A 57671-nucleotide genomic window follows, 5' to 3' on the forward strand; every position below is an offset into this window, starting at 1 on the left:
CGGATTCGATCAGGCCGAAAGCCGATTCAAGCCAGGACTTTGCACGGGATACCAGTTCCCGGAAAGGCTCCCTGGTTTTTAAAAATGGAGAATCGGGGACCTGAAGAAAGTTTTCGGCATCGGCTTCAAGGTCCATAACCAAGGCGCTGTGAAAAGGACGGAGTAAAGCGGTGAAAAAGCTGCGGGCATGATGATAGACCTCTGCCTGCGTTGCTCCCGCTTTGATACGATGGATAGCCGACTGCAGACGGTTAAGGTCGGCAAGGGTGCAGCGGCGCGCGCCTTCCGTATAAAGCGGGGGCATGAGGACGCCCAGCCCCCGGAAAGCATCGGATATACCCGCCCTGCGCCGCAGCAGGCAGGCGGCATACGATTCCGGCGTACCCTGAAAGGTGATCTTTGCGCGCCGTCCCGCCGAGGAATGTACGTATCCGGCGGCGGACAGCATTCGGATTACTTTTCGGACGGTGGTAATGCCGGCATTATATTCACGGCATAATTCAGATTGGGAAGGCAGTTGCCCGCCGGGCATGAGAAGGCCGCATTCAATTTGCATCACAAGGGAATTGTATAAATATTCGTAATAATGACGATCCTGCCGCAAGGAGGCACCCCCTTTTATACTTCCTTTAATGTTATATTAACATGTTCGGGAATCCGCTTCAACTTGATTAATTCCACCGGTTCGGGTACAATATAGCTGTAGCCAAAACAGGAAAGTTTTCCGGAAAGAATTATCCGGAAGGGAACGCATGACGGACACTTCGCTTTGGGATGCCGTTAAAGCGGAAGAACAGCAAAGTCAGGAGAACCAGGTGACGATAGAAGAATGTTATGCCGGGCTTGGATCAAGCTATGAAAAGGTGGTCGCGCGGCTTGGAAAAAGGGAACGCGTAGAGAAATTCCTCTCCCGTTTTCCCGCGGATGAAAGCTATCCTACCCTTTGCGGGGCGATAGAGGAAGGGCGCGGAGAGGAAGCGTTCCGCGCGGCCCATTCGCTAAAGGGAATTTGTATGAACCTGGGCCTCGAAACCCTGTATGGGGCGGCAAACGCCCTTACGGAGGCATTGCGCGGACGGCGGGTTACAGGGGAGGCGAAAATGCTCTTTGCGCAGGTGCGGAATGAATATGACCGCACGACATCGTACATTGGAAAATTGGCAGAGCCATAATCATACGGAAAGAATATATTTGAAATGAAAAAGAAACCATTGCTCCTGATTGTGGACGATACCGAGATGAACCGGGCCATGCTGGCGGATATGCTGGCGGCGGACTGCGAGATTATTGAAGCGGGAAACGGCGTGGAGGCCATCGAAATCCTGGAACGGCGGCGCCACGAACTGTCGCTTGTGCTGCTCGATATTGTCATGCCCAGAATGGACGGCTTTGAAGTCCTTGCCGTCATGAATAAAAATGGATGGATTCAGCAGGTCCCGGTTATTACCATTTCTGCAGAAACCGCTTCCTCTTATATTGACCATGCGTTCGATTTGGGCGCAACCGACTACATCAGCCGTCCCTTTGACGAAAAGACGGTTCAGCGGCGCGTGCGGAATACCATTATGCTTTATTCCAAGCAAAAGGCGCTTGAAGGCATGGTGGCCGAACAGATTGTGGAAAAGGAACGGAATAATTTCCTGATGGTGGAAATCCTGTCCAACATTGTTGAATTCAGGAATGGGGAATCCGGCCTGCATGTGCTGCATATCCGTATCCTGACGGAGATTTTATTGAGGAAGCTGCTGGAAATGACCGACCGGTATTCAATTTCGGCTTCCCGCCTGGCGCTGATTGTCAACGCGTCCGCTTTGCACGACATTGGGAAAATTTCGATTCCGGAAGAAATTTTGAATAAGCCCGGCAGGCTAACGGCGGAAGAATTTGAAATTATGAAAACACACAGCGCCGTCGGGGCGCAAATTATGGAAAATGCGCTTCAGCATCATCACGAGGCGCTGATTCAAATTGCCTATAATATTTGCCGCTGGCACCACGAGAGGTATGACGGGAAGGGATACCCCGACGGGCTGGAAGGGGAGGAGATTCCGATTGAAGCGCAGGTGGTGGCCCTCGTGGACGTATATGACGCGCTGACCAGTATACGGATTTATAAACCGGCTTATTCGCACGGGGAAGCGATGCGCATGATTCTTGCCGGCGAATGCGGCTCCTTCAGCCCGCTTTTGCTTGAATGCCTGAAAAGCGTGGGCCCGCACCTTACGGAGGAATTGAAGGTCCGCTCCATCGACGCGGTTTCCGAAGGCAATATCCGGGAATTATCCAGCCAGATGCTTGTGGACAGCCAGGTTTCCCACCGCACTTTTTCGCTCCTCGAGCAGGAACGGACAAAGTATCAGTTTTTTGCTTCCATGTCCAATGAAATCCAGTTTGAATACAGCTACCAGACAGATATATTGACATTGTCGGAATGGGGTGCGGAGCAGCTTGGCTGCGGGACGGTTATCGAGCGCCCGGAACGCAATAAGGAGCTGGGCGGGGTTATTTCCGGGGAGGATTACCAGGATATTAAGCGCCGCCTGCATGCCGTTTCGCCCGAGCATCCGATTGTAAGCAATATTTATTGCCTGCGCGTAAAGGAAGAGAACCGGTGGTATAAGGCGGTGGCGCGGCCCATTTGGGATGGGGAAACGCAGGAAAGGATGGTCAGCGTCATTGGTAAATTTACAGACGTCCATGAAGAGCAGCTGCGGCTTGAAAAGCTGAAAAGGCAGGCGGCGCAGGATTCGCTGACCCATTTGAGCAACCATTCCGCCGCACGGGAAATAATTGGCAAACGGCTGGCCGTCCACGGGAATCAATCCGCCGTCGTATTATTTGATTTGGACAACTTTAAAGAGGCGAATGACAAATACGGACACATGTTCGGCGACGAAGTATTAAAGCATGTGTCGCGGGAGATTCGCAGGAGTATGCGCGAGGAGGATATTGCGGCCCGCATCGGCGGGGACGAATTCCTGCTGTATATTGAGTATAAGGGAAATGTGGAGGATATTATTCGGCGAATATTCAATACCCTACATGGAAGGTATAAAAAATTTGAAATATCCGTCAGCATGGGGATTGCGCTTGCGCCGGAAAACGGCGTGAAGTATGAGAAACTGTTCCATGCCGCCGACCAGGCGCTTTACGCGGCAAAAAAGGATGGAAAAAACAGGTATTGCTTCTATGATGATTCGCTGGAAGGACTTTTAAGCGTATTATCGCCGATGGATCATTGAATTGGGGAGAGAAATTATGGATGGACAAAAAACAGGCGGCTCGATGAAGGGTTATGAATACGATACTCTGATGAATATGCTGCATGTGAGCGTCAGCAAACATTTACTGGACGACCATTTTACGCTGGTGTGGGCCAACGATTTTTATTACGAGATGATCGGATATCAAAAGGAAGAATATGAGACACTCTACCATAACCGTCCGGACCTTTATTACCAAGGCGATCCGGAGGCGTGGAAAAAGCTTGGCGAGACCGTTATCGGCGCTTTGCAGGAAGGGAAGAAAGGCTACAGCATCGTTACGCAGATGCGCCACAAGAGCGGGGAATACCGGTGGGTGCAGCTTTCGGCTACGTTTGTGGACGAATATATCGACGGCTGCCAGGTTTCCTATTCGGTGATGACCGACATCAGCGACGTGATGCAGACCAAGCTGGAACAGTCGGTCACATATGACAACCTCCCCGGATTTGTCGCAAAATACCGGGTGGAGAAGGACCTGGGCTTCAAGCTGATCGAAGCGAACAAGCGGTTCATTGAGTTTTTTGGAGAGGAAAGCTGGAAAAACGAAGGCTGCTCCGTATTCCGTGAAAACGTGATGCGGAACGCGCAAACCTTCGAGGCGCATAAAGAGGAATTGCTATCGGGGAAACCGGTTCATTTTACGGTGCGCATGCGCAGCTGCAGCGGCAGGGAAGCATGGCTCCAGATCAATGCGGACTGTGTGGACTGGCAGGACGGCGACCCCGTTTACCTTGTGATCTACATTGACGTTACCAATGAAACAGAGCTGCGTGAAATGCAAAAAAAGCTGGAAAAGCAGGCGGAAGAACTGCGCGACGCGCTCCGGCAGGCGGAGGAGGCCAACCGGGCGAAGTCGGACTTCTTTTCCCGGATGTCGCATGATATCCGTACGCCGATGAATGCAATCCTGGGGATGCGCGATATTGCACTGGCACATTTTGACGACCGGGACAAGGTCAGGGACTGCCTGAAAAAAATCGGCCTGTCCGGCCAGCATCTTTTGGGGCTTATCAACGACGTGCTCGATATGTCAAGGATTGAAAACGGCGAAATGGCGCTTCGCAGCGATACGGTTTTCCTGCCCGAAGAGCTGGAGAACGTCGTGACCATCATGCAGCCGCAATTCAAGCAAAAGGAACAGGCGTTTTCGATCCGGCTGCAGGGCGTGATGCACGAGCAGTTCGTGGGGGACGCCCTCAGGCTGAGGCAGGTGTTCCTGAATATCCTTTCCAATGCCTGCAAATTCACGCCGGTGGGCGGCAGGATTACCATGGACGTCAGGGAAACATTTATGAAGGGCGCGGATACCGCGCTGTTTACGTTTACGATTGCAGACACGGGAATCGGGATGCAGCCGCAATTCCTGGAGCATCTCTTTGACGCGTTCAGCCGGGAGCGGGACAGCCGTGTGGATACGATCGAAGGAAGCGGCCTTGGCATGGCGATTACAAAAAAAATTGTCGAACTGCTCGAGGGAAAAATAGAGGTGCAAAGCAAGCCGTCGCAGGGAACGACCTTCTGCGTGACGCTTCCATTGAAAATCGAGGAAGCGCCCCTGTGCGACGAAACGTTTCCCGGACTTAACATTATCGTGGCGGACGACGATGTTGTTATGTGCGAATATACCGTCGAGACGCTGCAAAAGCTTGGCGTTTACGCCGAGTGGACGGACAGCGGCAGACAGCTTGTCGAGAAGGTTCGGGAGCGCAGGCGCAAGGGAGAAACATATGACGCAGTGATCCTCGACTGGAAGATGCCGGGGCAGGACGGCCTTCAAACGGCCCGGGAGATACGCAAAATTTGCGGGGATATACCGATTTTAATTATCTCCGCATATGATTGGAGCGATATTGAGAAGGAGGCGCGGACGGCGGGAATTACGGGATTTCTGTCTAAACCGGTTTTTGCTTCCACACTGTGCCGCGGACTCCAGCGGTATGTGCTGGGGGAACAGCCGTCTGCAGGGGATTCCAGGGAATATCCTGCCGCGGATTTTGCAGGAAAACGTTTCCTGCTGGTAGAAGACAACCTGCTGAACCAGGAGGTGGCGCTGGAGCTTCTGGCCGACGCCGGGGCAGCGGTGGATGTCGCCTGCGACGGCGCACAGGGAGTCGAGGTATTCAGGCAGTCGCAGGAAGGGGCCTACGATATGGTTTTAATGGATATCCAAATGCCGGTTATGGACGGGTACACGGCGGCCCGGGCGATCCGTGCGCTGGAACGCGGGGATGCGCGCACGGTTCCAATCCTTGCCATGACGGCCGACGCCTTTGCCGAGGACATTGCCGCCGCAAAGGAAGCGGGAATGAATGGGCACTTAGCAAAGCCGCTTGACGAAAGGACGCTGCGGCGCGAAATCGGGAAATATCTCCTGGAAAAATAGCGCGGGAAATTTTCCGCCGCCGGTCCGCGGGCTACATGGGAGAGGGCGGTGCGGCGCCCGTTTTACCGAAATCAAAAAGACGCATTGTGAGGTGCGTCTTTTAGTTTGGCGGCGGTTTACCGGTGTTCGGGTATTTCGCGGAGGAGCGTGTCGCGTTTCCTGAGGCTTGCTTTCATCAGCTTTTCAAAGCCCCACAGCGCAAGGACGATCAGGATACCGGCGGCAAGGCAAAGGAAGCGCGTGCCAAGGGCGGCGCCGGGATCAAGCAGGACCAGCGAAGCATTCAAGGCGCAAATTGCGTTTACAATTTGCGTATATTTATATTCCGTGGTGAAAAAGCTCAGGTATCCGATCAGGAGGATAACAACCAAGGCGTATTGACGCGGAACCAGTATGGCGAAAACAGCCGTGAATATAATCCCTCCGACGATTGTCGCCAGCGCACGGTATTTGATACGGTGGACGGTTTCGGTAAGCTCTATTTGCGTCAGGGACATCACGACAATACTGATCCACAGGGGCCGGGTGAAATGAAGTGCCATGCCAATGAACATCGCGATGGAGAGGCCGAGCGACATCCGCATCATGTAGCCGTGGTTTTTAGCGCACAGTTTAGCCTGCTCCCGGAAGGTCCTGCCATTTGTGCCATAATGTTTCTTTTTCCACCAAATAAGGATACCCGCTGCAACAATAGCGCTGCCGGTGAGGAGGGAAGCGAGCCGCATGGGGAATGCCTCCGGCGGAACCGGATTTGCCTGGCAGAATATAAAGCAAAGCAGGAAACTGATCGAGGTTTTCATCAGGCGGGGTTCCGTACTTAAAACCAGGATCAGTATGGTAAACAGGAAATTGACCGGGAGAGCGGCCCAGGGAGTAAGCAAAGCCGCCTGCGCGGCAATTCCGCTCCCGACATATAAGACAAATGTAGTAATGGCCATCGGAAGGGGGCGGATTCCAAGGTCTGTCCCGGGAATCATTGTGAAACCGACGCACATTGCAACGGACGGCAAAATATTTTCTATTCCAAATAGAATCTGAAAAAAATAAGAAAAGCCCACATTGAAGGAAAAACGAAGGGCGTTTTCCAGAATGATTTTTCCTGTTTTTTTATGTACTGTTTCCTGCACGGGCACAAGCCAAGCCTCCTATTTTATACGGAACCTTTATATTACTTGCTTTCACACCTTACCTGCTATAGAATAAGTAAAACGGGCGGCATGATAGTCATGTATAGACGATAGTAAATATATATTTACTAATAGTTTATGCCTGGGGCCTGCGTTTGTCAACATCGGGAGGTAGAAAGGTGCAGTCGGAACGTTTTATCGAAAATTTATTTGCGGTTTTACCATACTGGCACTACAAAATTGTGAAGCCGTTCGGCGCTTTGCTGAAGGCGCAAATGGGCATGGAGGCCTATTACTGCCTGCAGACGCTTCGCCAGTGCGGCTCAATGACCATGACGGAGCTCGCCGGGCGGCTGAAAATCACAAAGCAGCAGGCCACCAAAACAGTGGAAAAGCTTTATGAAAAAAATTTTGTCAGCAGGATTTATGGGGAACGGGACAGGCGGTTTATCCATATTAAGATCACGGAGGAAGGACGCAGGTATCTGGAAGGTATTTTCCGCCAGGATGAAAACCTTGTGGAAAGGCTGGAGGAGAAAATAGGGAAAGAGGACGTAAAGGCCCTTGGAGAAGCGGTGGAAACGCTGCTCCGGGTCTTGCCGAAAGTGGATTAGGAGGGGCCGATGAAACAGGCATATTTTTACGGGACACGCCTTGGCAGGATTGGGATTGCCGGGGAAGGGGATTATGTTACAAATATATTTTTTGGAGGCACGGTGCGTCCGGAATCCTTTGAGGAGCGGGAAACGCCGCTTTTAAAACGTGCCGCGGAGGAGATAAAAGAGTATCTGGACAGGAAACGGATGATGTTTGATATACCGCTTTTACCGGCGGGAACGGAATTTGAGAGGGCGGTGTGGGACGCGCTGCTGGAAATTCCTTTCGGGGAAACGCGGACCTATGGACAAATCGCGGAGCGGATCGGACGCCCAAAGGCGTGCCGCGCCGTCGGCCGGGCCAACGGCAGGAATCCGATTTCGATCCTGATTCCCTGCCACCGCGTGATTGGCGCGGGTGGCGCGCTCACCGGATATGCGGGCGGCCTCGACATGAAAAGGGAATTGCTGGACATTGAAAAAATTTCCTGTAAAGAAACTTGCGGCCGGGTACAAAAGACATTATAATCAAAGAAAAGGAATCGGGAGGCAATCCTATGTATGATGTGACGGCGATTGGGGAAGTGTTGATTGATTTTACACCGGATGGGGTAAACGAGCAGGGAATCGCCCGGTTTGCGCGGAACCCGGGAGGCGCGCCGGCAAACGTGCTTGCCATGAACGCGAAGCTTGGCGGCAGGACGGCCTTTATTGGCAAGGTAGGCCGGGATGATTTCGGGAAATTCCTGGTGAGTGTCCTCGAAGGAAGCGGAATCGATACGAGGGGCGTCGTAATGGACGCGGACGTCAACACGACGATTGCGTTTGTGCAGCTGAATGAATTTGGCGACAGGTCGTTCAGTTTTTACCGGAAGCCGGGGGCGGACATGATGCTCCGGGAAGATGAGCTCTTGTGGGATATTATTTCGGACAGCCATATTTTCCATTATGGGTCGATTTCGTTTACGGACGATCCGTGCCGGGCGGCGGCGCACGCCGCAATCCGCTATGCGAAGGACAAGGGCAAGCTTATGAGCTATGATCCCAATTACAGGCCGTTTTTGTGGGACGAGGAAGAGCGGGCTGTAAAAGAAATCATGAACGGGCTTCCGATGGCGGATATCCTGAAGGTATCGGAGGAGGAAATGCTGCTGCTTACCGGGGAAACCGACCTTGAAACGGGTGCGCGGAAGCTGAGGGAACAGGGGCCCGGGCTGGTGCTCGTATCGCGCGGCGAATTTGGGTCTTTTTACTGCGCGGCCTGCGGAACGGGGCAGATGCCGGCGTTCCGGGTCAGCGTGGTGGATACGACGGGATCGGGCGATGCGTTCCTTGGAGCGGTGCATTACCGCCTGAAGGACAGGAGCGCGGAGGAGCTGGACAAGCTGACAAAAGAGGAGCTTGACGATATTCTTGATTTTGCAAATGCGGCGGGCGGCCTTACGGCCACAAAACGCGGGGCGATTCCATCCATGCCTACGCTCGATGAAATCGAGGAGTGCCGGAAAAACGTGCCGAGGGCAGAATGTAAATAAGGTTAAAAAAAAGAACTGCAACCCTATGGCTGCAGTTCTTTTTTGAAATGAAAAATACTTATTGAGTGGTAATTTCTTTTTCCTTTGCATATTCATATGCGCGGTATGGATTCTGGACCTTGAAAAAGCCGCCGTCCACACCGATGATCTCTCCCGTGACGTATCCCGCGCCGGGGGAGGTCAGGAAACAAACGAGCGCGGCCGCGTCTTCGCCGTTTCCAAAACGCTGGAGGGCGATTTGCTTTACCTGCACGTCGCCGCGTTCTACGATCATGGAATCCGTCATGTCCGTATGAATGATGCCCGGGGCATAGGCGTTTACGGTAATTCCATAGGGGGCGAGTTCGCCCGCCGCCGTTTTTGTCATCATGTCGATACCGGCCTTGCTGGCCGCGTAAGCAATGAGCCCGCAATCGGCAAATGTGCTCGAAATAGAGGAAGCATTGGCAATCCGTCCGTAATGGTTCTTCTTCATATAGGGAACGCATGCCTGGATCATATGCAGCTGCCCCTTAAAATTGGTGTTGAACACACGGTCGAAATATTCATCCGTAATGTCCTCGATGAAGCAAAAATCAAAGATACCGGCATTGTTCACTAAAATATCGATCCTGTCGTGTTTACCGCCTATTTTCCGCACGGCGCAGTCTACCGAGGATTTATCGGAAACGTCACATTGGACGACCTCCGATTCGGGAGAATAATTTCTCATTTTCCCAAGCGTTTCCTGTGCGCTTTTTTCATCCGAACGGTACAGCGCGAAAACGATATTTCCCTCCCGGGCAAGGCCGATGCTGATAGCCTGGCCCATGCCGCGTGTTCCGCCCGTTACAATTGCTACCCTTTTTTCCATCACTGGCACCCCTTTAATAATTAAATAGCTTTTTTAAAACTGATTTACTTATCTTGCGTTCATAGTATCACTGCTTTTTTTCCATGTCAAGAAGAATTCTGCAAATCGGTGGAATTTTTTGGACGGAAGGAAATATTTTCGTGAAAATTCATGTGAAAAAATTATCAAAAATAGGTTGAAATTGAAGAAAAACTATATTATACTCGAAATGATAGTTTTATAAAACGCTTTTAAAAAATAAGGATGGATGAGCGATGGAACAGGGAAAGTCCGGAATGGACATTAAGGGGATGAACCGAAAAAAAATATATGAGTTTTTACGGAAGGGCAGGTCGGTATCCAAGCAGGATATTGTTTATGCGCTTCAGCTGAGCCTGCCTACGGTAACGCAGAATTTGCAGGAATTGCAGGAGAAGGGGCTCCTCGATACGGCGGGAAAGATCGGAAACACGGGCGGACGGAACGCGACGGCGTTTACATTCATCAGCGACGCAAAGGTGGCGGTCGGGATCGATATCCAAAAGCACCACAGCACGGTTGTGGTCGTCGACCTGGATGGTAAGGTGATCGAAACATTAAGGAAGCAGGTAGATTTTTCCATGACGGATGAATATTACCGCAAGCTTGGTGAGGCGGTCGGCGAAATTGTGGAAAAGACCCGTACCGATCCCCAAAAGGTTTTGGGCGTCGGACTGGGCGTGCCCGGGCTGATTTCCGGGGATGGGCAGGAGGTTGTTTACGGGCGTATTCTAAACTTTACCGGGGAAACCTGCGCTAATTTTTCCAAATATATCCCTTACCGGTCCTTGCTTTATAACGACGCAAACGCCGCGGGCTTTGCGGAAATCTGGTCTCTGCACAATATCGAAAATGCTTTCTATATCTGCCTGAGCAACAACATCGGCGGTTCGGTGCTGCTGGACAACAAGGTGTATGAAGGCGATAACCAGCGCAGCGGGGAGGTCGGCCATATGACGGTTGTGGCAGATGGACGGCCGTGCTATTGCGGGCAGTACGGGTGCCTTGAAACCTATTGCTCGGCCACCGTGCTGTCTGACACGACGGGCGGCGACCTGGGCGCCTTTTTTGAAAAGCTGGGCGGCGGCGACACGGAAAGCAAGCTGTTATGGGATTCCTATCTGCGCTACCTGTCGCTGGCGGTCAATAACCTGCGGATGCTGTTTGATTGCAAAATCATTATCGGGGGATATGTGGGCGCATATATCGACGGATATATGGAACAGCTTTGGGAAATGGTGCGCCAGCGCAATATGTTTGGGGACGATCCGGAACGATTTTTGCTGCCCTGCCAATATAAGACGGAGGCAATTGCCGCGGGTGCGGCGCTGCCGTTTGTCGCGGAGTTTTTTGAACAAATCTGATTAGACGGAAAATTTGCAGCGGAGCCATATTGGCTCCGCTTTTTTGTTGCGCGGTTTGGATTTTAAAATTTTGTGATTGACTTTCCTGGAAATATTGATATACTGTAAAAATATAAAATGCTTTTATTAAATATATTAATAAAAGTTATTTAATAAAATAGCGAAAAAGAAAGGGCGGGATCGATTTATGAAAAAAATACCTGAAACAATGAAAGCGCTTGTAGCGTATGGCCCCGGAGAATATAAATTAGTGAAAGATTTTCCGACGCCGGATTGCGGCCCGGACGATATTATCATCAAAACGGAAGGGTGCGGGATTTGTGCGGGAGACTTGAAATGCCAGCACGGGGCTTCGCGTTTTTGGGGGGACGGCATGCAGCCCGCCTATGTGGAACCACCGTTTATCCCCGGGCATGAATTCCTGGGAACTGTAGTGGATAAGGGGGCCAATGTGGCGGAGTACGAGATTGGAGACCGCCTGACGGCGGACCAGATTGTCCCGTGCGGGGAATGCGAATATTGCCGCACAGGGCGCTACTGGCTGTGCGAGCCGCACAATGTATTTGGCTTTAAAAATTTTTTGAATGGCGGAATGGCGGAATATGTACGTTATCCAAAGACGGCGGTGCTGCACCGTGTTCCCAAGGAAATGCCGCTCCTTGACGCGCTGCTTGTGGAGCCGTACGGCTGCTCGAAGCATGCGGTGGACAGGGCGGAAATTACGAACGAGGACTTTGTGGTGATTTCCGGCGCCGGGTCTCTGGGACTCGGGATGATTACCTATGCCCGGATGAAGAATCCGGCGAAGCTTGTCGCCCTGGATATTCTTCCCGGCCGGCTTAAAAAGGCGGAAGAGTTCGGAGCAGACATGGTGATGAACCCCGGGGAGGAAGATGTCGCGCAAAAAGTGCTGGAAATGACGGACGGCTACGGATGCGACGTCTATATCGAGGCGACCGGGCATCCGTCGAGCGTAATACAGGGTCTGAAAATGATCCGCAAGCAGGGCCGGTTCATCGAATTCAGCGTATTTTCCGGTGAAACGTCCGCCGATTGGTCCATTATTGGGGACGGGAAAGAGCTTGAGCTCCGGGGTTCCCAGCTAAGCCCTTATTGCTTTCCGTTTGTCATCGAACACATCATGAACGGAAATTTGAAAACGGCGGGCGTCGTATCAAAAACATTTGCGCTGGACGATTGGGAAGAGGCGTTTGACTGTGCTGCGGGAAAATATGGCGATTTTAAAATTGCCATCACCTTCTGACCGTTTGGATAAATCGAGGCTTCCATTCAATTAAGTAAGGCTATTTTATAAAAAAGATTTATAAAAAATATTGACAATTCAAATTCATGAATTTATAATGAGGTCAACAATTAAAGTTTCATTTCATACAACTTATTCGAAACAACAACGCAGCGGCCTTAAATAAAATTGTGAAACGACAGCAGATTTTCCGGGAGAGGGGAGAAATCATGCAGACTTTTTTGGAGATTGACCATATCAGCAAAACATTTCCGGGAGTAAAAGCACTCAGCGACGTTCATTTTGATATTTATCCCGGGGAAGTACATTCCCTGGTGGGCGAAAACGGTGCGGGAAAATCCACGCTGATAAAAATTATGTCGGGCGTCTACCAGCCGGATGAAGGCGGGACAATCAGGATCAACGGGAAAGAAACCAAAATACACAACGCAATGGATGCAATCCGGCAGGGGATTGCCGTCATTTACCAGGATTTCAGCCTGTTCGGGAACCTGAGCGTGGCGGAGAACATCGTTATCAACCAAGTGATTGAAAAAAACCGCCAGGTGCTGAACTGGAAGGAAATCCGCAAAAAGGCGGCGGAGGCGCTCCGCATCGTGGGGGCGGATATCAGTCCGCTGGAAACGCTGGAAAACCTTTCGGTTGCAAAGCAGCAAATGGTTGCGATTGCAAGCGCGGTGGCGCAGAAGGCGCAGATGATTATTATGGACGAGCCGACCTCGGCGTTATCGACAACTGAGGTGGAAACGCTTTACGGGATCATTGAAAAGCTGAAAGCGGAAAATATTGCCGTGATGTTCGTAAGCCATAAAATGGATGAGCTGTTCCGGATCAGCGACCGCTTCACCGTGTTCCGGGACGGGCAGTATATCAGGAGCTGCAAAAAGGAAGAAATTGACCGCGGCGGCCTTATTTCGCTGATGGTGGGCAGGAAAATTGAATTTGACAGCCTTGCCAACCCGGTGCAAAATCCCGAGGTGGTGCTGGAGGTTTCCCACCTGAGCAAAAAAGGAAATTTTAAAGACGTATCCTTTGAGCTCCATAAAGGCGAAATATTGGGGATTACAGGCCTTGTCGGCGCGGGACGCAGCGAGATGGTGCAGGCGCTTTTCGGGCTGAACCGGCCGGACAGCGGAAGCGTAAAAATTGACGGCAAGGAGGCGCATATCGATAATACGTGGAGCGCCGTCGATGCGGGGATCGGTTATATCCCGGAGAGCAGGCAGACCCAGGGCCTGGTGCTCGATAAATCGGTAGCGGAAAATATCGCGCTGCCGCAGCTTAAAAAATATACAGGGAAATTTGGTTTTGTGAACCGGAAAAAGCAAAAAGAGACCGTAGGCGAATGGGTGGAAAAGCTGGATGTGCGCCCGCGGAACGAAGAATTGCTCGCGATGCAGCTTTCCGGCGGAAACCAACAAAAGGTGGTTCTTGCAAAATGGATTGCCACGAACGCAAAGATATTGATTGTCGACGAACCGACAAACGGGGTCGACGTAGGCGCGAAATCTGAAATCCATAAAATATTACGGCAGCTTGCGGACCAGGGCACGAGCCTGATCGTGATCTCGTCCGAACTGCCGGAAATTCTTGCCGTGAGCGACCGTATCCTTGTGATGCGGCGGGGCAGGATTTCGGGTGAGTTTGTGAACAAGGACCTGACGCAGGAACTTATTATGGACAAAGCGGTCGTGAGCTGAGGGAGGACGCAAAATGGTAAAAAGCTTGGTGAAAAAAAGGGAATTTACGATTTTTATGATCGTAGTCGTGATTGCGGTGGTAATTGCGATTTCTAACAGCGTCTTCCTGCGGCCGGATAACATCATCGACGTGCTGAAAAGCAATTCGGTAATCGGCATTATGGCGCTTGGGATGCTGCCCGTATTGATCTCCGGCGGCATCGACGTATCGGTATCGTCGACAATCGCCCTGTGCGCGGTGATTTCCGGGAAGCTGCTTACAATCAGCGGGGCGAATCTCTTTGTCGTATTGATCGTATCGATTGCGGTCGGCGCGGCGGTCGGCCTCGCAAACGGCCTGATTATTTCAAAATTGAAAATATCCCCGATTGTTGCGACGCTGGGCACGATGTCCATCGTCCTCGGAGCGGTGCTTTATTGGACAAACGGGGAATGGATCACAAACCTGCCGGAGGATTTCAAAAGCTTCGGAACGGCGACGGTTGCGGGAATTCCAATCCAGGTCATAATCTTTATCGCCCTGATTGCGGTTACGGCGCTGATTTTGAAATATACGCTTGTCGGCCGCGGCGTTTATGCAATCGGCGGCAGCACGTCGTCGGCGGTGCGCGTCGGCTATAACGTGGATAAGATACAAACGCTGATTTATGTGTTTACCGGCATGACGGTGGGTCTTGCGGCGGTGGTCCATACGTCGATTGTGCAGCAGGTGGACCCGAATACGTTTACGGGCCTGGAAATGGACGTCATTGCCTGCGTGGTTATCGGCGGGGCAAGCACCATGGGCGGCTCGGGCTCCGTTACCGGTACCGTGCTGGGCGTGCTGTTGATGGCGATTATGAAAAACGGGCTCATTCTTGCACGGATTCCCACCTATTGGCAGGATATCGTGGTCGGCCTGATTATCGTGTTCGCGGTTTCCATCGACGTACTGAACAGAAACCGCGAACAGGAAAAGCTTGTTCGCGTAGACGTAGAAGAATAAGGAGGGCGGGACATGAAAGCATTCAAAACACTGAAAGAAAAATATGCAAACGAATTGACACTCGCCTGCATTTTTATCGCAGTTTTTATCATATTGGGTATTCTCGCGCCGGATAAGTTCCTGACGGCCTATAACCTTGGGTCCATGATGTCGCAAATGCCCGAGCTTGGCCTGCTGTCCCTTGGGATGATGGCGGCAATTTTGACCGGCGGCATGAACCTTTCCATTTGCTATATTGCTTCCCTTTCCGGGATTTTCGCGGCCTATGTGCTGTCGAGCGACTTTGCGGCGACAAACGTGGGGATTGGAATCGCGGCGGCAATTGGGGCGGCGATGCTGATCGCCGTGATAACGGGATTAATCAACGGCGGTGTGATTGCCTATATCGGCGTTGCGGCGATGCTCGTGACACTCGGAACGATGACGCTGTTCCAGGGAATCGCAACCAATATTACCCAGGGCGGCGCGATTTCCGGTTTTCCGGAGGAATTCATGGCGCTTGGAGGAGGAAACGTCTTCGGAATCCCTGTTCCTATGCTGATTTATATCGGGGCGATTATCGCAGCGTACCTGCTTCTTGAACGGTCTGCATGGGGATCGCGGGTTTATATGACGGGCTGCAATGAAACGGCCGCAAGGTTTTCCGGAGTAAACACCAAGGCCACGGTTTTGAAGGTCTACATATTCTCGAGCGTGATGGCGGCGATCGGCGGATTGATTATGATTTCACGGTATAACTCGGCGCGTGTGGATTATGGTTCTTCTTACCTGATGATGAGCATTTCGGCGGTGGTTCTTGGCGGGACGAGCATCATGGGGGGACATGGCTCCGTGATTGGCACGGTAATTGCCGTTGGCATTATCCAGATTGTAACAACCGGCCTTAATGTCCTGGGGATCAACCGCTACCTGATCGATATTATCATAGGCGCAATCCTGATCGGCGTGCTGGCAATCCGTTTCCTGAGCAGGAGACTTTCGGACCGCAATCTTGTAAAGGCCCGGGCGGCAAAAGTGGGCGCGCAATAACAGGCAATTTAATTTCCGAACGCTGCGGCGTTCCGAACTATCAATAAATCCAGGAGGAAATGATTATGAAAAAGCTATTGGCAATTTTGCTCGCGGCGGTGATGGTGTTCTCGCTTGCCGCTTGTGCGGGCGGTACAGACGCGGGCGGCAGTGCCGCCGCATCGGCATCTGCGGAAGCGTCTGCCCCGGCGGCTGATGCGTCCGACACCGGGGAACCGGCTTCCGGCGCAGGCGACGGCGATTATAAAATTGCGGTTGTTCCCAAGCTGATCGGGATTCCATACTTCACGCAGACCGGCGACGGCGCCAAAGCGGCGGGGGACGAAATCGGCGTAGAGGTAACCTATACCGGGCCTTCCAAAGCGGATGCGGCGGAACAGGTTAAGATGATCGAAGACCTGATTGCGCAGGGCGTGGATGCAATTGCGGTTGCCCCCAACGACCCGGCGGCGGTTGTCCCAGCGCTTGAAAAGGCAAAAAATGCAGGGATCGTCTGCCTTGACTGGGACGCCCCGGTAGATAACGAAAAGCTGATCGACGCATCCATCCATCAGATCGAGGATAAGGAATTTGCGGAACATTCCATCGATATGCTGGTTGAGGCAATGGGCGACAGCGGGGACTATGCAATCCTGACGGGTTCGCTTTCCGCACCCAACCAGAACCTGTGGATCGACTATGCAAAGACCTATGCGGCAGAAAAATATCCCAACCTGAACCTTGTGACAGACCCGATTCCCACGGAAGAAAAGCAGCAGGAGGCTTACAGCAAAACGCTTGACCTCGTTAAGGCGTACCCGGACCTTAAGGGCATTGTAGGCTATGCGACGGTTTGCCCGCTGGGCGCGGCGCAGGCAATTCGCGAAAAAGGGCTGCAGGACCAGATTGCGGTTGTCGGTACGGCGGTGAAAGAGGATGCACAGGAGTTTATTGAAGACGGTTCCCTCGACATCGCGTTCCTGTGGAATACGCAGGACCTCGGAGCGCTTACCGTTAAAGTTGCAAAGTATCTGCTGGACGGAAACGAGCTTTCCAACGATATGGTGATTGACGGCTTCCCGGACATCTCGGTGGACGGAAATGTCGTATACCTCGGACCGCCGGAAGACTATACCAAGGATACCTATAAGTAATTAAAAAAACGTAACGGGGAAGGCTGGAATTTTTCAGCCTTCTTTGTGTTTTAAGCCGTGCAGGCGCCGGATTGCCGGGAAGCGCGTAAAAATAAATCATGTTTTTACCATAAGAATAAAAAAATCCAGTGGCGAAATCATCGGTTTGGGATTAAAATAGTAGAAAAGGGAAGTGACAGCTTCCATCCGGGAGGGAATGACATGGGAAAATACTCAATTGGAATTGATTATGGAACGTTATCGGGCCGGGCAGTGCTTGTGGATGTTGCCACGGGCGAGGAAATTGCTTCGAGCGAGATGGCGTATCCGCATGCCGTGATGGACGAAACGCTGCCGTCCGGCAAAAAGCTGGGGGTGGATTGGGCGCTCCAGCATCCGCAGGACTATTTGGACGCACTGTATTATGTGATACCGGACGTGCTCAAAAAGGGCGGCGTGGATGCGGCGGATGTGATCGGCGTGGGCGTTGATTTTACGTCGTGCACGGTATTGCCGGTGAAGCGGGATGGAACACCGCTTTGTTTTTTGCCGGAATATGAGGACGAACCAAACGCTTATGTGAAGCTGTGGAAGCACCATGCGGCGCAGGATAAGGCGAACGTGATTACGGAAACCGCGGAAAAACGCGGAGAGAAGTGGCTGGCCCGGTACGGCGGGAAAATTTCGTCGGAATGGGTGTTCGCGAAAATTTGGCAGATATTGGATGAAAGCCCGGAGGTCTATGCGGCGATGGACCGCTTTATCGAGGCGGCGGACTGGCTTGTGTGGCAGTTGACCGGGAAGGAAACGCGCAACTCCTGCACGGCCGGATATAAGGCGCTGTGGCATAAGCAGGAGGGATATCCTTCCAGGGAATACTTTGCGGCGCTTGATCCGCGGCTTGAGAATGTTGTGGAGGAAAAGCTGGGGACGGAGATTTCCCCGCTTGGAAGCCGCGCGGGCGGGATTACGCCCGAAATTGCCGAAAAGACGGGGCTGATCGCCGGGACGGCGGTTGCCGTCGGCAATGTGGATGCGCATGTATGCGTACCCGCGGTCAAGATCAGCGGGGCGGGCAAAATGCTCGCCATCATGGGAACGTCTACCTGTCACATGCTGCTTTCCGAGAAGGAACGGGCGGTACCCGGCGTGTGCGGGTATGTGGAGGATGGAATCCTTCCGGGATTTTATGGATATGAAGCGGGACAGTCGTGCGTGGGCGACCATTTTGCATGGTTTGTTGAAAACTGCGTGCCTGCAAGCTATATGGAGGCGGCGGAAAAAGAGGGCCTCCCGATCCAGGTTTACCTGCAAAAGCTGGCGGGACGGCAAAAGGCGGGAGAAAGCGGGCTGCTGGCGCTTGACTGGTGGAACGGGAACCGTTCGATCCTGGTGGATGTGGACCTTACGGGCCTGATGCTTGGCATGACGCTCCAGACAAAGCCCGAGGAAATGTATCGTGCGCTTGTGGAAGCGACGGCATTCGGGACACGCACGATTATTGAAAACTTTGAAAAACACGGCGTACCCGTCGATGAGTTTTATGCCGCGGGCGGCATCGCGGAAAAGAGCCCGTTTATGATGCAGATTTATTCGGATATTATTAAAAAGCCGATTCGGATTTCGGGCAGCAAGCAGGGACCGGCGCTCGGCGCGGCAATTTTTGGCGCGGTTGCGGCGGGAAGCGCCGCCGGCGGATACGACAGCGTATTTGAAGCGGCGGAAAAAATGGGCAAGCTGAAGGACGTGGTTTACACGCCAAACGAGGAGGAAGCGAAAACATACGATGCGCTTTACGCGGAATATGAAAAGCTCCACAATTATTTCGGCAGGGGCGGGAACGACGTTATGAAAACATTGAAAAGGATAAAAAAAGCGCATGAAAGATGATCTGAAACGCAGGGTTTACGAGGCGAATATGCTGCTCCCGAAATATGGATTGATTACGTTTACATGGGGCAATGTATCCGAGCGGGAAGGGGACGTGATCGCGATCAAGCCGTCCGGCGTGGAATATGACGCGCTCCGCCCGGAAGATATTGTGCTCGTGGATATGGACGGCGGCATCGTGGAGGGCGATTTAAACCCGTCCTCCGATCTCGATACCCACCTTGAGCTATACCGTAATTTCGAGGGCGTCATGGGTGTCACCCACACGCATTCGCAGTGGGCGACCTCGTGGGCGCAGGCGGGAATGGATATCCCCGCAGCCGGGACGACGCACGCGGATTATATTTACGGCGACGTGCCGTGCACGCGGAGCCTTACGCCGGGCGAAATACGCGAGGCGTATGAGCTTAACACAGGCAAGGTGATTGTTGAAACCTTCCGGGAGCTCGACCCGCTGGCCGTGCCGTGCGTCCTTGTGAGCAACCACGGGCCGTTTACATGGGGAAAGAATGCGGTGGAATCCGTGCACAACGCAGTGGTTCTGGAACAGGTTGCCAAGATGGCGTTTGTGGGGCGGGAACTCCAGGGCGGCGGCCCCAAGCGCATGCCGCAGAGCCTGCTTGACAAGCATTACCTCCGGAAGCACGGGAAAAACGCCTATTACGGACAAAAGAAATAAAAAAGCCGCCCGTCGCAGGCAGCTTTCACGATCGGGCTATGTTTTGAAGGGGCCGCCCATGAGGGGCGGCCTTTTTTCAACTTTCAAGCAGGCGGAAATGATCCAGCACCCACTGGCTGTCCACCGTTTCAAAGTCGCCGGATTCGTCAAAATGCGGGGAGGTAAGCTCCGCGCACATTTGGTCGTATAACCCGGACGGCGTTTTGAGGACAAAATCGTTTCCATCCTTTGCCAACGCAAAAAAGCTCAGCGCTTCTTCATCCGCGTCCGCGAGCAGCAGCACATCCGGGTCTTTCACGTCGAACCGTTCCGGATTCTGCTGGATTGTGAGGATTTTCAGAAGTTCGATGGCCCGGTCGTCGAGGCCGCGCTCGAAAATCAGGGTTTTTTCCCGGAAGCTGTGGGCGGAATACACGTCGCGCAGGGAATAACCGGACAGCGGCACGGGCGCACCGGCGGGAAGATCGGAAAGGTCGAACCCGCGCGGGATAAAACGGATGATAACGCGCCTTGCGGGATTATGATAGACGCATGGATAGGGCAGCATCAGCTCTGCCCCGCACGAAGGGCATGTGGCCCGGAATGCCGTCAGGTCGAGTATTTTTTCCGGATATTCCATCAGGGGGAATGTTTCAAATTCAAATTCCGCCCCGCATTTTGGACAATCGATGGTTTCTTTCATAAGGGTTCCTTTCCGTCAAAGCAAGGTTAAAGGCTGCAATATGTGATAGGGTTGCCGTGGTCTTCGATCAATTTTTTAAGATCGGCAAAATTGAGGAATATGGTCGCCGTGTTTTCGCACGGATGCACGCCGAGCGATGGTTCGCTGGCAAGGTCGCTATCGATTACGACCTCAACCTCCGCGTTTTTGTCGTTTAATATGCCAAGCGGCGTAACCGCGCCGGGCGTAAGGCCCAAATATTTTTGCAGGCGCTCTTCGGAGGCAAAGCTCATACGGGAACCGAGAAGCGCGCCCAGCTGTTTCAAATCCACGGTTTTATCTTTCTGCACGCACACAAGGAAATGGCGCTTGCCGCTTCCGTTCCGGAGAAACAGGTTTTTACAGACGTTTCCGTATTGGCAAACGCCTGCGGCCTCCATGTCTTCGATGGTAAATACCGGGGCATGGTCGATTCGTTTGTAGGAGATACCCTTTTGATCGAGAAGGGCGTATACGTCTGATTTTGTCATCATAAATTTCCTTTTCAATTTGCTGTTTAAAATATATCATATTTTTTGCAAAAGAAAAAGGCGCCGGAGCGCCTTTTGTTTGTCATTCTTCAAGCCGTCCGTCGCTGATCGTGAGGATGCGCCTGCTTGACTGCGCGACGTTTACGTCGTGGCTGATCATGATGATTGTGTTGCCTGTATCGTTGAGCTTTTGGAAAAGCTTTAATATTTCTTTTCCGGTCGCCGAATCGAGCGCGCCTGTGGGCTCGTCTGCCAGTAACAGGGCGGGCTTTGTCACCAGCGCCCGCGCAATGGCCACGCGCTGCTGCTGGCCGCCCGAAAGCTCGTTCGGGCGGTGTGTGATCCTGTCCCAAAGGCCCACGAGGCGTATGCTTTCTTCCGCCTCGCAGATGGCCTCGCTGCGCGACAGACCGCGCAGCAAAAGCGGCATGATCACGTTTTGCAGCGCCGTATACTGCGGGATCAGGTGGTATTTCTGAAAGATGAACCCGATCTTCCGGTTGCGCAGCAGGGTCAGCTCGTTATCGCCGTATTCCTGGACCGCTTCGCCGTCGAGCTCGTATGTGCCCGAGTCGAGCGTATCCATACAGCCGATGATGTTCATGAGCGTCGATTTCCCGGAGCCGGAGGGGCCGAGGATGGTGAGGTATTCGCCTTTTTCTACGCCGAAGCTCACGTCTTTCAGGACATGCAGGCGTTCCTGTCCCATGGCATAGGATTTATTGACCTTTTCAAGGGTGAGGAAACGTTCCATCAGCCTATTCCATCACGAGGATCGAACTGATCGAGCCGTCCTGCCCAAAAGAGACCATCAGCACATTGCCTTCCTTCAGGTCGGAGGGCTTGAGCTCGTTGCCGAAAAAATCGGTGATCGGAAGCCCGGTGGGGATGGTAAGGTCTTTGCTCTCGCCCGTATATTCAAGCTCCATCTTGGGCGCATCTCCCGATCCGGATGGCGTAATGATATTCGCCTGTCCGTCCTCGCCTTCTACGGCGATGACCTGTGATTTGGATTTTTGACCTTCGGAATCGCCGTCGGCCTCATCTGCGCCCGATGCAGCCGATTCGCTTCGGGTAATGCTGATGCCTTCGCCGCCCTTACCCGTGAACGAATAGGCGCCGTCTTCGCCTACCGCGCCCGCGAGGCCCCCCTCGGGCGTTTTCGCAAGGTCGAGCGAGACCTCGTTCCCTACAAGGGATTTCACCTTGCCGAACAGTGCTTCGCCGTCTTCGGCATCTCCGTTCGCGTCAGGCGCGCCTTCACCGGAAGTCGTGTCCTGGGATTGAGAGGGGACTGCCTCCGCCGGCTCCGCCGGGGCGGCGCAAGCCGCGAGCGAGAAGAGCAGCAGCGCTGCGAGTATGACCATGATTGTTTTTTTCATTTGTTTTGTTTCCTTTCTTTTTTGTGTTGTTTATTCATAATTAAGCGCGTCGATGGGTTTGAGCCTTGACGCCTTATATGCCGGGTAAAAGCCGAACAGCGTGCCCGTCGCCACCGCAAACAGCAGGGCGATGACCTGGCCGTCCACTGTCGGCAGGACGGGGATGTCGGTGTAATCCATCAGCGGCATGCACGCGTACGAGAGCGCCACGCCCACGATCCCGCCGAACAGGCTGATAATCACGGATTCGAGCAGGAACTGCGTCATGATGTCGCGCTTCGAGCTGCCGAGCGCCTTCAGGATGCCGATCTCCCGCGTGCGTTCCTTGACGGATACGAACAGCACGTTCATGATCCCGATGCCGCCCACAATGAACACGATGGCAGCTACGGAAATAAGCAGGAGGTTCATGGTGCGGGCAGATTCCATCGCCGCGTCGATACGGCTGCCCGCGTCCTCCAGCATGTAGATGCTGCCGTCCTCGAGGATATAATCGAGCGTGCCCTGCATCTGCTTCATGGCGGCGGCGACATGGTTCACGCTGTCCGCCATGGCGACGACCTGCGGGATGGTGTAAGGGTCGGCAAGGAAGCGCTCCGCGGTCGTGAAGGGAATGAAGATCGTATCGTCGGGGTTCACCCCCTGCATCCCGTCGCCCTTTCGTTCGAGCACGCCGACGATCTGGTATTGCTGCTCGCCAATCTTGATGGTTTTGCCGATGGCGTCCTCCGGCCCCTTGAAATATTTCTGCGCGAGTCCGTCGCCGATCACGGCGACGCGGTTTTCATATTCCACGTCCTCTTCCGAGATATTGACCCCCTCGGCAGGGAAGAGGTTGCTGATCTGCTCGTAGTTCTGGAGCACCCCCGCGACCTGCATCGAACCCTTCTGCCCGTTCATCACAACGTCCTTAAAATAACTGGAACGCATGGTAATGTCCTTCAAATAGCTGTTTTCATCGAGCATCTGCCGCATGTTGTCGAGGGACAGCTTGGGGATATCGGAAAGCTCCATATCGGTGCTGAATGTCTTGCTGTAGTCGGGGTTCACGTAGATCGTCTCCGCGGAAAGCCCCTGGAACTGCCCGGCGATCTCCGCTTCGCCGCCCTTGCCGATGGCAATCACCATCACGATCGTGACGGCGCCCACGATGATCCCCAGCGAGGTCAGTAGCACCTTGAATTTGTTTTGCATCAAATTGATCCAAACGATGCGCAGGGTTTCGACCAGTCTCATGCCTATCCCTCCACGACGACGATGTCGCCCTCGGAAAGGCCGCCCGTGATCTCGCTTACCTTACCGTCCGAAAAGCCGGTTTGTATTTCCACCTTGCGCAGCGTACCGTCCTCGTTTTGCATCTGGACATATTGCTTGCCGTTTTCTATGGAAATCGCCTTGTTGGAAAGCTGAAGTACGTCTTTTTTCTGCTTGATAATGAACTGGGCATTCGCCGTCATTCCGGAAAGCAGCTCGGCGTCCTCGGGGTCGATGCTCACATGAACGGGATAGGAAACGGGATTGCTGTCCTTGACCGGAACGAGGGACCGACCGATCACTTTGCCCTTGAACGGACGGTCGCCGAATGCGTCGAGCGTAAGATCGACATCCTGTCCCTCCGTGATATTTCCGATATCCGTCTGGGCGACAGGAATTTGCACGAATACGCTGGCCGGATCGCCGATATCGACGACGGATTTATCCGGCGTAGTTTCCTGCCCGGGCGTATAACCCAGCGAAAGCACGACGCCGTCGCGGTCCGCATAAAGATTGGGATCGCTTAAAATGGAGTTTAGCCGATCCAACTTTTTTTGCGCCAGGTCCACGTCGATTTTTGCATTGTTTACTGTGGAGTCAAGATCGCTTTGCGAGGCGGACTCAATTTGTTCGTCGATGCCGCGCGTGCTGCTGCGCTGCTGCTCCTGCTGTTCCTGTGCCGACAGCGCGCCGGAAAGGGCGGCTTGGGCTTCTTCGAGCTGCATTTGCAGCGCCTCTTTCTGCACGGCAAGCTCTTCCCGCTGCTTTTTAAGCGCTTCTAACTTGGAATCGTCCGGCTGCTGGCCGTCCCCCGGAAGGGGAGTGGGCTGCGCTTCAAGCTCTGCGATTTGCCCGTCAAGCTGCACAATTTGTCCGCTTATTTCGTCGATTTGCTGCCTGAGGGAATCGACCGTTTTCTGCGCGCCGCTGGCGGCGCTCTGCGTGCTTTCAAGGGCGGCGTCTGCCTCGGCGTTTGCTTTTTTCTGGTTCAGCCTGCTTACGGTTTTGGCATTCTGCGCCTGATCCAGCGCATTCTTTGCCTTTTCAAGTTCCGCCTGCGCTTCCTCGATTTGTTTTCCCAGCCATTCCGGATCGGCCGCGGCAAGCTTATCGCCCGCTTTCACCTGTGTGCCGTTTTTCACGAAATATTCTTTTAATTGGACGGGCTCCGGGAAGTTCAGCACACCCGCGTCGTAAGAAAGCGAGCCGTTTCCCGTAATACCTGCCGTAATATCGCCGCGCTTTACGGTATATTCGCGCAGGGGAATTTCGGATTCATTCTCTTTTCCCGCATTCGCTACGCCGATATAGCAGGCGACACATACGCATGCGGCGGCAACGATGCCGGCAATTACTTTTTTTGATGGTTTTTTGATTTTCATATATTCCTCCACAACTTATTTTCCATGACCAGCATAGCAGGGAAAGGATTAAGAATCGGTTAAGCCGATGGAAATTTCGGGGCATGGGTCTTTGGCGGCATAACAAAAGCCCCCGTGCATTCGCATGAGGGCTTTGCCTGCATGATCTATGTTCAGTCGTTCCGCAGCGGTGGAATTATGGGCAGGGTTACGGTGAATACTGTTTTTCCGTCTTCGCTCTGCGCAAATACCGTGCCGCCGTGCCGTTCGATGATTTCGGAGGCGATTGCCAGCCCGAGCCCGGCGCCGCCCGCGCTGGAGCGGGATTCGTCGGCGCGGTAGAAGGGCTTGAAAATATGGGGCAGCTTTTCAGGCGGGATGCCGGGCCCGCTGTCGGAAATCGTGATGGTATATTGCTTTCCGTCCGATTGCGCGGCGATCTCGATGCTGCCGCCCTGCGCGTTATACTTTACCGCGTTTTCAACAAGATTGGAGAAAGCGCGCATGAGCATCACGCCGTTCGCCGTCGTTTCGAGCCCGCTTTCATGCAGCGTCACAGCAAGCTCCTTTTCGCGGATGCGGGGCGCGAGCTCCGTAATAATATCGGAAAACATGGCGTCGAAATCCACCGTGTCGTTAAAATCATAATTACGCTGCGCCGTCATGGTGAAGAGATTATCGACCAGCTTGATCATACGGCCCGCCTGCTTTTCCACAACGTGCAGGGTTTTTTCGTATTCCTGTGGAGTTGGGGACGGTTCAAGGCGCAGCACATCAAGGTTGGTTTTGATTGCTGTAAGGGGCGTTTTGAGTTCGTGCGCGGCATCGGAGGAAAAGCGCTTCTGATCGGAAAATGCCTTATCGAGCCGCGTAAGCATCGTATTAAACGAATCTGCAAGGCGCCCGATTTCATCCCGCGCGGGAAAGCCTTCGATACGCTGGGAGAGCTCGTTTTCCGTCATTTCGCCAATTTCCCTGCTCAGTGTGCGCAGCGGCCGCAGCGCGCGCCCAAGCAGGAAATAGGTGAGAATCCCGCCGCCGAGGATGACCGCCGCCATAATCCACAGGCTGGAGGCGTTAAATTCCGTTCTGGCCTGCGTAATCGTCACGGAGGCGGCTTGACGGCCCTCGTATTCGTCCGATTCCGGATGCACTTCCATGGAACCTTTGGCCGTGGAAGACTCCCCGACATCGGGCCCCATCTCGACCGAATAGCCGCCTGGAGCCGCCGTGACATAGGGAATTACAAACGTCATATTGGCGTTAAACATGGCAAGCGCCGTCATAAGGACGCAAACGCCTGCAAGCAGCAAAACGATATACAGCGTGAGACGCATACGAATCGGTATTTTTTTCAAAGCTGGTTCCTCCCCAGTTTGGATGCGATATTCTGGACGGGATTTTTGATACAGTAACCCGCGCCCCGCATGTTTATGATAATCTCGTTTGCGCTGAATTCCGCAAGCTTTTTACGCAGCGCGCTCATGTGTACCTTGATGGCGTTGGAAAACAGACTGTCGTCGCTGCCCCACACATGCTCGATCAGTTCCTCGGGGCTGATGACCTTTCCACGGTTTAAAAGCAGGTATTCAAGGATTGCGTATTCCTTGGGGGTGAGGGAAACGGCCTGGTTATCTTCCGTATAGACGAGATGCGCGCACGTATCGAGGCGGAAACGGTCAAACCGGATGACGGTGTTGTGCTGCGTGAAGCTGCGGCGCAGGAGGCTGCGGATGCGCGCTTCAAGCTCTCCGAAATCAAAGGGCTTCACAAGGTAATCGTTCGCGCCGAGGTCAAGCCCCTCGATGCGCTGTCCGTAATCGCTGCGCGCGGATAAAATCAGCACCTTTTGCTGGAGGTCGTGTTCCCGTATTTTTTGCAGCAGGGTAAGCCCGTCCATGCCCGGCAGGTTCAGGTCGAGCAAAATAAGGTCGTAGTCGTTGACGAACGCCAGCTCAAAGCCCTCGTTCCCGTCGGCTGCGGAATCCGTAATATATCCTTTTTTGGTGAGGCCCGCGCAAAGCGCCTCGCGCAGGTCTTCCTCGTCTTCTATAATCAATAATTTCATCAAGAACATCCTTTCAATTTAAAGATAGCACAAAGTTACCAGATAAACGGTAAAGATTCGGTTAATTTTTCCTGAACAATATAAATTTGTGTGTATGCGGACGGCGCGCGGTTGATAAAAGAGTTGACAGCAGGAAAATGCGGCAATATAATAAAACTAATTTGATAGCAAATCCGCAGAGCGGAAGTAAGTAGCCATGGAAACGATGTTTCAGAGAGCGGGCGGCTGGTGGAAAGCCCGCACATACGCCGGTGGTGAATGGGTCCGTGAGGAGCAGGTGGAATTTTCAGTATACCTCGCCGTGGTTCCCGCGTTAAGGGAAAGGATATAAGCGCCGAAGGCGCCGTATCTGTAATGAGCAGGCTGTGTTTTGGCCTGGAAATTGGGTGGCACCACGAAGCTTTTCGTCCCTTGGAGGATGGGAAGTTTTTTTTATTGCGGAAAAAGTATGGGAAACGTACGGAAGAAAGGGAGAACAAAATGTTGTATCCAGACAAACGTGAAGTGGAAGAATTGCTCGGTGAATATGACGTCGTGCCGGTGTTTTACGAGATTCTTTCGGACAGCTGCACGCCGGTAAATATTTTCAACGCTTTAAAGCAGGGGGAGGAAACCTGCTTTATCCTTGAAAGCGTGGACAATTCCGAGCAATGGGGACGGTATTCGTTCATTGGCGTCCATCCAAAAATGGAACTTAAGATAAAAAACGGAAAGGCCGTGACAATCGAGGACGGACATGTGGCCGTGCGGCTTGTGGACGATCCGGCCGCTTACCTTGCGGAGATTATGTCGAAATATAAATCCCCGTCCTTTCCCAACCGGCCTAAAATGACGGGCGGGCTCGTCGGATATTTCGGCTATGATATGGTGCGCTATATGGAAAAAACGCTTACGAACCCGCCGCAGGACGACCTCGATATGCCGGACTGCCACCTGATGCTGTACGACGAAATTGTGGCGTTCGACCACCTGACGAACAAGGCGGTTATTATCCTGAATATTTATGCGGACGGGGATTTGGACGGACAATACGGGCAATGCGCCCAAAGGGCCAGGGAAATCGCGAAAAAGTTAAGCGCGCCTGCCCCGGCGGGGCAGGGAGGGCATGGCGGCGAGATAGCGGTCTCTTCCAATATGACGCGGGAACAATATGCGCGGAACGTTGAAAAAGCGAAAGAATATATCCGGAACGGGGACATTTTCCAGGTGGTGCTGTCCCAGCGGTTTGAGATCGATAATCCGCCCGATCCGTTCGACGTATACCGCGTACTCCGCGCGAGCAACCCGTCCCCGTATCTTTTTTATTTCAAGCTGCGGGATTACAGCATTGCGGGCGCTTCGCCGGAAATGCTGGTGAATGTTACAGGCGGCATTGTGACCACAAAGCCCCTTGCCGGAACCATCCGCCGGGGAAAAACGGAGGAGGAAGACGCGGAGCTTAAGCAAATCCTGCTTTCCGACCCCAAGGAGCGCGCGGAGCATACGATGCTTGTGGACCTCGGGCGCAACGACGTGGGTCGGGTGAGCAAATTCGGGACGGTGGAGGTCACCAAGTTTATGGAGGTCGAGAAGTATTCCACGGTGATGCACCTGATGAGCGATGTAAAGGGAATCCTGCGCGACGGGCTTTCCGCGGTGGACGCGCTGATGTCCGTACTGCCCGCAGGAACCCTTTCGGGGGCGCCCAAGGTGCGGGCGATGGAAATTATCGACGAACTGGAAAACGAGCGGCGCGGGCTTTATGGAGGCACGGTCGGCTATCTCGGGTTTGACGGGAACATCGATACGTGCATCGCGATCCGCACGGTGCTCTTCCGGAACGGGAAAGCATACGTGCAGGCGGGTGCGGGCATCGTTGCGGATTCCGACCCGGAAAAGGAATTCGCGGAGACGGAAAACAAGGCCCTGGCGGCAGTGAAAGCGGTAAAGGAGGCGGCAGCCTTATGATATTATTGATCGATAATTACGATTCGTTTACCTATAACCTTTATCAGGAAATCGGCGAGCTTTATCCGGATATTTCGGTGGCGCGCAACGACGAAATTACGCTTGGGGAAATTGAAAAGATGGCGCCGGAGGCGATTGTTATTTCACCCGGGCCGGGTTATCCCGGTTCCGCGGGGATTTCCGTGGACGCGGTGAAGGCGTTCAGCGGGCGCATACCGATCCTTGGCGTGTGCCTCGGACACCAGGCGATTGCGGAGGCGTTCGGCGGGAAAATTGTGCGTGCAAAGCAGCTGATGCATGGAAAGGCAAGCAAAATCGACCTCGGGGAGGGAAATCCCCTGTTTTACGGCCTGCCCGGTTCCGTAGAGGCCGCGCGTTACCATTCGCTGATTGCGGACGAGGACACCCTGCCGGATTGCCTTACCGTTACGGCGCGGGATGAAATAGGGCAGATTATGGCTGTGCAGCACAAAGAGCATCCGACATACGGCGTGCAGTTCCACCCGGAATCCATTTTAACGAAAAGCGGGCAGAAGATGCTGGAAAATTTCCTCGACCGGGCGGCGCATATCCCGGTGCGGCACCTTGATTTTGACGAGACCCTGCTGCCGCCGGAACAGCGCAACCTGCTGAAACCATATATTTTCAAGGTGATCGAGGGAACGAACCTTTCGCAGGAAGAGGCGTACGACGCAATGGACTGCATCATGAGCGGCGGCGCGACGGACGCGCAGATCGGTTCGTTTATTACGGCCCTGCGCATGAAGGGAGAAACCATTGACGAAATTACCGGCTTTGCGCGCGTGATGCGCAGCAAGGCGGCGGTGATGCCGCACAGCTCCACCGCCATCGACATCGTGGGCACGGGCGGCGACCTCGCGAACACCTTTAATATTTCCACGACCGCGGCCTTTGTGGTGGCGGGCGCGGGACTTCCCGTAGCCAAGCACGGAAACCGCAGCGTATCGAGCAAGAGCGGCAGCGCGGACGTGCTCGAGGCGCTGGGGGTGAAAATCGATATGACGCCCGCACAGGCGAGCGAATGCCTTGACGCATGCGGGCTTTCGTTCCTGTTTGCGCAAAAATTCCACGGCTCGATGAAGTTTGCCGCGATGCCGCGCAAACAAATTGGCGTCCGGAGCGTATTCAATATTTTAGGACCGCTGGCAAACCCGGCGTTTACGCGCTATATGCTGATCGGCGTATACGACGAGGCGCTGATGGAGCCGATGGCGAAGGTGCTCCAGAACCTTGACGTAAAGGGCGCGATGGTGGTGCACGGAAACGACGGGCTGGATGAGATTACGATTTCGGACACGACAAAAATTTGTGAGATAAAGGGCTCAAAACTGATTAAATATGAACTGGACCCCCGCGATTACGGAATGAAGCTTGCGGACCTTCGCGAGGTGGTGGGCGGAACCGCGGAAGAGAACGCGCAAATTACCCTTGATATCCTAAGCGGAAAGGAACGGGGGGCGAAGAGGGACATCGTTCTCCTGAACGCCGCCTGCGCGCTTGTGATCGCGGGGATTGCGGAGGACATCGGGCAGGGGCTTTCCCTCGCGCGCGCATCCGTCGACACGGGCGCGGCGATGGAGAAACTCGGGGAATTGAAGACGCGGACGTGCGGCTTCGGAAAGGAAACGCCATGATTTTAGACGATATTGTTTCATACAGGAAAAGGCAGCTGGAATATGAAAAAGAGGTTATGGGGGAAAAAGAGGTCATGGACCGCGCGGCGGAGGATGAACGCACGCCTAAGGATTTCCTGGGCGCCCTCCAAAAGAGCGGACTATCGGTCATTGCGGAAGTGAAAAAGGCCTCGCCGTCGAAGGGCGTGATCCGCGAGGATTTTACGCCGGTGGGGATTGCGGAGGAATATGAAAAAGCAGGAGCGGACGCGATTTCCGTTCTTACGGAGGAGCACTATTTCCAGGGAAGCAGCCGGTATTTGCAGGCGATCCGTGAAAAAGTCGACCTGCCGATCCTGCGCAAGGATTTTATTATCGACGCATACCAGATTTACGAATCCCTTGTGATCGGCGCGGATGCCGTTCTTCTCATTGCGGCAATCCTCGACAGCCTTACCATTACGCGGTTTATGCGCATCGCGGACGAGCTTGGACTCCAGTGCCTCGTGGAAGCGCACAACGAAAAGGAGCTTCGTACGGCTCTGGACGCGGGCGCGCGCATCATTGGCGTCAACAACCGGGATTTGCATACGTTTGACGTGGACCTGAAAACCACGGGGCGGCTTGCGGGGCTGGTTCCGGAGGGCTGCGTGATCGTTTCGGAAAGCGGAATCCTGACGAATACGGATATGAGGACAGTCGCCTCCTATGGCGCGGACGCGGTGCTGATCGGGGAAACGCTGATGCGGTCCGGGGACATTGCGGGCAGGATGAAGGAACTGAGGCAGGGCGTATGAAGGTGAAGCTGTGCGGCATGCGCAGGGAAGAGGATATCGGCTATGCGAACCGATACCGGCCGGATTACGTCGGCTTTGTATTTGCGAAAAGCCCCCGGCAGGTGACCGCGGACCGGGCGGCGCGGCTCAGGCGGCTGCTGGCGCCGGAGATCGGGGCGGTGGGAGTATTCGTAAACGAACCGATCCAAAGCCTGAAGGAAATTGCGCAAAGCGTGCCGCTCCAGGTAATCCAGCTTCACGGGGACGAGGATGCGGCGTATGTCAGGGAAGTGAAAATGATGGGGCTGCCCGTATGGAAAGCGGCCAGGGTGCGGACGGAACGTGATATCGGGCGTGCGGAAGCGCTGGGCGCGGATGCATTGCTCCTCGACGCTTTCTCCGCGGACGCATACGGCGGCACAGGAAAAACCGCGGACTGGACGGTGATCGGGCGGGCCCGGCCGGAAATTCCGTTTTTCCTTGCGGGCGGGCTTCATGCGGGAAACGCCGTGGAAGCCGTACGCCGGGTAAGGCCATTTGGCATCGACGTTTCCGGCGGTATCGAAACGGGCGGATTTAAGGACGAAAATAAAATCAAGGAACTGATGGGGGCATTGGAACGGCTATGAACAAAAAAGGGAGATTTGGCACGCACGGAGGACAATACCTGCCCGAGACGCTGATGAACGCAATCATCGAGCTGGAGGAAGCGTATGGGTATTATAAGGACGACCCGGCGTTCCAGTCGGAGTTAAAGGAATTGCTTAAGAATTACGCAGGCCGTCCGTCCCTGCTTTATTATGCGACGCATATGACGGACGACCTCGGCGGCGCAAAGGTTTACCTTAAGCGCGAGGACCTCAACCATACGGGCTCGCACAAGATCAATAATGTGCTGGGGCAGGTGCTGCTCGCCAAAAAGATGGGGAAAACGCGGGTGATCGCGGAGACGGGCGCGGGACAGCATGGTGTGGCGACGGCGACGGTGGCCGCGCTTATGGGCATGGAGTGCGAGGTTTTCATGGGACAGGAAGACACGGAGCGCCAGGCGCTCAATGTTTACCGCATGGAGCTTTTGGGCGCGAAGGTGCATCCTGTGACAAGCGGAACGATGACGCTTAAGGATGCGGTCAACGAGACGCTCCGGGAATGGACGTCGCGCATTGCCGACACGCATTATGTGCTGGGGTCTGTGATGGGGCCGCATCCGTTTCCCACCATTGTGCGGGATTTCCAGAGCGTAATCGGTAAAGAGGTAAAGGAGGAGCTGCTGGAAAAAGAGGGCAGGCTGCCGGACGCCCTTATTGCGTGCGTGGGCGGCGGAAGCAACGCCATGGGCCTGTTTTATGATTTCATCGGCGACAGGAGCGTGCGCCTGGTTGGCTGCGAGGCGGCGGGGCACGGCGTGGATACGGAGCAGAACGCCGCGACCATCGCGAACGGGACCCCGGGTATCTTCCACGGTATGGAATCGTATTTCTGCCAGGACGAGTATGGGCAGATCGCCCCGGTGTATTCCATTTCCGCCGGGCTCGATTATCCGGGGATCGGACCGGAGCATGCATGGCTGCATGATACGGGCCGCGCGGAATACGTGCCCGTAACAGACGGAGAGGCAGTGGAAGCGTTTGAGTACCTGTCCCGCATGGAAGGGATTATTCCCGCAATCGAAAGCGCGCACGCCGTGGCTTATGTAAAAAAAATTGTGCCGGAAATGGGCAGGGACAAAATTGTCGTTGTAAACATCTCGGGCAGGGGAGATAAGGACGTAGCGGCAATCGCACGCTATCGGGGGGTGGATATCCATGACTAAAACAAAAGAAGCTTTTGCCAAAGGAAAAGCGTTTATTCCGTTTATCACGGCAGGCGATCCCAGCCTTGCGGTGACGGAAGAGCTGGCTGTTAAAATGGCGGCGGCGGGCGCGGACCTGATTGAAATCGGGATTCCCTTTTCCGATCCGGTAGCGGAGGGGCCTGTAATCCAGGCGGCGGACGAGCGCTCGCTCGCTGCGGGGACGACGACCGACGGGATTTTCGAAATGGTACGCCGCGTACGCGAAAAAACGAACGTTCCGCTTGCCTTTATGACGTACGTCAATCCGATTTATTCCTATGGGAGCGACAGGTTCGTAAAGCGGTGCGCGGAGCTTTGTGTGGATGCGCTGATTGTACCGGATATGCCGTTTGAGGAAAAGGGAGAGCTTCAGCCTTATTGTACAAAATACGGCGTGGACCTTATTTCGCTGATTGCGCCTACGTCAAAAGAACGCATCCGGATGATCGCGCGGGAAGCGGAAGGCTTTTTGTATTGCGTATCGTCGCTGGGCGTAACGGGAGTGCGTACGGCTATTACAACGGACGTGGGGGAGATGGTTTCACTCGTGCGCGAGGTTTCGGATATTCCCTGTGCCATTGGCTTTGGCATCGCTACGCCGCGGCAGGCGGAGGATATGGCGCGAAAAGCGGACGGGGCAATCGTGGGGAGCGCGATTATGAAGATTATCGCGCAGTATGGAACGGATTGCGTACCGCCTGTGATGGAATATACGGCGGAGATGGTCCGGGCCGTGCACGGAGTATAAGGAAAACCATGCGGCTTGACAGCTTATTCCGACCGCTGTCTTTTCAGTAAAAAGCCGCACAGTATAATTGCAACCGCGAGAATGACCGCCAATGGAAGCAGGTTGCGGGGAATAAAACAGCCGTCCGTCATCAACCGGCACCCCCATGCGGCGGGGAACAGGTTCCCCGCCGCCTCGAGCGCACGGGGAAGAAAAGCGGTGGGAAACATGATTCCCGACAGCATAATCGACGGCAGGAAAATCAGCTGTGAAAGCATCGTGAGCTTGGCCTGGTTTTTTACTGCCAGCCCAAGGACGCACCCCGCGCTGAGCGATACCGCAATAAAAATTGCAAGTGCGCCGAAATAAAGCGGCGGATTTTCCGGAAGCGCCGCGCCAAAGGCAAGGGGAGCGGCGGTATATATGATTGCACTCATGAGAAACAGGTGAGTAAACGCCGATAAAAAAAGTGTGGCCACGCCAAAATAAAGGGGAACTCCGTTGGCCTTGTATACGTTTTTAATATCGCTGCCGTAGATTTCCGCAAGGGAAGGCGGCAGGCCGATGAGCGCGCCCATCGATACGCCCATTACGGTCATGGACTGTATGAGCGTATATTTTGCCTCGGGATTTACGGATGTAAATATCCCGCCCATTATGGCAAAAAATAACAGGGGGACTGCGTAACATGTAATCAGCAGCGTTTTGCTGCGGATATCCAGCCTCCATTGCAGCGCGATTCCATAGATAAACACGCTCATGCGCCGCACCTCCCCGCCATATCGATAAAATGCTGTTCCAGTGTTCCGCGGTCTATTTTAATATCCAGTACGGCGATTTTCCGCTGGCGGTAACGCTCGAGCAAAGCCAGCATGGTATCCGCAAGGTTATCGGTCTCAAAACTTTCGCCGCCTTGTGCGGTCTTGATGTGGATGACGCAGCGCCTCCCGACTTTTGCGGTTAATTCATCGGGAGTACCCAGGAATATAAGTTCCCCGCCGCTTAAAATTGCGATGCGGTCGCACAGGCTTTCGACTTCCGCCATATCGTGACTGGCCAGGAGGATGGTTTTTCCCTGCGCTTTCAGCCCGCGGATATGGTCGTGAAGCGATATCCTTCCGTTTACGTCGAGACCGGCGGTCGGCTCGTCAAGAATCACGATATCCGGCTCCCCAATCAGGGCAAGGGCAAGGTGCAAGCGCCTTTTTTGCCCGGTGGACAGTCCTGCATACTGTTTCTTTGCAAGCGTGTCGATTCCAAGCGCAGCAAGCATGGAACCGTCTGCTTTTGCCCGGTTCCATTTTGCAAACAGCCGCACGGCTTCCATTGCCCTGATATGGGCCGGGAGGGACGCGGATTGCAGCTGGATGCCCACCTTTCCGGTCACTGTGACGCTGCCGTCATATTTCCTCAGTCCTTCGATGCATTCGAGGGCTGTTGTTTTGCCTGCGCCGTTTATACCAAGCAATGCAAAGATTTCACCTTCGATCACATTGAAATCCAACCCCTTCAGTACGGGATGGTTTCCATAGTTCTTTTTCAGGCCGTCAACCTGTATGGCATCGTTCATTTATGCCCCTCCTCAAACGGGTTTGTTCCCAGCTTTGCGAAATAAGCGCCCAGTGCCGGCTCGATAAAGGCGTTGGCCAGCGGCTGCTTTTGCTTCCATTCGCTGTTCGGGTCTTCTACGTTTGCGGCTTCCATCAGTTTAAAGACCATGCCCATATCCCCGCCCGTAAATTCCATTACCATATTCCAATATGCTCTGGCAAAATCCAGCCCCTTTTCGCTGTCGGGCGGCACACCGGCTTCCTGCAGCCGGATCGCCTCCTCGGTCAGGCGGCTGATTGCCTCCATCATTGCGGGGCCGCTGTCCCTGTCGAAGCGGCTGCGAAAATAATCCAGCGTCTCCCCGTCGATATGCTTGATAAACCAGTAAAGTTCATTCTTCATTTGCAGGTTTATGATGATATCAGCATATTTCCCGAAGTCCACCGACTGCATTTGAAGCACCTCCGCTTTCAGTGCTTCGACTGCGCTCAATGCTCCGGACAGGCTTTCTATCTTTTCACGCATGGCGGCGGCCTGCTCCGAAAGCACATTGGCAACATCGGCGGGAGTGCTGAGGGAGGGCAGGCGGGTTTTGATATCGTCCAGGGAAAACCCCAGGGATTTCATTGATAATATTTGATGAAGCCGGATCACGTCCTTATCCGTATAGAGCCTGCGGCCGCCCGCGCTTTCCGCCGAGGGAGAAAGCAGCCCTTTTTTATCATAATACTGCAGGGTACGGACGGTAACGCCCATTTTTTTTGCGACGTCGCCGATGGACATGTACCCTTCCGGCATCGATTGGTATTTTTCCATATAATTGTCTCCTGCTTCCATTATAATTCATGACGCAACGTCACAAGCAAGGGATTTTAAAAATATATTCGCCGACAGGGGAAAACGCAAAACGGCGCAGTTGCGCTGCGCCGTAACGGGTAAATATCTCCCTGCACTTTTTTTATTGCAGCGGCAGGATTTCATAACCCTGGCCGCGCAGGTTATCGATCAAATCGGAAAGGATTGCCGTGTTGTCCGTGGAAACTGCGTGAAGCAGCACAAGTTCGCCGGGATGGATATTTTCCGTGACCTTCGCATAAGCCGCTTCAGGGCCCATCTGGTCGTCCGGCTCATAATCATAATAAGCAAAGCTCCAGAATGCGCTTTTATAGCCGAGGGCTTGCGTGAGCGCGAGCGTCTGCTCGGAATATTCGCCCATAGGCGGGCGGAAGACCGTCATTTCAACGCCATAGGTATCACGCATGTAGGCATGGAGCTTTACGATTTCATCCCGCGCTTCTTCAAGCGAAAGGCCGGGCATGGAAAGATGGCGCACGCTGTGGTTGCCCAGCACATGGCCTTCGGCAATCATGCGCTCTACAAGCGCGGGGTTATCACGCACATAGGAATAGGTGACAAAGAAGGTCGCCTTCTGGTTCTTTTCCTTGAGAACGTCGAGAATTGCGTTTGTATTACCGTTTTCGTAGCCCTCGTCAAACGTCAGGTAAAATTTCTGTTCTTCGGGCATGATGAACAGGGCGTCGTATTTTCCGTACCGTTCCTGTGCGGAGAGCGCACCGGTAGGACGGTTCAGGTCGTCCTTCTCGAGGCCCTGCCCCCAGCCGTCCTTTGTGCCGTCGAGTGCGGAAATTGCTTCGTAGTCGATGGGAAGCTCTTCAATCGGCGTTTTTGTCGGCGCGGGAGTGGGCGACGGCGTCGGTGAGGGAGACGGTGTGGGCGACGGGGAAGGAGACGGAGTGGGGCTTGGAGATGGCGAGGGAGACGGCGATGCCGCAGCCTCTGTTCTGGCCGGAGACGGAGTGGGCGCGAGGGATTCCTCTGCCGCCGGGGCCTGCGCACAGCCTGTGAAGATAATAATGCCTAAAAGAAGGCACGATATTGCGAAAAGAAAATGCTTCATAATAAGCTCCTGTCGGTGTAATTTCATCACCAGTATATCATAAGGAAAGGGCCGACCCAAGAAAATTGGAAAGAGTTCACAGAAATGATGCAAACAGGAATGGTAAAAATCAATATAATTTCTTAATGAAAATATATTGTGTTTAATCGTAAATATTGGAATATAAAGGAAAACAAAGGATTATATCTGGAAATAAAAAATATATTTTCATAATAAAAATAATTATTGACAATCCGGTGAAAGCATATTATTATTAAATTAGAATTCAATATTCATAAAAACCTGTACATTATTGACCACTCGTTTTGGGTGGTCTTTTTTTATTTTAAACCACTTTTTTGTTTTCCTATACAAAATTTCATGGCTGGTCAATAATGTACTCTTTTTTAATCAAGGACAATAATTGAATAAAGCAAAGGGGTAACAGATTACTGAAATAGAGGATGGATCATATGCTGAACATTAGTAATCCAGAATTATCCGAAAAGGATAGAAACCAACTGCAAATACTGAACGAATTGATTTCGGGAGATAAGGTTTCAGCTTCTGACATCGTTGCTAAAATAGGAATCAGTGCAGCGACAATAAGCAGGGTTTTTCGGAATTTGAAGGAAAAAGAGCTTATTAAATATCTGGGGAAAGAGAAAACGGAAAAAGGAAGAAGCCCGGAATTATTCAGTATCAATGATAAATACGGATATATGGTCCATTATTATATGACGGCAAACGATATTCACGGCTATCTGATTGACATAACGGGTCATATGGAGGGGAAAATACATATCGGTTACAACCCGCGGGGGACGCTGGAGGAACTGCTGGAGATTATTGACAGGATCAAAAACGAACTGACAAGCACAAATGGGCAGAGGACGGGGAAGCTTTTAGCTGCTGGATTCTCGGTTCCCGGCGTTGTCAACCAGAAGTCCAGAATGGTGCATAAGATACCGGATGTATATTTATTAAGCGACACGAGGTTTTTTGATTATGCGGAAAGAGTCCTGGGAGTCCCGGTTATTGTTAATAACGTATCATGGCTGGCTACGGTAGGTGAGAAAACATCGGTTTATCCCTTTGTTGAAGACCTTGCCTATATCACGATTACGGAGTCGACCGGCATAGGAATGGGAATCGTGATTGGCAATAAGCTGGTAAAAGGCGGCAGAAACTATGCCGGTGAGGTTGGGCAGACCTATTTTGACAGCAGGCGTACCTTTGAAGACTACCTGAATGGAAAAGGCCAGCTTGAGTCGGAAGCAAGTTTGCAGACCTTATATCATAGAATAGAGGAAAAGATACGCGGCGGCGGTTGCCGGACGCTTGGAAAAATAATGGAAGAAGACGAAAACGGACTTTTGTCACTCGAGGTGCTGGAACGGGCCGCCTTGTCCGGCGACGAAGACGTTCTGGAAATTATGGGACAGACGCTCAAGGCATGGGCTGCGATCCTGATTAATATAGACCTGATGATAAATCCCGAATTGATTGTTATTGGGGGCAGAATCTCGACGAAAAACCAATATATTCTGGAAGCGCTCAACGATATGTTCTCACGGCTGGGGATGTTTAAGCCGGACATCCGGCTGAGTATTCATGGCGAAAACGCCCAGCTCCTTGGCGGCATACAGGCATTAAAGGAATATTCTTTTAATCATATTATCGCAAAGGAAGTAATAGGCCAGGCAAACAGGTTATAAGGGGAAGGAGGGATCAAAAGTTTTTTTGTTCATCATAATTTTCACCTGATATTGTACCGAATCTTATCTCACTCTATTTAATTTGCACAAATGAAAACTTGAAGATCAGAAGGCTCTCTTAAAGGGTTTATTTATTGATGCCTTCTATAAGAAAAGTATTGCGGGTCGGTTGGGCAATACGAAAAACAAGTGCTTTTGCACCAGGATTCCCGGGTGTAACAATAGGAAAAAACGAAATATGAGGAGGAATTACAATGAAAAAAGTAAAAAAGACTCTTGCGCTGTTCTTGACCCTGTGCATAGCGGTTATGTGTTTCGCGGGATGTTCGCAGGCGCCGGTGGAAAAGTCCAATGACGTATCTGCAGAGGCTGAGAAATCTACCTCGCCGGAAGGCGCTGCAACCGGGGAAGATAAAGCGGAAACCGGCGGGAAAAAAAGAGTGTATCTGCTGTATCCGACGCTGGAATTTCCCTTTGTCGTATCCCTGATGGATGCGTCGAAAAATTATGCTGAAGAAAAGGATATAGAACTTACAATTTTTGACAGCAACATGGATGACAATCTCCAGTATCAGCAGGCAATGCAGGCAATTGAGGATCAAGTAGATTTAGTAATTCTCTGCTCGCTTTCGGATCGCGGGGTTGCGATTATGCGCCAGTTGGATGAAGCGGGAATTCCGTGCGTAATTTTGAACCAGCAACCAGCGGAAGGCGCGGAGGAATACTATACCTCGGCCATTGTAACAAATGATTACGACGATGGGGTTAAACTTACGGAACTGCTGCTCGATCAGTTTGACGGGAAAGATTTTAACATAGTCGCAATTTCAGGATTATCCGCAGATTCCGGAAACACAGGACGTATGACCGGATTCTACGACACCCTGGAAGGACATGAAAACGCACATGTGCTTGGAGATCAGGCAGCGGATTGGGAAAAAGCCAAGGCAATTTCTGTAATGGAAAATTTCATTACCCAGTATGGAGATGATATTGACGTCGTTTATGCGGCAGATGACACGATGGCCGCAGGTGCTGTAGAAGCGTTAAAAGCAGCCGGAATGGGCGGAGGAAAGGTGCTTGTTACAGGGAACAGCTTAAGTAAAGAAGCGATTGCATACATAAAGGACGGGGAAATGTTTGCAACAGCATCACATGAGCCCTGGGACATGGCCAAGCTCTGCTTTGATACCGTAGACAAAATTTTGAAAGGCGAAGCGGTAGAAAAATTGAATTATGTTCCGAATCCAATCTATACCAAGGATAATATTAGCGAATATCCGTATGGCGAAGGCACTTGGTAAAAATGATGCGCTGCCGGCCCCGGCCGGCAGCGCAAATTCACTTGATAACAGGGGAACGAATTATGGAAGATTACATATTGCAAATGAAGCATATTACAAAAAGTTTTCCCGGCGTACGGGCTTTAAATGATGTTTCGCTCGATGTGGAACGGGGATCGGTACACGCTTTGCTGGGAGAAAACGGGGCCGGGAAATCAACGCTGATTAAAATATTAAACGGGCTATATAAAGCGGATTCCGGTGAAATATTCCTGGATGGAGAAAAGGTGCTGATAAAAGATACGATAGATGCGCTTAATAAAGGAATTAGCTTTGTTTTCCAGGAATTGAACCTGATTTCGTCTCTTTCCGTGGCAGAAAATATATTTCTCGGAAGGCAGTTGAAAACGAAAAGCGGCCTTGTGGACTGGAAGTCCATGAATCAAAAAACGAAGCAAATACTGGATGAATTGGAATTTAAAATTGAACCGACAGCGATTGTAGAGAGGCTCAGTGTTGCGGAAAAACAGATGGTTGAAATCGCGAGGGCCCTTTCAACCAACGTTAAGCTGATTGTAATGGATGAACCTTCGGCTACCCTGACAAAAAAGGAATTGGAAGTCCTGTTCCGCACGGTACGGCGTCTGCAGAAACAGAATGTTACGGTGCTATATATTTCACACAGGCTGGAAGAAATTTATGAACTGTGCGACAAGGCGACAATTTTACGCGATGGCATGGTGGTGAGCACATATAATGTAAAGGACCTGGTCCGCGAGCAAATGATAAAAGATATGGTAGGAAGGAGCATAGACCAGGAATTTCCCGTAAGAACAATTTGTACGACGAATGAGGAAGTGCTTCGCGTAGAGAACCTATCGACAAAAAGTAAACTTAAAGATATTAATTTCGCGTTAAAAAAAGGTGAAATTTTAGGCCTGGCCGGTTTGGTCGGTTCCGGAAGGACGGAGATAGCCCGCGCTATTTTCGGCGCAGACCGCAGGGAAAGCGGAAATTTCTATATCAATGGGGAAAAGGTACGGATTACAAATCCGTCAGATGCAATGAAAAATGGGATTGCGCTGCTGCCCGAAGACAGAAAAGACCAGGGATTGGCCCTTAAGTTTTCCATCGAATGGAATGTATCTGTTGCAAATTTGGAAAAAATATGTAAGAGCCGGAAATTGAAGGTTTTAAACGTTTCTAAAGAAAAAGAGGTCGCGGATTACTATGTGGAAGCCATTAACATAAAAACATCTTCCGTAAAAAAGGAGACAGAGTTTTTAAGCGGGGGAAATCAACAAAAAGTTGTCATTGGAAAATGGCTGTTTGCCGGTATGGATATTTTATTGCTGGACGAACCCACGCGGGGGATTGACGTGGGCGCAAAATATGAAATCTATTGCCTGATGGATGAGATCGTAAGACAGGGGAAATCTATTATTCTGATTTCTTCGGAAATGCCGGAAATCGTATCCCTCTGTGATCGCGTTCTGGTAATGAATTCGGGAGAGATCAAGGCAGAATTAACCGGTAAAGAAATAGACTCTGAAAGCATTCTTGAATGCGCAATTTAAGAAAAAGAGGACCAGGCTATGAATAAAGAATTTGCAGGCGAAAGGCATTTGGCAAAAGGAACTTTAAAGTTTTTGAGAAAAAATGTGCTGCTGGTGTTTCTTATTATTATAGTTGTAATCATTGCATTCTCAGAAAAATCATTTTTTACTTCTACAAACCTTTTGAATATTCTCAGGCAAATTACTGTCGCCGGAATTATGGTTTGCGGCACCTGCTTTGTTCTGGTATCAGGAACAATTGATCTCTCTGTGGGGGGCAACCTGACCTTGTCGCTTTGCATTATGGCAGTGCTTGTCCCGTATATCGGAATATATCCTGCCATGCTGGTATGTATGGCCGTTGCGGTTGGCTGCGCGGTAGCAAATGGCATTTTGGTCTCGAGGGTGGTAGTGAATGACGGTACTCCATTTATTATAACATTTGGAACGATGACAGCCATGTATGCCGCGGCATTGATTATTACCAGCGGATATAATAACAAACTCCCGAGCGATCCCGTTTTGGACTTCTTCGGGAAAGGAATGGTAGGAATTATTCCGTTTCCTGTAATCCTGTTTATTGCTGCGGTAATCCTATGCCAGTTTATCCTGACGAAAACACCGTTTGGCCGCAGGATGTATTTTTTGGGGGTCAATCCGGAAGCATCGCGCCTATCAGGTATCCATATTGCGAACCAGAGGATTTTGGGCTTTGCAATAGAGGGTGTTTGTATCGGTTTATCCGCAATTATACTGGGTTCGCGTGTTGGCAGCGTTATTCCCAGTATTGGAAATCCATATGATTTCGACGTCCTTACCATGGCGATTGTAGGCGGCGTGATGCTGGGCGGAGGACGCGGGAATATACTCGGGGCGTTCATTGGAACAATCGTAATCGGCGTACTGACGAATGCTATGAGCCTGCTTAATATATCGGATAGTCCGCAAGAAATTGTAAAGGGCATATTGATTATCGTAGCGGTTTGGCTCGATACCTACAACAAAGGAAAAGACAGGGAGGCATCATTATGAATACAAATAGGTTAATGATGAAAAGCTTGGATGTCAAAAGCTTTTTAAAACGCAACCTGATGCTCGTTATATTTTTGATTACCATCATCATTATGTTTGCAACAACTCCTTCATTTCGCCGATTCTCAAATATCGTAGGCCTGTTCAATCAAATTTGTATCTATGGGGTCGCAGCGGTAGGAATGACCTTTGCGATTATAAATGGTGAATTTGATATGAGCATGGGCGGGGTTGTAAGCCTGGCTTCACTTATGTCGGCCTATGTAATGAAGTATATGGATCAGGCAAATCCCGTAGTTGCTATCCTGCTTGGACTTGCGGTTGGCGTTGTTGTCGGCTTGGTAAACGGACTTCTGGTTACAAAACTTAAAATCAATACGTTTGTAGTGACGCTCTCAACAATGGTTATTTCATATGGAGTGGCGCAGACCTTTTGCGATGCGCTGGGAGTTCCAAGCTCTATTACCTATAATAATGACCTGCTGTATAACATGGGGAATGGAAGCATAGGAGGGATTCCTTATTTCGTATGGTTTTTCCTTGTAATGGTTATAGTAGGAGAATTTATCCTCAGGAAAACACGGTTTGGAAGAAACGTATTTGCCGTAGGCGGAAATGCGGAGGTATGCCGTGCCTCGGGGATCAATATCAACAAGAATAAAATGTTGGTGTTTCTTGTTTGCGGAATTTCCGCCTCGGTAGCAGGGATTATGATGTCTGCCAAAATGATGACAGGGTCTCCGGCTTATGCTGAAGACCTGCCTTTGACTGCAATTAGTGCGGTTGTATTAGGAGGCACAAGCATGGCGGGAGGCAGCGGAAGCGTAGTCCGCACCCTGCTGGGGCTTTTGATCCTGAGTTTAATAACCAATATTTTCAATTTGTTGGAAATTAATATCTATGTACAAAATATGGTAAAGGGCCTGATTATTGTCGGTACGGTTACCATCAGTAACTATTTGCGTTATTATCGTCAGTCCTAAAATAAAACATCACAAAACCATAAAGGAGGATCGTGATATGAAAGAACTGAGAATGGGCATTGTTGGCGCGGGAATATGGGGAGAAACGCATGCCAGCATCTATAATGAACATCCGTTTGCACAGACGGTTGCGATATGTGATAAAGACAAGGCAAAGGCGGAAGCCCTGGCCATGAAATTCGGTATTGGGGAAGTTTACACGGACTATAGGGAAATGGCGGAAAAATCAAGCTGTGACGCGATTGCGATTGTCACGCCGGACTTCCTGCATGCCGACATTGCCATTGCGTGCGCGAATGCGAAAAAGGACCTGCTGATTGAAAAACCGCTGGCTACTACGCGCGAGGATGTAATGAACATGATGGAAGCGTTCGAGAGAAATCATGTTCGTGCTATGGTAGACCTCCACAACAGATGGAATCCCACTGTAAATACGGCCAAGCAATCGATCGACTCAGGTAATCTTGGTACGCCGTACAGCGCTTACGGACGCCTTAATGACATCAAATGGGTCGCGACGGATATGCTGTCGTGGGCTGCCAAATCTTCAATTCTATGGTTTTTGGGGAGCCACTGCCTTGATACGCTCCGCTGGCTGATGGGCAGCGAGGTCGAACGTGTTTATGCCGTCTCCCGCGAGGGTGTGCTGAAAAAGCTGGGAGTGGACGTACCGGATATGTACCTCACGACAATCGAATTCAGGAACGGCGGGATTGCGCAAATGGAAAACGGTTGGATCACGCCGAACGCAAACACCTGTATCAATGATATCAAGTTCACAGTGCTGGGCACGGACGGTATGATTAATATCGACTGTTCCAGCCATAATATGATTCAGGAAGTGACGGACAAGAAAGTAACAACGCCTGATATTATTGTGAGAAACCGTGTGGACGGGAAAGTAAAAGGATTTGCTTACGAAAGCATTCGTTCCTTTGTGGATCGCCTGATAGACGGGAAACCGTTTTTAGTGAGCACGGAAGATGCGGCTAACACCTCGCTGGCGCTTCTTGCGGTGCTTGAATCCGCAGAGAAGCGGGAGCCGGTGACGGTAAAATATTAAGAAGCATGCCGTTTTCTTTTTCGGGCGGCGGGCATCGGCTTTCATCCCGCGATGGGGGCAAGAGCCCGGGCATGCCCGCCGGAAAAACGGAAAATACCGAACTTGCGCATATGGGTCTACAGATTAATAAATATAAATAAAATCAGGAGTGATAATCATGGATTTGCTATCGACAATCAAAAATTCAAATATGGAACATTTTTTTCCAAAAGGCTGGGATTTGAAAAAAATAGACGGATGCTGCTCACATAAACCGGAAGAAATTTTTGAAAAACAGGAATTTTGGGACGACGGATTCAGGCCGGTGATGTGTGAAAATAATACGACCTTTGGCATGATGATGGGGCATGAAATTGCCCTTACCATAAAACAGGCAAGGGATGCGGGGGAAAAACTTGCGTTGATCCTGCCGGTGGGGCCGATGGGCATGTATGAATGGGCGGTATACTTCCTTCGGGAGTGGAATGTAAGCTGCGGGCATGTCTATGGATTTAATATGGACGAATGGAGTGATGAAACGGGAACCACTCTTGATAAAAACAACAACGGTTCCTTCCAGCATGCCATGGAACAAAGCTTTTATGGACCCCTCAAGGAATTGACCGTGCCGGAAGCCCAGCGAAATTTCGCAACAAAAGAAAACCTTCCGACCTATGCGGAAAAGATTGCGGCACTAAAAAAGAGCGGCGCCAAACTCGTTACCGTATTCGGGATCGGCCGGGTATTTCACATTGCTTTTTGGGAACCGCACTTTGCGGGAGAATATAGTTCCCTTGGGGACTGGAAAAGACAAACCCACAGGCTGGGAGCACATCTGCATCCCCTCACCATCGAGCAAAATGCTCTGCACAGCTTTAAGAGCAGGACCACACAGGTTCCGGCCTTCGCAAATACAATCGGTCCGGGGTTGTTCCTGCAGTCCGACAAAATTATCGGCGGCTGTGACGGCTGCTACGACAGGGGAATGATGTGGCAGGGCATGTCGCTGTGGGTGGCGTTACGCTACGGACCCGATATGTGGATTCCGGCAAGCTTTATGCCGACGCTGCCCGGGAAACTGTTTTTTATTAAAGAGCTGGCTGGTCCGCTTGAAGCAGAATGTAACTAAGCTTCGGCGCAATAATAAGGAGGCAGGTGCCATGGAGAGTAAATTTGATCTGAGCGGAAAAATCGCGATTGTTACCGGCGCGGGACAGGGACTTGGGAAGGTATTTGCGAAAGCTCTTTCCGAGGCTGGCGCAGAGGTGTTCCTTATGGCGCGCAACCTCGGACGCCTTGAGGATACAGCCCGGGAAATTGGTGAAATGACCGGAGACAAGACCCATGTATGTGCGCTTGATATCACGGATGAAAGGAGCGTGATCGCTGCTTGCCGGACAGTAATGGATGCGGTGGGGAGAATTGACATTCTAATCAATAACGCGGCGGTAGGCCGGAGCAACGAGCGCTTGCTGGATGAATCGCTTGAGGAGTGGAACAGTATTATCGGAACCAATTTGACGGGTACGTTCCTGATGATGAAGCACGTGGGCAAAGTCATGACCGCCCAAAGAAGCGGAAAGGTTATTAATCTTGGTTCCATGACGGGACATGTCGCCATGCGCAATCCAACGATCGGCGCTTACGACGTATCCAAGGCGGGGATCGAATGCCTGACGCGGCTGATGGCGGGCGTATGGTCGGAATATAACGTGACAGTCAATGCGATCTGCCCGGGATACTATATGACGGACCTCAACCAGGATTACGTACGGGAACACCCGGATTTTTATGAGGATTCCCTGAAGCAGATTCCCCTTAAAAAATGGGGAAAGCCGGACGATATCGGCGGTATCGCCGTGTTTCTGGCATCTGCCGCATCCGATTACATGACGGGAGAAATTCTTGTAACAGACGGCGGATATACGGTTTGGTGAAAGGGAAAATGCCATAAATTATCCGGGAAAATTCTTAACTTGTCGATCTCTGGTAAGCGAAAGGCTCGTTATAAAATGGAAAACAGCACCGCGGATCGTCAGTTATTGCCCTGCTTCCGGCAAGCGGAGGCATAGCAATAAGCGCTTGCGCGGACGATAGAATTACGGTTAGGCAGACTTCATGCAGATATAGGAGAATACGCACGGGGCTTTTAGCAGGGGCCCCGTATGCGTATTCAAAACAGGCGGGATAAGCGATGAAAAAATTGATAATCAAAGATAAAAAAAGCGGCCTTTTGGGTGAAATTCTCCCGGATTATGGCGGAATGCTCACAAGACTTCAATACCGCGGGAAAGAGATTATTTTCTTTGAAGAAGGAATGCTTCATCAATCCAATATTCTCGCGGGGGGATGTCCGGTGCTTTTTCCGTTTCCGAGCCGGACGGCCGGGGACAGCTATAAATCCGGCGGGAAAATATATTCCATGCCCTTCCACGGGCTTGTAAAATCGGCGCCGTTTGGGGTACAGGACAGGACGGAAAACAGCGCAACCTTATATATCACTAATAATGAAACTTCAATGAAGGAAAACTTCCCTTTCGATTTCCGGCTGGAGCTAACCTATAAGGTCGAGGGAAACGCCGCATACTTCATAACGACGGTCCGTAACCGTTCAAGCGAAGCAATGCCGCATTATTTTGGATGGCATCATTACTTTAACGCTTCGGATAAGTCGCAGCTTATAATGGAAGTCAATATGAAGCGGTATGTAAATTATATGGACGGTACGGAGCACCTGAACAACGGAAAACTGGACCTGACGCAGCCCGGCGATTATGTGTTCGATGGGAAAACGCAGGGAAGCGTGGAACTCATCAACTATGCGGATGGTTATAAGGCTATTCTGGAAACGGACGATTCCTATGAGGCGTTGGTCGTTTGCACTTTGTTTGACGGAAGGATCACGGCGGAACCGTGGCTTGGCGTGCCGGATTCCATCAACAAGCGAAAATACGTGAAATGGATTCCGCCACACGAATACAGGCAATATTGCCTTGCGGTAAAGATATATGATATTGAAAAATAGGAAAACAAAAGGAATGGCGGAAACCATTCCTTTTGCTTTATCTGTACATAGTTTTTGCGTGTTGTTTTAGGTTAGTCACATTCATCCTGCAGGGCGTCGTAGCCTTCTTCGCCCGTACGAACCTTGATAACATTTTCAACGTCGTAGACGAAAATCTTGCCGTCGCCGATATGGCCGGTGTAAAGGGCTTCCTTGATCGCATCGATTGCCGTCTGGACCGGAATCTTGCAGATTACGATTTCAACCCTGATCTTAGGCAGCAAATTGATGTCAAGTTCCACACCACGATAGTATTCCGTGTGGCCCTTCTGCATACCCGCGCCCATCACCTGGGATACTGTGATTCCCGTGATGCCGATATTTTCAAGCGCGGCCTTGAGGGCGCCGAACTTATCCTGGTTGGCAATCACGACCAGCTTTGTCATTTTCAGGTCGCCGGAGGGAACGCCGTCCGCCGCCTTCGGCATACGTTCCACCGGAACCGCCTTTTCGAGCGAAGCCGGTTTTTCTTCGCCTTTGGTGTCCTCGGTGGTCAGGAAGCCGGTTGCCGTAGCGGGCATAAAGTCCGCATAGCCGGTTGCAAGGCCGTGTTCCTCGATATCGAGGCCGGCAAGCTCTTCCGATTTGGAAACCCGCAGGCCGATTGTATGCTTAATAATCTGGAATACAATCGTCATAGTGACGGCAACCCATGCGATGACTGCGGCCACGCCAAGCGCCTGTACGCCGAGGAAGGACGCGTCGCCCGTATAAATGAGGCCGCCTTCGAGGGCAAATACGCCGACGAGGATCGTACCGACCGCGCCGCAGAAGCCGTGAACCGAAACCGCGCCCACCGGGTCGTCGATTTTGAGTTTTTTATCAAGCAGCTCTACGCCGAATACGACGACGAACGCACAGACAAGACCGATGACAAACGCCGCCCATGGGTCTACGAGGTCGCAGCCTGCCGTGATGCCCACAAGACCGGCGAGGGCGCCGTTAAGCGTCATGGATACGTCGGGCTTTTTATAGCGAATCCATGTGATGGCCATTGCGCCGATTGCACCCGCGGAAGCGGAGAGGCTGGTCGTGGTGAAAATTTTACCGGCCCAGTTTGCGTCGTCGCCCTGCACGCCGAGGGTAGAGCAGCCGTTGAAGCCAAACCATGCAAACCACAGGATAAATACGCCGAGTGCCGCAAGCGGGATGCTGTGCCCGAGGATCGCCTTGGGCTTTCCATCCTTGCCGTATTTTCCAATACGGGGTCCGAGGATTTTAGCGCCAACGAGCGCCGCGACGCCGCCAACCATATGAACGGCTGTGGAACCCGCGAAATCGTGGAACCCGAGGGCTGCGAGCCAGCCGCCGCCCCAAATCCAGTGGCCGGAAATCGGGTAGACGACAAGGCTGATAATGACGCTATAAATGCAGTAGGAAGAAAATTTAGTCCGTTCAGCCATTGCGCCCGAAACGATGGTCGCCGCTGTCGCGCAGAACATCGTCTGGAAGATGAAGAACACATACGGGGGAATATCGCCCACCAGGTATTCGTTCTGTACGAAGAAATCCGGCGTGCCGATGAAACCACCCGCCGATACGCCGAACATCAGGCCAAAACCGACCGCCCAAAAGACGACGGAACCGAGTGAAAAATCCATCAGATTTTTCATGATGATATTACCGGCGTTTTTGGCCCGCGTAAGGCCCGTTTCGACCATCGCGAAGCCGGCCTGCATAAAGAATACAAGCGCCGCGCCCAGTAATACCCATACTGTGTCAACTGAAGAAAACATCATATGAAACCTCCTAAAATATTTAAGGCGCGTCTCCAAAAAAGCTTTCGCCTGGAGACACGCCTTTGTGTCAAACGATATAAAACGGTAAATCTGCCGCGTGGTTATACGCTGAACAGCAGGTCGCCGTAGGTCGGCCACGGCCAGATTTTTTTACTGACAAAGGTCTCCATTGTGTCGGAGATTCCCCGGAGCTCCTGCATGGCCGAGAATACATGCTCGCGGTAATACTTCGCGCATTCGCCGATCTCGCCGAATTGCTTCACGCCGAGGAGCGCCTGGTCGAGCGCGTCTACCGCTTTCAGGAAGCAGGTGAGCTGCGAGGACAGCTCGCACACGAGGCGTTCCTCGGCAGTGGTGTCCGCGCCGATTTGCTTTTTGGCAAGGGCGGCGTCCGTGAGCTCCCTGGTATAGGTGCTGACCGCCGGGATGATGCTTTTCTTGGACATTTGCAGCATGGTCAGCGCTTCTATATTCAGCGTCTTGCAGTAATTTTCCAGGATGATCTCGTAACGCGAATGCATTTCCGCTTCCGTAAAGATGTGGTGCCCCGTGAAGAGCTTCACATTTTTCTTATGGATGAAATAGGGCATGCAGTCCGCTGTGGACTTCAGGTTCAAAAGTCCCCGTTTTTCCGCCTCCGCGACCCATTCATCGGAATAATTGTTGCCGTTGAATATGATGCGCTTATGGTCTTTCATCGTCTTCTTGATGAGTTTTAACACATCCTGCGCAAAACAGCTGCCCTTTTCAAGCTCGTCCGCAAATTGTTTAAGCTCTTCCGCGACAACCGTATTGAGGACGATGTTCGGTCCGGCGATCGACAGGCTCGAGCCGAGCATACGGAACTCGAATTTGTTCCCGGTGAATGCAAAGGGCGAGGTCCTGTTGCGGTCCGTGGTATCTTTTTGGAAATTGGGGAGGACATGTACGCCCATTTCCATATCACATTTTGCCTGGTCGATATAGTCGCTGTCCGTCTCAATCGACTCCAGTACGTTTGTGAGTTCGTCCCCGAGGAACATCGAGATAATCGCCGGGGGAGCCTCGTTTGCCCCGAGCCGGTGGTCGTTGCCCGCGCTCGCGACGGAAACGCGCATCAAATCCTGGTATTCGTCCACACCTTTGATGACAGCGCACAGGAACAGCAGGAATTGCAGGTTACCGTGCGGGTCGTCCGTCGGGTTCAGCAGGTTTTCACCTGTATCCGTACAGATCGACCAGTTATTGTGCTTGCCGCTGCCGTTCACGCCCGCGAACGGTTTTTCGTGGAGCAGGCATGCGAGGCCGTGGCGGTAAGCGACCCGCCGCATCACTTCCATAGTGAGCTGGTTGTGGTCGGTTGCGATATTTGTCGTGGTAAAGATCGGGGCCAGCTCATGCTGGGCAGGGGCGACCTCGTTATGCTTTGTTTTGGCAAGCACGCCAAGCTTCCACAGTTCCTCGTCAAGCTCCTTCATGAACGCGGATACGCGCGGACGGATTGAACCGAAATAGTGGTCGTCCATTTCCTGGCCCTTTGGCGGCTTCGCGCCAAACAGGGTGCGGTTGCAATACTTGAGGTCGCGCCGTTTTTCATACATTTCACGGTCGATGAGGAAATATTCCTGCTCGGGGCCGACGGTGGTGAGAACCCGTTTGGCCTTGGTATTCCCAAACAACCGCAGGATGCGCAGCGCCTGGTCGTTCAGCGTTTCCATGGAACGGAGGAGCGGCGTTTTTTTATCGAGGGCTTCACCGCCGTACGAGCAGAACGCCGTGGGGATACACAGGATACCGTCCTTGATAAATGCGTAGGAGGTCGGGTCCCAGGCCGTATAGCCGCGCGCCTCAAAGGTTGCCCGCAGGCCTCCCGAGGGAAAACTCGATGCATCCGGCTCGCCCTTAATGAGTTCCTTGCCCGAGAATTCCATAATTACCTTGCCGTCCGAAGTGGGGGAGATGAAGCTGTCGTGCTTTTCGGCCGTTGTTCCCGTCATTGGCTGGAACCAATGGGTGAAATGGGTGACCCCATGCTCGATTGCCCAGTTCTTCATTGCGTTCGCAACGACATTCGCAACGCCGATATCAAGGTCCTTCCCATCCTCAATCGTCTTTTTCAAGGCTTTGTAGGTTTCCTTGGGCAGGCGCTCCTTCATCGCTGCATCGCCAAACACCATACTGCCAAACAATTCCGGTACCTTTGTCATTTTCGTCGATCCTTTCTATATATCTTTATATATCTTTTATAAAATTTGAAAGGCACTGCGGGAAAAGCTTTTTCGGGTTTTCCGCAGCGCCTTTGCTGTCCACGTTTCGAAGTATAAGGCCATAGAAATAAAAAGTCAAGGGATTTTTGCAAAAAAATGAAACATTTTTAAAATAAATTGCAATATAAGCGAAAACAAGAGGCGCAAAATCCGAAAAACAGAATAAAAATGCAAGAAATAATTAGAATATTGCATTTTTCTATTGACAGGTTCATCCTGAGGGCGTATCATAACGGATGTAAAAAAAGTACAAGGAAAAAAGGTGGAAAAAGTGATGCAACCAAGAGAAGGCCAGGTAAGAATCCCGTCGGGATGCGCGATTTCCGGAATGTTTTCCAAAGAGGGAAAAAGGACGGACGGAAGCTCCATTATAAAATCAATCGCCACGATGCACGACCGCTCAAACGGATTGGGCGGCGGCTTTGCGGGATACGGGATTTATCCCGAATATAAGGATTATTATGCATTCCATATCTTTTACGATCATAAAGCGGCAAAGCTTGCGTGCGAGGAATTCCTGGAAGAACATTTTGATATTATCAATCTTTCCAAAATTCCGACCCGCAAGCATCCGCGCATTACGGACGAGCCGCTTATCTGGAGGTATTTTGTAACGCCGCTGCACACGAAGCTTAAGGAAAGCCAGCTCGATGAGAAGGAATTCGTTGTGCGCAGCGTTATCAAGGTCAATACGAAGATCGAGGGCGCGTACGTATTTTCCAGCGGAAAGGATATGGGCGTCTTTAAGGCGGTGGGCTATCCGGAGGATGTCGGTGAATTTTACCGGCTCGAGGAATACAGCGGATACTGCTGGACGGCGCACGGACGTTACCCGACCAATACGCCCGGCTGGTGGGGCGGGGCGCATCCGTTTGCCATGCTGGATACCTCTATTGTACATAATGGTGAAATATCTTCCTATGACGCCAACCGCCGCTATATTGAAATGTTCGGATATAAATGTACGCTTCTTACGGATACGGAAGTTATTACCTATATGATCGATTACCTGGGAAGGCGGCAGGGACTCAGCTACCGCGAAATCGCAAACGTGATCGCGGCCCCGTTCTGGAGCACGATCGAGGGGATGCCGCCTGAAAAACGCGCGAAATTCACATATTTGCGCAACGCTTTTTCCAGCATGCTCATCACCGGGCCGTTCTCAATCCTGCTGGGCTTTGAGGGCGGAATGATGGCCTTAAACGACCGCCTGAAGCTGCGTTCCATGGTTGCAGCCGAGAAAGACGATATGGTTTATGTGGCCAGCGAGGAATGCGCAATCCGCGTGATTTGCCCGGAGGTGGATAAAATCTGGGCGCCGCGGGGCGGGGAACCGGTGATCGTAACGCTGAATGAACATGGACAGGACGAAAGCTCAAAGGAGAGTGCGTAAGATGGCAATCAACTTTTTATATCCCGACCACGAGGTGGTGCGCAATCCGCAGCGCTGCATTGCGTGCCGCGTGTGCGAAAGGCAATGCGCCAACGAGGTACACAGCTATGACGAGGAGCTGAACCTCATGAAGGCTGACGACACCAAATGTGTAAACTGTCACCGTTGTGTGTCGCTCTGCCCGACGATGGCGTTAAAAATTGTAAAAACAGACCATACCTTTAAAGAAAATGCAAACTGGACGGGGGAAACGATCAAAGAACTCTACCGCCAGGCGGGGACGGGCGGCGTGCTGTTATCCTCGATGGGAAATCCGAAACCATATCCTGTCTATTGGGACAGGCTGCTGATTAACGCGTCGCAGGTGACGAATCCGTCAATCGATCCGCTGCGCGAGCCGATGGAAACCCGCGCCTACCTTGGGAAGAAGCCGGAGAGAATTGAACGGGACCAAAACGGCGAAATTGTAAACAACCTGACCCCGCAGCTGGAACTGAACGTGCCGATTATGTTTTCAGCCATGTCGTACGGCTCGATCAGCTATAATGCGCACGAAAGCCTGGCGCGTGCGGCGCGGGAGCTGGGGACGCTCTACAATACGGGCGAGGGCGGACTGCACGAGGATTTTTATGAATACAGCGCCAATACGATCGTACAGGTGGCTTCCGGCCGCTTTGGCGTATATAAGGATTACCTCAACGCCGGAGCGGCCGTCGAGATCAAAATGGGACAGGGCGCGAAACCCGGAATCGGGGGGCATTTGCCCGGACAAAAAATTGTGGGCGACGTCTCGCGCACGCGCATGATTCCGGAAGGGAGCGATGCGATTTCGCCGGCCCCGCACCATGATATTTATTCCATTGAGGATTTACGGCAGCTTGTCTATTCCTTAAAAGAGGCGACGGATTACAAAAAGCCCGTGATCGTAAAGATCGCGGCGGTGCACAACGTGGCGGCCATTGCCTCGGGCGTTGCGCGCAGCGGCGCGGATATTATTGCAATCGACGGATTCCGGGGCGGTACGGGCGCGGCGCCGACGCGTATCCGCGACAATGTCGGCATCCCGATTGAACTTGCGCTTGCCAGCGTGGACCAGCGCCTGCGCGACGAAGGGATTCGCAACAATGTATCCATCGTCGTGGGCGGCAGTATCCGCAGCAGCGCGGATGTGGTGAAGGCAATCGCGCTCGGCGCGGACGCCGTCTATATTGCGACGGGCGCGCTCCTTGCGCTTGGATGCCACCTGTGCCGCAGCTGCCAGACGGGTAAATGCAACTGGGGAATCGCTACGCAGGAACCGGAGCTCGTGAAGCGGCTGAACCCGGACGTGGGCAGCGAACGGCTGGTAAACCTCGTTCATGCATGGGAACACGAGATCAAGGAAATAATGGGCGGCATGGGAATCAATTCCATCGAGGCCCTGAAGGGAAACAGGCTGATGCTGCGCGGAATCGGGCTCAATGAAAAGGAACTCGAAATACTGGGCGTAAAATATGCGGGTGAATGAAGATGAGACGAATTTATGTAAATGAAAAATGGTGCCTTGGGTGCCATCTGTGCGAATATAACTGCGCGTTCTCGAATTCTGCGGAAACGGACATGGTAAAAGCGCTGAAGGATGTGCATATCAATCCGCGTATCCGCATCGAGGAGGAGGGAAATATCCATTTTGCGGTTTCCTGCCGCCACTGCGAGGAGCCGCTTTGTGTAAAGGGATGCATCATGGGCGCGCTTTCCATAGAGGATGGCGTCATTATGATCGACCAGGACAAGTGCGTCGGATGCTGCACCTGTATCCTGATGTGCCCGTATGGGGCGATTATGCCCTCTGATACGGGAGTGATGCAAAAATGTGAGCTGTGTGTTAAAAACGCGGGCGGAACACCGGCCTGCGTGGAGAGCTGCCCCAACCGGGCCATTGTATTTGAGGAGAGATAGCCATGAAATATGTAATCATCGGAAATTCAGCGGCTGCAATCGGGTGTATCGAGGGAATCAGGCAACAGGATAAAAACGGGGAAATCACAGTGATTGCGGGGGAACCGCATCACACCTATTCACGCCCGGCAATCTCTTACCTGTTGTGCGGAAAGACGACGGAAGAACGTATGAAATACCGTCCGGATGATTTTTACCAAAAAATGAACTGCACGGTTATGCTTGGCAGGAATGTGACAAGAATCGAGCCGGAGGAAAAATGGCTGTTCCTCGAAGACGGGACGGCTGTTGAATATGACAAATTGCTGATTGCAACGGGTTCGCGTCCTTTTGTTCCGGGAATCGAAGGCCTTGAAGGCGTAAAGGAGCAGTATACGTTTATGTCCCTCGACGACGCCATGGCGCTCGATGAGGCGCTCGGGTCAGGCGGCCGGGTGCTGATTATGGGAGCCGGACTTATCGGCCTTAAGTGTGCGGAAGGAATTGCGCGCAAAGCCGGGAGCATTGACGTTGTCGATCTTGCAGACAGAATCCTTCCCAGCATTTTGGATGCGGAAGCGGCCCGGCCTGTCCAAGAGCATATCGAAAAGCAGGGGATTCAATTCCATCTGGGCGACGGCGTACAGAAATTCAAGGGAAATACGGCCGTGCTTTCCAGCGGGAAGGAGATTGGCTTTGACATCCTGGTTGTTGCCGTGGGCGTACGGCCAAATGTGGAGCTTGCCCGGGAAGCGGGGATCGAAGTGCGCAAGGGAATTGTGACGGACGAACGGTGCGGGACGTCCCTGCCGGATATCTACGCCGCCGGGGACTGCACGGAAAGCTATGATATTACAACTGGCGAGCATAAACCGCTTGCGCTTCTTCCCAATGCGTATATGCAGGGGGAGTGCGCGGGGTTCAATATGGCGGGGAGCAGCAAAACGTACGACAGGGCGATTCCCATGAATGCCATTGGATTTTTCGATTTACATATGATTACCGCCGGAAGCTATGATGGGGAATGTTTTATCCGGAAAAACGGCGGCGATTACAAAATGCTTGTTTCAAAAGACGGGGTTTTAAAAGGATTCATCCTGATCGGTGATGTTGCGCGCGCGGGCATTTATACCTCGCTTATCCGGGAACAAACGCCGCTTGAAACGGTTGATTACGAATTGATTAAAGAAAAGCCGCAATTGATGGCATTTTCGAGGACGGAACGGGCTAAAAAGCTGGGAGGTGCGGCAGTATGAACATCGATGCGGCAGGCATGCATTTCAAGGATTTGAACGAACAAATTAAGGCGGCGGGGAAAGAGGTTGTGATCGACCGCTGCATGGGCCAGCGATATATTGGAAGCGGCCTTACGGGAAAGGATATTGTGATTCACGGGACGCCGGGAAACGCGCTCGGGGCTTACCTTGACGGCAGCACCATTACCGTCCACGGCAACGCACAGGATGCGACGGGCGACACTATGAACGACGGGGCAATTTACATTACGGGTTCATCGGGTGACGCAACGGGATATGCGATGCGCGGCGGGAAAATATTCGTGAACGGAGACGTTGGATACCGCGCGGGCATCCATATGAAGGAATACAAGGAAAAAAGCCCGGTGCTGGTGATCGGCGGCGCGGCAGGGAGCTTTCTCGGCGAATACCAGGCCGGAGGCACGATTATTGTGCTTGGCCTAGAACGGGAACGGCCGGTAGGAAAATTTTGCGGCGTGGGAATGCATGGCGGACGGATATACCTGCGGTGCCAGGCGCCGCCCGACGATCTTTCCAAACGAATCATTGTGGAAAAAGCGGCAAATGAGGATATGGAAATAATCGAAACATATGTAAAAGAATTTTGCGGGATATTCGGATGCGATGAAAAAGCGGTGTTGGACAGCAGCTTTTACGTGCTGCGCCCGGATTCCAAAAATCCTTACCGGCAGCTTTATACACAGAATTAGGGGGAAAACTTATGAGCCGGATATTGCTTGCATCCGGAGCTTTAAAGGGACGCGATTTTTTTGCGCACCTGGTAAAGGAATACGGCGACCACGAGGTGCTCTTTGCCCCGAACGGCAGGGATGCGCGGAGTGTGCTCGGCAAAATGGATATCGACCTCCTGATTATCCACGCGCCGCTCCCGGACGAATTTGGCGAGGAACTCGTTGAGCATGCTTCGCGTAACAGCTATTGCGGGATCATCGTGGTTGCGAAAAGCGATACGGACCAGAGGAGTATCCTCCGGGTGGAAGCGGCAGGCGGGCTCGTCG

General features: G+C 52.2%; 52 protein-coding genes and 1 other annotated feature (2 of these 53 running past the window's edge). Of the genes, 35 read left to right on the forward strand and 17 right to left on the reverse strand.

Features of this window, described 5'->3' with window-relative positions; genetic code table 11:
• Positions 1-604: the beginning of a GntR family transcriptional regulator gene (locus tag BBD38_RS09450; RefSeq protein ID WP_066687396.1), read on the reverse strand. 839 nt of this gene lie to the left of the window's left edge; only the first 604 of its 1443 coding nucleotides appear in the window; the start codon lies at positions 602-604; its stop codon lies beyond the left edge, outside the window.
• Between the two features lie 148 nt (positions 605-752).
• Here BBD38_RS09450 and BBD38_RS09455 point away from each other — a divergent pair, with 148 nt between their 5' ends.
• Genes BBD38_RS09455 through BBD38_RS09465 form a run of 3 tightly spaced genes read left to right on the forward strand, consistent with a single transcriptional unit; the run spans position 753 to position 5649 of the window.
• Positions 753-1172, forward strand: a complete 420-nt coding sequence (locus BBD38_RS09455) for an Hpt domain-containing protein (RefSeq protein ID WP_082989587.1) — start codon at positions 753-755, stop codon at positions 1170-1172.
• Between the two features lie 24 nt (positions 1173-1196).
• Positions 1197-3242: a bifunctional diguanylate cyclase/phosphohydrolase gene (locus BBD38_RS09460; protein WP_066687397.1), complete on the forward strand. Its 2046-nt coding sequence runs from the start codon at positions 1197-1199 to the stop codon at positions 3240-3242.
• Positions 3243-3258: 16 nt separating this feature from the next.
• Positions 3259-5649 carry a PAS domain-containing hybrid sensor histidine kinase/response regulator gene (locus tag BBD38_RS09465; RefSeq protein ID WP_066687399.1) on the forward strand — a complete coding sequence of 797 codons (2391 nt, stop codon included), beginning with the start codon at positions 3259-3261 and terminating at the stop codon, positions 5647-5649.
• 116 nt (positions 5650-5765) lie between these two features.
• On the opposite strand, the gene BBD38_RS09470 is transcribed toward BBD38_RS09465, so the two are convergent.
• On the reverse strand, positions 5766-6776 hold the full coding sequence (locus BBD38_RS09470; protein WP_235829122.1) for an FUSC family protein: 1011 nt from the start codon (positions 6774-6776) through the stop codon (positions 5766-5768).
• Positions 6777-6955: 179 nt separating this feature from the next.
• Here BBD38_RS09470 and BBD38_RS09475 point away from each other — a divergent pair, with 179 nt between their 5' ends.
• The 3 genes from BBD38_RS09475 to BBD38_RS09485 are packed head-to-tail and all read left to right on the forward strand — an operon-like array spanning position 6956 to position 8907.
• Positions 6956-7390, forward strand: coding sequence for a MarR family winged helix-turn-helix transcriptional regulator (locus tag BBD38_RS09475; protein ID WP_066687403.1), 435 nt, complete (start codon positions 6956-6958; stop codon positions 7388-7390).
• Between the two features lie 9 nt (positions 7391-7399).
• Positions 7400-7900, forward strand: coding sequence for a methylated-DNA--[protein]-cysteine S-methyltransferase (locus BBD38_RS09480; protein WP_066687405.1), 501 nt, complete (start codon positions 7400-7402; stop codon positions 7898-7900).
• Positions 7901-7929: 29 nt separating this feature from the next.
• Positions 7930-8907, forward strand: a complete 978-nt coding sequence (locus tag BBD38_RS09485; protein WP_066687408.1) for a carbohydrate kinase family protein — start codon at positions 7930-7932, stop codon at positions 8905-8907.
• A 58-nt stretch (positions 8908-8965) separates the two neighbouring features.
• Here BBD38_RS09485 and BBD38_RS09490 read toward each other — a convergent pair whose 3' ends face one another.
• Complete coding sequence (locus tag BBD38_RS09490; RefSeq protein WP_066687411.1) at positions 8966-9760, reverse strand: SDR family NAD(P)-dependent oxidoreductase; 795 nt, start codon at positions 9758-9760, stop codon at positions 8966-8968.
• A gap of 254 nt (positions 9761-10014) precedes the next feature.
• Here BBD38_RS09490 and BBD38_RS09495 point away from each other — a divergent pair, with 254 nt between their 5' ends.
• The 8 genes from BBD38_RS09495 to BBD38_RS09530 all read left to right on the forward strand — a co-directional run bounded on the left by BBD38_RS09495 (position 10015) and on the right by BBD38_RS09530 (position 19801).
• Positions 10015-11142, forward strand: a complete 1128-nt coding sequence (locus tag BBD38_RS09495) for an ROK family transcriptional regulator (RefSeq protein ID WP_066687413.1) — start codon at positions 10015-10017, stop codon at positions 11140-11142.
• A 187-nt stretch (positions 11143-11329) separates the two neighbouring features.
• Positions 11330-12406, forward strand: coding sequence for an alcohol dehydrogenase catalytic domain-containing protein (locus BBD38_RS09500; RefSeq protein WP_066687415.1), 1077 nt, complete (start codon positions 11330-11332; stop codon positions 12404-12406).
• 209 nt (positions 12407-12615) lie between these two features.
• Positions 12616-14106 (forward strand): sugar ABC transporter ATP-binding protein, encoded by a 1491-nt coding sequence (locus BBD38_RS09505; RefSeq protein WP_066687417.1) that lies wholly within the window; start codon positions 12616-12618, stop codon positions 14104-14106.
• Positions 14107-14119: 13 nt separating this feature from the next.
• A complete protein-coding gene (locus BBD38_RS09510) occupies positions 14120-15091 on the forward strand; it encodes an ABC transporter permease (RefSeq protein WP_066687419.1) in 972 nt (323 codons plus the stop codon).
• A 12-nt stretch (positions 15092-15103) separates the two neighbouring features.
• Positions 15104-16120 carry an ABC transporter permease gene (locus tag BBD38_RS09515; protein ID WP_066687421.1) on the forward strand — a complete coding sequence of 339 codons (1017 nt, stop codon included), beginning with the start codon at positions 15104-15106 and terminating at the stop codon, positions 16118-16120.
• A 65-nt stretch (positions 16121-16185) separates the two neighbouring features.
• On the forward strand, positions 16186-17253 hold the full coding sequence (locus BBD38_RS09520) for an autoinducer 2 ABC transporter substrate-binding protein (RefSeq protein ID WP_066687424.1): 1068 nt from the start codon (positions 16186-16188) through the stop codon (positions 17251-17253).
• A 201-nt stretch (positions 17254-17454) separates the two neighbouring features.
• Positions 17455-19122, forward strand: coding sequence for a ribulokinase (gene araB, locus BBD38_RS09525; protein ID WP_066687426.1), 1668 nt, complete (start codon positions 17455-17457; stop codon positions 19120-19122).
• Positions 19112-19801, forward strand: a complete 690-nt coding sequence (locus BBD38_RS09530; RefSeq protein WP_066687428.1) for an L-ribulose-5-phosphate 4-epimerase — start codon at positions 19112-19114, stop codon at positions 19799-19801. The genes araB and BBD38_RS09530 overlap by 11 nt, the downstream gene beginning before the upstream one ends.
• A 76-nt stretch (positions 19802-19877) precedes the next feature.
• Here BBD38_RS09530 and BBD38_RS09535 read toward each other — a convergent pair whose 3' ends face one another.
• The 8 genes from BBD38_RS09535 to BBD38_RS09570 all read right to left on the reverse strand — a co-directional run bounded on the left by BBD38_RS09535 (position 19878) and on the right by BBD38_RS09570 (position 27057).
• Positions 19878-20483 (reverse strand): CpXC domain-containing protein, encoded by a 606-nt coding sequence (locus tag BBD38_RS09535; protein ID WP_066687430.1) that lies wholly within the window; start codon positions 20481-20483, stop codon positions 19878-19880.
• Positions 20484-20509: 26 nt separating this feature from the next.
• Positions 20510-20992 (reverse strand): prolyl-tRNA synthetase associated domain-containing protein, encoded by a 483-nt coding sequence (locus BBD38_RS09540; RefSeq protein WP_082989589.1) that lies wholly within the window; start codon positions 20990-20992, stop codon positions 20510-20512.
• Between the two features lie 82 nt (positions 20993-21074).
• Positions 21075-21746: an ABC transporter ATP-binding protein gene (locus BBD38_RS09545; protein ID WP_066687436.1), complete on the reverse strand. Its 672-nt coding sequence runs from the start codon at positions 21744-21746 to the stop codon at positions 21075-21077.
• A gap of 4 nt (positions 21747-21750) precedes the next feature.
• Positions 21751-22374, reverse strand: coding sequence for a hypothetical protein (locus tag BBD38_RS09550; protein ID WP_066687441.1), 624 nt, complete (start codon positions 22372-22374; stop codon positions 21751-21753).
• 30 nt (positions 22375-22404) lie between these two features.
• Positions 22405-23610: an ABC transporter permease gene (locus BBD38_RS09555; RefSeq protein ID WP_066687444.1), complete on the reverse strand. Its 1206-nt coding sequence runs from the start codon at positions 23608-23610 to the stop codon at positions 22405-22407.
• A gap of 2 nt (positions 23611-23612) precedes the next feature.
• Positions 23613-25010: an efflux RND transporter periplasmic adaptor subunit gene (locus tag BBD38_RS09560; protein ID WP_066687447.1), complete on the reverse strand. Its 1398-nt coding sequence runs from the start codon at positions 25008-25010 to the stop codon at positions 23613-23615.
• Between the two features lie 152 nt (positions 25011-25162).
• The gene (locus BBD38_RS09565; RefSeq protein ID WP_066687622.1) at positions 25163-26326 is read right to left on the reverse strand and encodes a sensor histidine kinase; all 1164 of its coding nucleotides are present in this window, start codon (positions 26324-26326) and stop codon (positions 25163-25165) included.
• A gap of 17 nt (positions 26327-26343) precedes the next feature.
• On the reverse strand, positions 26344-27057 hold the full coding sequence (locus tag BBD38_RS09570) for a response regulator transcription factor (protein WP_066687450.1): 714 nt from the start codon (positions 27055-27057) through the stop codon (positions 26344-26346).
• 167 nt (positions 27058-27224) lie between these two features.
• Positions 27225-27472 (forward strand) — a binding site (T-box leader).
• 65 nt (positions 27473-27537) lie between these two features.
• On the opposite strand from BBD38_RS09570, the gene trpE reads away from it, so the two are divergent.
• The 6 genes from trpE to trpA are packed head-to-tail and all read left to right on the forward strand — an operon-like array spanning position 27538 to position 33996.
• On the forward strand, positions 27538-29004 hold the full coding sequence (gene trpE, locus BBD38_RS09575; RefSeq protein WP_066687624.1) for an anthranilate synthase component I: 1467 nt from the start codon (positions 27538-27540) through the stop codon (positions 29002-29004).
• Positions 29001-30659: a bifunctional anthranilate synthase component II/anthranilate phosphoribosyltransferase gene (locus BBD38_RS09580; protein WP_066687451.1), complete on the forward strand. Its 1659-nt coding sequence runs from the start codon at positions 29001-29003 to the stop codon at positions 30657-30659. The genes trpE and BBD38_RS09580 overlap by 4 nt, the downstream gene beginning before the upstream one ends.
• Positions 30656-31435 carry an indole-3-glycerol phosphate synthase TrpC gene (gene trpC, locus BBD38_RS09585; protein ID WP_066687452.1) on the forward strand — a complete coding sequence of 260 codons (780 nt, stop codon included), beginning with the start codon at positions 30656-30658 and terminating at the stop codon, positions 31433-31435. Before BBD38_RS09580 ends, trpC begins: the two co-directional genes overlap by 4 nt.
• Positions 31432-32043, forward strand: a complete 612-nt coding sequence (locus tag BBD38_RS09590; protein WP_066687453.1) for a phosphoribosylanthranilate isomerase — start codon at positions 31432-31434, stop codon at positions 32041-32043. Before trpC ends, BBD38_RS09590 begins: the two co-directional genes overlap by 4 nt.
• Positions 32040-33227: a tryptophan synthase subunit beta gene (gene trpB / locus BBD38_RS09595; protein ID WP_066687454.1), complete on the forward strand. Its 1188-nt coding sequence runs from the start codon at positions 32040-32042 to the stop codon at positions 33225-33227. Before BBD38_RS09590 ends, trpB begins: the two co-directional genes overlap by 4 nt.
• Positions 33220-33996: a tryptophan synthase subunit alpha gene (trpA, locus tag BBD38_RS09600; protein ID WP_066687455.1), complete on the forward strand. Its 777-nt coding sequence runs from the start codon at positions 33220-33222 to the stop codon at positions 33994-33996. The genes trpB and trpA overlap by 8 nt, the downstream gene beginning before the upstream one ends.
• A 23-nt stretch (positions 33997-34019) precedes the next feature.
• On the opposite strand, the gene BBD38_RS09605 is transcribed toward trpA, so the two are convergent.
• The 4 genes from BBD38_RS09605 to BBD38_RS09620 all read right to left on the reverse strand — a co-directional run bounded on the left by BBD38_RS09605 (position 34020) and on the right by BBD38_RS09620 (position 37444).
• Complete coding sequence (locus BBD38_RS09605) at positions 34020-34736, reverse strand: ABC transporter permease (RefSeq protein ID WP_066687457.1); 717 nt, start codon at positions 34734-34736, stop codon at positions 34020-34022.
• A complete protein-coding gene (locus BBD38_RS09610) occupies positions 34733-35545 on the reverse strand; it encodes an ABC transporter ATP-binding protein (protein WP_066687459.1) in 813 nt (270 codons plus the stop codon). Before BBD38_RS09610 ends, BBD38_RS09605 begins: the two co-directional genes overlap by 4 nt.
• Complete coding sequence (locus BBD38_RS09615) at positions 35542-36342, reverse strand: MerR family transcriptional regulator (RefSeq protein ID WP_066687461.1); 801 nt, start codon at positions 36340-36342, stop codon at positions 35542-35544. Before BBD38_RS09615 ends, BBD38_RS09610 begins: the two co-directional genes overlap by 4 nt.
• Positions 36343-36484: 142 nt before the next feature.
• On the reverse strand, positions 36485-37444 hold the full coding sequence (locus tag BBD38_RS09620) for a polysaccharide deacetylase family protein (RefSeq protein ID WP_082989591.1): 960 nt from the start codon (positions 37442-37444) through the stop codon (positions 36485-36487).
• Between the two features lie 452 nt (positions 37445-37896).
• On the opposite strand from BBD38_RS09620, the gene BBD38_RS09625 reads away from it, so the two are divergent.
• From BBD38_RS09625 to BBD38_RS09665, 9 genes are all read left to right on the forward strand, one after another.
• Positions 37897-39141 carry an ROK family transcriptional regulator gene (locus BBD38_RS09625; RefSeq protein WP_172807813.1) on the forward strand — a complete coding sequence of 415 codons (1245 nt, stop codon included), beginning with the start codon at positions 37897-37899 and terminating at the stop codon, positions 39139-39141.
• Positions 39142-39395: 254 nt separating this feature from the next.
• Entirely contained in the window at positions 39396-40445 is a 1050-nt protein-coding gene (locus BBD38_RS09630; protein ID WP_066687465.1) for a sugar ABC transporter substrate-binding protein, read from the forward strand.
• A gap of 62 nt (positions 40446-40507) precedes the next feature.
• Complete coding sequence (locus tag BBD38_RS09635; protein ID WP_066687466.1) at positions 40508-42001, forward strand: sugar ABC transporter ATP-binding protein; 1494 nt, start codon at positions 40508-40510, stop codon at positions 41999-42001.
• 18 nt (positions 42002-42019) lie between these two features.
• Complete coding sequence (locus BBD38_RS09640) at positions 42020-43012, forward strand: ABC transporter permease (protein ID WP_066687474.1); 993 nt, start codon at positions 42020-42022, stop codon at positions 43010-43012.
• Positions 43009-43995, forward strand: a complete 987-nt coding sequence (locus BBD38_RS09645) for an ABC transporter permease (RefSeq protein WP_066687475.1) — start codon at positions 43009-43011, stop codon at positions 43993-43995. The genes BBD38_RS09640 and BBD38_RS09645 overlap by 4 nt, the downstream gene beginning before the upstream one ends.
• 37 nt (positions 43996-44032) lie before the next feature.
• Positions 44033-45058 (forward strand): Gfo/Idh/MocA family protein, encoded by a 1026-nt coding sequence (locus BBD38_RS09650; RefSeq protein WP_066687476.1) that lies wholly within the window; start codon positions 44033-44035, stop codon positions 45056-45058.
• A 157-nt stretch (positions 45059-45215) separates the two neighbouring features.
• Positions 45216-46166: a sugar phosphate isomerase family gene (locus tag BBD38_RS09655; RefSeq protein ID WP_066687477.1), complete on the forward strand. Its 951-nt coding sequence runs from the start codon at positions 45216-45218 to the stop codon at positions 46164-46166.
• A gap of 31 nt (positions 46167-46197) precedes the next feature.
• A complete protein-coding gene (locus BBD38_RS09660; RefSeq protein WP_066687478.1) occupies positions 46198-46974 on the forward strand; it encodes an SDR family NAD(P)-dependent oxidoreductase in 777 nt (258 codons plus the stop codon).
• Between the two features lie 257 nt (positions 46975-47231).
• On the forward strand, positions 47232-48062 hold the full coding sequence (locus BBD38_RS09665) for an aldose epimerase family protein (protein WP_066687479.1): 831 nt from the start codon (positions 47232-47234) through the stop codon (positions 48060-48062).
• Between the two features lie 71 nt (positions 48063-48133).
• Here BBD38_RS09665 and BBD38_RS09670 read toward each other — a convergent pair whose 3' ends face one another.
• Together BBD38_RS09670 and BBD38_RS09675 are read right to left on the reverse strand one after the other, a co-directional pair.
• On the reverse strand, positions 48134-49837 hold the full coding sequence (locus tag BBD38_RS09670) for an ammonium transporter (RefSeq protein ID WP_066687627.1): 1704 nt from the start codon (positions 49835-49837) through the stop codon (positions 48134-48136).
• Between the two features lie 104 nt (positions 49838-49941).
• Entirely contained in the window at positions 49942-52026 is a 2085-nt protein-coding gene (locus tag BBD38_RS09675) for a glutamine synthetase III family protein (RefSeq protein ID WP_066687481.1), read from the reverse strand.
• A gap of 334 nt (positions 52027-52360) precedes the next feature.
• Between BBD38_RS09675 and BBD38_RS09680 the strand changes: the two genes are divergently transcribed.
• The 6 genes in view from BBD38_RS09680 to BBD38_RS09705 are tightly spaced (at most 11 nt apart) and all read left to right on the forward strand, a layout consistent with a single transcriptional unit that may run on beyond the window.
• Positions 52361-53479 (forward strand): class II glutamine amidotransferase, encoded by a 1119-nt coding sequence (locus BBD38_RS09680; protein WP_066687630.1) that lies wholly within the window; start codon positions 52361-52363, stop codon positions 53477-53479.
• A gap of 1 nt (position 53480) precedes the next feature.
• Complete coding sequence (locus BBD38_RS09685) at positions 53481-54986, forward strand: glutamate synthase-related protein (protein WP_066687482.1); 1506 nt, start codon at positions 53481-53483, stop codon at positions 54984-54986.
• 2 nt (positions 54987-54988) lie between these two features.
• Positions 54989-55417, forward strand: coding sequence for a 4Fe-4S dicluster domain-containing protein (locus BBD38_RS09690; RefSeq protein WP_066687631.1), 429 nt, complete (start codon positions 54989-54991; stop codon positions 55415-55417).
• A 2-nt stretch (positions 55418-55419) separates the two neighbouring features.
• On the forward strand, positions 55420-56652 hold the full coding sequence (locus BBD38_RS09695) for an NAD(P)/FAD-dependent oxidoreductase (RefSeq protein ID WP_066687483.1): 1233 nt from the start codon (positions 55420-55422) through the stop codon (positions 56650-56652).
• Complete coding sequence (locus BBD38_RS09700; RefSeq protein WP_066687495.1) at positions 56649-57362, forward strand: GltB/FmdC/FwdC-like GXGXG domain-containing protein; 714 nt, start codon at positions 56649-56651, stop codon at positions 57360-57362. Before BBD38_RS09695 ends, BBD38_RS09700 begins: the two co-directional genes overlap by 4 nt.
• An 11-nt stretch (positions 57363-57373) precedes the next feature.
• Positions 57374-57671 carry the 5' portion of an ANTAR domain-containing response regulator gene (locus tag BBD38_RS09705; RefSeq protein ID WP_066687501.1) on the forward strand. It continues 272 nt past the right edge of the window, so 298 of the gene's 570 nt are visible here — the first part of the coding sequence; its start codon is at positions 57374-57376; its stop codon lies beyond the right edge, outside the window.

The sequence above is a fragment of the Christensenella intestinihominis genome (assembly GCF_001678845.1).
Taxonomy (GTDB): domain Bacteria; phylum Bacillota; class Clostridia; order Christensenellales; family Christensenellaceae; genus Christensenella; species Christensenella intestinihominis.

Coding starts and splice junctions, on each gene's coding strand:
- BBD38_RS09455 (WP_082989587.1), top strand. CDS start 753: ATGACGGACACTTCGCTTTGGGATGCCGTTAAAGCGGAAGAACAGCAA.
- BBD38_RS09460 (WP_066687397.1), top strand. CDS start 1,197: ATGAAAAAGAAACCATTGCTCCTGATTGTGGACGATACCGAGATGAAC.
- BBD38_RS09465 (WP_066687399.1), top strand. CDS start 3,259: ATGGATGGACAAAAAACAGGCGGCTCGATGAAGGGTTATGAATACGAT.
- BBD38_RS09480 (WP_066687405.1), top strand. CDS start 7,400: ATGAAACAGGCATATTTTTACGGGACACGCCTTGGCAGGATTGGGATT.
- BBD38_RS09485 (WP_066687408.1), top strand. CDS start 7,930: ATGTATGATGTGACGGCGATTGGGGAAGTGTTGATTGATTTTACACCG.
- BBD38_RS09490 (WP_066687411.1), bottom strand. CDS start 9,760: ATGGAAAAAAGGGTAGCAATTGTAACGGGCGGAACACGCGGCATGGGC.
- BBD38_RS09495 (WP_066687413.1), top strand. CDS start 10,015: ATGGAACAGGGAAAGTCCGGAATGGACATTAAGGGGATGAACCGAAAA.
- BBD38_RS09500 (WP_066687415.1), top strand. CDS start 11,330: ATGAAAAAAATACCTGAAACAATGAAAGCGCTTGTAGCGTATGGCCCC.
- BBD38_RS09505 (WP_066687417.1), top strand. CDS start 12,616: ATGCAGACTTTTTTGGAGATTGACCATATCAGCAAAACATTTCCGGGA.
- BBD38_RS09510 (WP_066687419.1), top strand. CDS start 14,120: ATGGTAAAAAGCTTGGTGAAAAAAAGGGAATTTACGATTTTTATGATC.
- BBD38_RS09515 (WP_066687421.1), top strand. CDS start 15,104: ATGAAAGCATTCAAAACACTGAAAGAAAAATATGCAAACGAATTGACA.
- BBD38_RS09520 (WP_066687424.1), top strand. CDS start 16,186: ATGAAAAAGCTATTGGCAATTTTGCTCGCGGCGGTGATGGTGTTCTCG.
- araB (WP_066687426.1), top strand. CDS start 17,455: ATGGGAAAATACTCAATTGGAATTGATTATGGAACGTTATCGGGCCGG.
- BBD38_RS09530 (WP_066687428.1), top strand. CDS start 19,112: ATGAAAGATGATCTGAAACGCAGGGTTTACGAGGCGAATATGCTGCTC.
- BBD38_RS09535 (WP_066687430.1), bottom strand. CDS start 20,483: ATGAAAGAAACCATCGATTGTCCAAAATGCGGGGCGGAATTTGAATTT.
- BBD38_RS09540 (WP_082989589.1), bottom strand. CDS start 20,992: ATGACAAAATCAGACGTATACGCCCTTCTCGATCAAAAGGGTATCTCC.
- BBD38_RS09545 (WP_066687436.1), bottom strand. CDS start 21,746: ATGGAACGTTTCCTCACCCTTGAAAAGGTCAATAAATCCTATGCCATG.
- BBD38_RS09550 (WP_066687441.1), bottom strand. CDS start 22,374: ATGAAAAAAACAATCATGGTCATACTCGCAGCGCTGCTGCTCTTCTCG.
- BBD38_RS09555 (WP_066687444.1), bottom strand. CDS start 23,610: ATGAGACTGGTCGAAACCCTGCGCATCGTTTGGATCAATTTGATGCAA.
- BBD38_RS09560 (WP_066687447.1), bottom strand. CDS start 25,010: ATGAAAATCAAAAAACCATCAAAAAAAGTAATTGCCGGCATCGTTGCC.
- BBD38_RS09565 (WP_066687622.1), bottom strand. CDS start 26,326: ATGCGTCTCACGCTGTATATCGTTTTGCTGCTTGCAGGCGTTTGCGTC.
- BBD38_RS09570 (WP_066687450.1), bottom strand. CDS start 27,057: ATGAAATTATTGATTATAGAAGACGAGGAAGACCTGCGCGAGGCGCTT.
- trpE (WP_066687624.1), top strand. CDS start 27,538: ATGTTGTATCCAGACAAACGTGAAGTGGAAGAATTGCTCGGTGAATAT.
- BBD38_RS09580 (WP_066687451.1), top strand. CDS start 29,001: ATGATATTATTGATCGATAATTACGATTCGTTTACCTATAACCTTTAT.
- trpC (WP_066687452.1), top strand. CDS start 30,656: ATGATTTTAGACGATATTGTTTCATACAGGAAAAGGCAGCTGGAATAT.
- BBD38_RS09590 (WP_066687453.1), top strand. CDS start 31,432: ATGAAGGTGAAGCTGTGCGGCATGCGCAGGGAAGAGGATATCGGCTAT.
- trpB (WP_066687454.1), top strand. CDS start 32,040: ATGAACAAAAAAGGGAGATTTGGCACGCACGGAGGACAATACCTGCCC.
- trpA (WP_066687455.1), top strand. CDS start 33,220: ATGACTAAAACAAAAGAAGCTTTTGCCAAAGGAAAAGCGTTTATTCCG.
- BBD38_RS09605 (WP_066687457.1), bottom strand. CDS start 34,736: ATGAGCGTGTTTATCTATGGAATCGCGCTGCAATGGAGGCTGGATATC.
- BBD38_RS09610 (WP_066687459.1), bottom strand. CDS start 35,545: ATGAACGATGCCATACAGGTTGACGGCCTGAAAAAGAACTATGGAAAC.
- BBD38_RS09615 (WP_066687461.1), bottom strand. CDS start 36,342: ATGGAAAAATACCAATCGATGCCGGAAGGGTACATGTCCATCGGCGAC.
- BBD38_RS09620 (WP_082989591.1), bottom strand. CDS start 37,444: ATGAAGCATTTTCTTTTCGCAATATCGTGCCTTCTTTTAGGCATTATT.
- BBD38_RS09625 (WP_172807813.1), top strand. CDS start 37,897: ATGCTGAACATTAGTAATCCAGAATTATCCGAAAAGGATAGAAACCAA.
- BBD38_RS09630 (WP_066687465.1), top strand. CDS start 39,396: ATGAAAAAAGTAAAAAAGACTCTTGCGCTGTTCTTGACCCTGTGCATA.
- BBD38_RS09635 (WP_066687466.1), top strand. CDS start 40,508: ATGGAAGATTACATATTGCAAATGAAGCATATTACAAAAAGTTTTCCC.
- BBD38_RS09640 (WP_066687474.1), top strand. CDS start 42,020: ATGAATAAAGAATTTGCAGGCGAAAGGCATTTGGCAAAAGGAACTTTA.
- BBD38_RS09645 (WP_066687475.1), top strand. CDS start 43,009: ATGAATACAAATAGGTTAATGATGAAAAGCTTGGATGTCAAAAGCTTT.
- BBD38_RS09650 (WP_066687476.1), top strand. CDS start 44,033: ATGAAAGAACTGAGAATGGGCATTGTTGGCGCGGGAATATGGGGAGAA.
- BBD38_RS09655 (WP_066687477.1), top strand. CDS start 45,216: ATGGATTTGCTATCGACAATCAAAAATTCAAATATGGAACATTTTTTT.
- BBD38_RS09660 (WP_066687478.1), top strand. CDS start 46,198: ATGGAGAGTAAATTTGATCTGAGCGGAAAAATCGCGATTGTTACCGGC.
- BBD38_RS09665 (WP_066687479.1), top strand. CDS start 47,232: ATGAAAAAATTGATAATCAAAGATAAAAAAAGCGGCCTTTTGGGTGAA.
- BBD38_RS09670 (WP_066687627.1), bottom strand. CDS start 49,837: ATGTTTTCTTCAGTTGACACAGTATGGGTATTACTGGGCGCGGCGCTT.
- BBD38_RS09675 (WP_066687481.1), bottom strand. CDS start 52,026: ATGACAAAGGTACCGGAATTGTTTGGCAGTATGGTGTTTGGCGATGCA.
- BBD38_RS09680 (WP_066687630.1), top strand. CDS start 52,361: ATGCAACCAAGAGAAGGCCAGGTAAGAATCCCGTCGGGATGCGCGATT.
- BBD38_RS09685 (WP_066687482.1), top strand. CDS start 53,481: ATGGCAATCAACTTTTTATATCCCGACCACGAGGTGGTGCGCAATCCG.
- BBD38_RS09690 (WP_066687631.1), top strand. CDS start 54,989: ATGAGACGAATTTATGTAAATGAAAAATGGTGCCTTGGGTGCCATCTG.
- BBD38_RS09695 (WP_066687483.1), top strand. CDS start 55,420: ATGAAATATGTAATCATCGGAAATTCAGCGGCTGCAATCGGGTGTATC.
- BBD38_RS09700 (WP_066687495.1), top strand. CDS start 56,649: ATGAACATCGATGCGGCAGGCATGCATTTCAAGGATTTGAACGAACAA.